The organism is Pseudomonas chlororaphis subsp. piscium (assembly GCF_003850345.1).
GTDB lineage: Bacteria > Pseudomonadota > Gammaproteobacteria > Pseudomonadales > Pseudomonadaceae > Aquipseudomonas > Aquipseudomonas piscium.
Genome location: NZ_CP027707.1, coordinates 4,113,935 through 4,170,827, shown reverse-complemented (window position 1 = coordinate 4,170,827; position 56,893 = coordinate 4,113,935). Strand labels below are relative to the sequence as shown.

Sequence of the window (56,893 nt, the reverse complement as noted above, 5' to 3'; positions counted from 1 at the left end):
ATGAACCTGGATATTCAGAAGGTGGTGAGTATCACTCAAGCCAACAAAACCTGCAGTGTCGCGCCTGCGCGCATGACCTATGAAGACTCGGCTGGCAAGCTCAACACCTTGGAATACAAGGTTTGGGGGACTTACTGCCAGGACGGAGGCTAGTTCGAAGGCGTTAGTCAGATGATTCGAGCGGTCTCAGGCTGGTCTTGCAGTACGCACTCATGAAGTGCTGCGCTTCAGCTGATATCAAAGCAACTTCATAGGTTATACCTGGGCGCTTATCGGGAGGGGCTCATGTTGTATGCGGTTCATTGTTTTGCTGAACACCTTCCCAACGCCTTCGCAGAACCGTGTTTTACTGAACATCGAGCTTACTGGGACGCCTCGGTATGTACGCTGATGTCCAGCCAGTTGTTTGCCGCAGATGGCGTCACCCTGGTGGGGAGTTTTTTTGTGATGCGTGCGCAAAGCCTTGAGCAAGTAAGGGCGTTCTCTTTGAACGACCCTTTCAATAAGGCAAATCTCTGGAAATACATAGAAATCAACCCGATCAATGTGCGGGTTGTGAATCTGTAAGTGTCTGTTTTGCAGCTGTTGCGTTCGCGCTTGAACTTCAATGCCGTGTTAGCGCTGCCTGGAAAATACATAGAATTATAATGAGATAGGTGCCCTATGGCTGACCTTGAATTCTCTTGCAAGTATGACCGTGAACAGGCTGAGCGCTACTTGCGCAAACATCAGGCAGGATTCGTTCGAAGAGTCTCCAACTGGCGTGACATGCAGGTTGCTCGCAAGGCTCTTTTATTGGCCGATGAGCCCGACAGTGTGCTTGACCTGCCTTGTGGGGCGGGGCGGTTCTGGCCGCTACTGGCGGAACAGGCGGGGCGTAAAATCATCGCGGCGGATAGCTCTGCCGATATGTTGACGGTGGCTTGGAATGCCCAACCCCTGGATGTCATCAAACGTGTGCGCCTGCTGTACACCTCGGCCTTTGCCATCGATCTTCCTGACAACGCGGTGGACAGCATTTTCTCGATGCGATTGTTGCACCACATTGGTGATCGAACGAATCGTTTGGCCTTGCTCAAGGAGTTCCATCGGGTCACTCGTGACAGTGTGATTATTTCGCTCTGGGTCGATGGCAACTTGAAGGCCCTGCGGCGAAAACGGACCGAAGCGACTCGATCCAGACGGGCCTATCAGAATCGATTTGTCATGCCGGTCAAAGAGATAGAGGCCGAGTTCGCCCAAGCCGGCTTTTCGGTCCAACAACATATCGACCATGTGCCGTTGCTGCAGATGTGGCGTGTTTATGTCCTGCGCAAATCCCCATGACCATCGCTTATCTGAGCTGCCCAAGGCATGAAGCGGATACGCGCTAACCCCGTTTGATCAACCATTCAACCCGTAAAGCCGTGACCTCCCAATATCCCATGCCGCTATTTGCCGAACATGAGTTTCAGACGGGAAATAGCCGTGCTACTGAAGGTGATTGAGTGTGAGTATTAACTTCGAGAAAGCGCTTGGCTCCGCAGAAAGAGCATTGATTTACCGTAGCCAAAGAGCTGAGTTACTGAGTAACAATATCGCAAACGCCGATACGCCGAACTTCAAGGCCCGGGACCTGGATTTTTCTGCCGTGCTTGCCAGCCAGACAAAAGAAAGTCTTGCTGTTCCCTTCGCTTTCAAAACAACACATGCAAAGCACATTGCCGGAAAAGAATCAGCCAGTGACAGTTACGCAGGTGCCTTGCTTTACCGCACACCGAATCAACCTGCCCTTGATCAAAACACTGTCGATCAGCAGGTCGAGATCGCAAAGTACACAGAAAATAAAATGGGTTTCGAGGCCGCTTTTACCAGGTTGAATGGAGCATTCAAAGGTTTGCTCAGGGCGCTGCGAGGTGATTAGTCGCCCATGGGCTTGCTGGCGGTGATTGGGCCGACGCGGCTGCTTCGGTGCTCGCCGAGGGTGAACCAAGGGGAGCCCCTGCACAGGGGCTCCGACCTGTCCGTGACGCTCAGTCGATTCGGCTGTTCCTCAGCCTCAATGCGTTGAAAACCACAGACGCGGAGCTGACGCTCATGGCGAGCGCAGCGATCATCGGCGACAGGAGGTGTCCCGTCAGTGGGTAGAGCAGGCCTGCAGCCAGGGGGATGCCCAGCGAGTTATAGAGAAAGGCGAAACCCAGGTTTTGCCGCATGTTTTTTACTGTGGCAACCGAAAGCGCCCGTGCTCGTAGAATCCCCATCAGGTCGCCTTTGACCAGCGTGAGTTGTGCGCTGTTCATGGCAACGTCAGTCCCTGTGCCCATGGCGATGCCCACATCCGCTCGCGCCAGGGCCGGCGCGTCGTTGATGCCATCACCCGCCATGGCGACCTTCCGGCCGTATTGCTGAAGGTCCGCGACCAGACGTTCCTTGTCTTGAGGTTTCACCTCACCGTGAACCTCTGCAATCCCCATTTCCCTGGCGACAGCCCGAGCGGTGGTGAGGCCATCTCCAGTCGCCATGATGATGTTGATGTCATCGGCCCTGAGCCTGGTGACGGCTTCTTTGGAGGTCGGCTTGACGGGATCCGACACCGCCAGCAGCCCTGCCAATACCCCGTCAACTGCGAGGTAGATGATGCTGATGCCTTCAAGGCGCAACAGCTCCGCGCGCTCTTGCAGGGGCTTGGTGCTCACCCCTGCGGCCTCCATCAACGCGGTGTTGCCCAGCTGGAGCTTCTTGCCATCTACCAGGCCACTGACCCCGATACCTGAGCCGGACTCGAAGGATTCAGGCTTGGTGAGCGCAATGTTCTCGGCGCGGGCGTGATTGACTATGGCATGAGCCAGGGGATGTTCGCTGCCCTGGTCAAGGCTCGCGGCCAGTTGCAGAACAGCCTGGGGGCTGAAATCGGCCGTGGCCTCCACGCTGTGGAACACCGGCCGCCCCTCTGTCAGAGTCCCTGTCTTATCGACAATCAGGGTGTCGATCTTGCACAGGTTTTCAATGGCGCTGGCATCTCTGAACAACACCCCCATGCTGGCGGCTTTACCCGTCGAAGCCATGATCGACATGGGCGTTGCGAGACCCAGCGCGCAGGGGCAAGCGATGATCAACACGGCGACCGCGTTGATAAGGCCAAAGACCCAACCGGGCTCCGGGCCGAAGAGTCCCCAGCCTAGGAATGTCAGCACGGCAATCGCAATGACGGCCATCACGAAGTAGCCGGCAATCGAATCGGCCATTCGTTGCATGGGGGCTTTGGAGCGCTGGGCCCGGGCGACCATCTGTACGATCTGTGACAGCATGGTCTCGGCACCGACCTTCTGCGCCTCCATTACCAGGCTGCCATGGGTATTGAGCGTGGCGCCGATCAAGCGGTCTCCCGCTCTTTTCATGACCGGCACCGGCTCGCCCGTGAGCATGGACTCATCCACCGCACTTTCACCCTCCAGTACCGAGCCATCGACCGGCACCTTCTCACCGGGCCTGACCCGCAGGTGGTCTCCTGGGTGCACATGGGACAGAGGAATGTCTTCCTCCTGGCCATCGGCGTTGATCCTGCGTGCGGTCTTGGGAGACAGGCCGAGCAGGGACTTGATGGCGGCGGAGGTTTGCGATCGGGCCTTGAGTTCAAGCATCTGCCCAAGCAAGGTGAGCGAGATGATGACCGCGGCGGCTTCGAAGTAGACGCCGATGCGTCCGTCTTGCATGAAGATGGCGGGAAAGCCTTGGGGAAACAGCGTTGCCGCGACGCTGTAAAGATAGGCCGCGGCGGTACCCAGGCCAATCAGGGTCCACATGTTTGGACTGCGATCCCTGACGGATGCCACGCCCCTCACAAAAAAGGGCCAGCCTGCCCATAGGGTCACCGGTGTCGCCAGGACCAGCTCGATCCAGTTCTGGATCGAGCTGCTGATCGGGTGAGAGTGGAAGATCTCCAGCGAGTGTCCCGCCATGGCAAGCACGGTCACTATCAGGGTCAATGGCAGCGTCCACCAGAAGCGGCGGGTGAAATCCCGGAGTTCGGGGTTTTCATCTTCATCGAGCGCCGGCATGACCGGTTCCAATGTCATGCCGCATTTAGGGCAGTTGCCGGGCCCGGGCTGGCGTATTTCCGGGTGCATGGGGCAGGTGAACTCAGCGCCTGCTGGTACCGCAGGCTCAGTGGCCGTGACGTGATTGCCGCCATAACGTTCAGGATCTGCGCGAAACTTCTCTTGGCATTTCCGGCTGCAAAATTGATACGTCTGTCCCTGATAAGACTCGCCGAATCGGCTGGGAGGCGTGACCGTCATGCCGCACACCGGGTCACGAGGATGATCGTCATGGGGCGGGGCAGCATGGGCGTGACGGTGGTGGTGCTGGCTCGGTGTAGTGGGCATGACTATTTCCCGTTTGTGTCCTTGTTGGTTTTCGCCTGATCGCCATGGCTATGTCCGCCATGCCCATGGGCAAAAAAGTGCATCAATGGACAGATCAACAGAATGAGATAGGGCCAATACGGATAAAGGTGGCTGAAATGCTCCCGCACCCCATAGAAAGCAGCGATCGCAATGAGCATGATCAGTACAACGCCTGTCTTGCGCTTCCAGAAGGGCGAGGTGGTGCTTCGAACCGGATGCTGATGGTTATTCAAGATCTGAACCCCGGTGTGTGATTGAGTTGTCTTGATCTCGCAGGCGGAGCCCGGCCAACCCTGGCGTCGATGCGGTTTTGGCCGGCGGCTCAGGCTTACTTCAGGTCGAATTGCCCCACCATTCCAAACTGGTAATGACCTGGCCTGTTGCAGGCAAATTGAAGCCCGGTGCTGGTGTTGAAGGTCCAGATCAGCTCCTTGGTCGCGCCTGGCTCGATCAGCACGCTGTTCGGGGCGCTGTGGCCCATGTCGTTAGTCATCTTCCCGGCACTGGTGGGAGCCCGCGCCCCGCTCTGGAACAGGCTCGCCTTTTCTTTCTGGCGTGCTGCATAGGCAGCCTGGTGTGCCGCATGGGCTGCGGCTTGGTCGATATTAAATTCGTGCACCAGCGAACCCTCATTGCGAAGAATGAATCGAAGGGTTTCACCAGGCTTTACGTCGATGCTTTTGGGCTTGAAGAAGATATCGCCCATCTCCACGTCCACCGTGCGGGTCACTTCAGAGGCGACTCCAGGCTGGCCGATGTCCGCTTTGCCATGCCCTGCGCTGCCCATGGTCGTAGCGCCGAAGAGCAGGGTGACCGCTGCGATGCCTGGGGTAACGAGCTTAGCTTTCATGGTGGCCTCGAGAGTTAAGAGGGGAACACTGAGCCATGCTGAAGACGCGAAACTGCTCGTTGACGGAGCCAGGAAAACACGGCGGCCAGATGACGCCGTGCTCCGCGAAACGCGTCAAGAAGTTCGCTGCAAACCTGTGGGTCACTGATGGTCTTCGGACAGCATCAGTTTGTGCTCCCGTTGCATTTGGCTCAAAACGTCATCGACGATTTTGTCGTGCTTTTCCATCCAGGCGAGGTGCTCTTCAGGTGACATCGACGGGCTTGGATGATCCTGATGGAGCTGGCTCATGATTTCACCGAGCATTTTCATATGTTCGGCCATATGTACATGGCGCTGCTTCTTGTCGGGCGCTTTTTCAGCCTGGATCAATACGGCTGTGGCCTTGTCGCGCAGGCGTTCCATGCGCTCGAAGACCCGGTCTCCGCCACCTTCAGCCAGCGCGGAGGCCGAAACCAGTATCGAGCTCACAAGGACCAGGATTTTCAGGCGATTCATGGGGGCGGCTCCTTATGGAATGGGTTTCCGGCTCCCCTCAGGTCTTCTGCTGAAGAGTCGGTCGAGCACTGGGAAGTGCTCGTGTCTGAACACTAGACAGCCCCCGCTGACACCAACCTGAAGCCAGCGTTACTTTTATGTCAGTTGCTGGTTGGTGGAAGTGTTTCGTTGCAGACTCGGCCTCACAATTTATTTGAGAGCCACCCTCATGAGACTTCTCGTTGCGGAAGACGAACCCAAGCTAGGTATCTATTTGCAGCAAGGACTCATCGAGGCGGGGTTCAATGTCGATCGTTTTACCAATGGCACCGAGGCGCTTCAGTACGCGTTGAGCGAAGCCTATGACCTGCTGATTCTCGACGTCATGATGCCCGGTCTGGACGGCTGGGAAGTCCTTCAGCGGGTCCGCGCCTCCGGGAAAAAAGATGTTCCGGTGCTCTTTCTCTCGGCGCGGGACCGGGTCGAGGATCGAGTGAAAGGGCTTGAACTCGGAGCGGACGATTACCTGATCAAGCCCTTTGTATTTTCTGAACTGCTGGCTCGCGTCAGGACATTGTTGCGCCGTGGTAGCGGCACTCCCTCGCAAACGTATTTGCAACTGGCCGATATGGAAGTAGACCTGCTCAAGCGCCGGGCGATTCGGGGAGGCAAGCGCATAGACCTGACCGCCAAAGAGTTTGCGTTGCTTGAGTTTTTGCTCCGTCGTCGAGGCGAGGTGCTGCCCAAGTCGCTTATCGCTTCCCAGGTCTGGGACATGAATTTCGACAGCGACACCAACGTTATCGAGGTCGCGATCAGGCGACTGAGGGCAAAGATCGATGACGACTTCGAGGTCAAGCTGATCCATACCTCCAGGGGGATGGGTTACCGGCTCGATGTGCCTGACCCGGAATCGGAGTGAAGCGAATGTCCCTGACTACCCGTATGAGCCTGATGTTCATGCTCGCTGTAACGGCTGTGCTCACCGTCGCCGGACTCAGTTTTAACAACCTCAGCCGGCACCACTTCAAGATGCTGGATCAGCAGGCATTGAACGAAAAACTTCAATCGACCCAAAGAATCCTGACTGGGTTGAACAGCCTGGATCAATTCAGCGATATCAAGCCCGAGTTGAAGGTGCTGCTGGGGGAGCACCGTGATTTGATCGCCCTGATCATCGACGGTGACGGCAGGCTACTGTTTGCCGAGCCAGCTTGGGTCGAGGTGCCGCAGGCATTTCGCAGGGCCTCGAACAACAACCTCTGGGAGTGGCGAGATCAAGGGCAGATGTACCGTGGAGTGACGGCACAAGCCAGGGTGACGGGGCAGGACAAACCATTGACCATAATGGTGATCTTCGATGTTACCCAGCACATGTCGTTCTTTGAGATGCTTGAACGCTGGTTCTGGATGGGGCTGATGATCAGCGCGCTGGTCAGTGCGGCACTGGGCTGGATGGTCGCGAGCAGTGGCCTGCGACCTATTCGCCAAGTCACCCAGGTCGCGGCTTCAATGTCGGCTAAATCGCTCCAGGAGCGTATTCCACTGGCGCCCGTTCCCAAAGAGCTGCAGCAGATGGTGTTGTCGTTCAATGCAATGTTATCCAGGTTGGACGACGCGTTCGTTCGTCTGTCGAACTTCTCCGCGGACATCGCTCACGAACTGCGAACCCCCGTCAGCAATTTGATGACTCACACCGAAGTGGTGCTTTCCCGAAAAAGGAATATCGAGGACTACGAAGACAATCTGCACTCCAATCTTGATGACTTGAAACGCATGGGGCGGATGATCGATGACATGCTTTTCCTGGCGAAGTCCGACAATGGCCTGATCACGCACGAAAACAAATCGATAGACCTGGTAGAGGTCGTAGAGAAACTACTGGAGTACTACCGCCTGCTGGCGGATGAGCGAGGGATCGACCTTGAGGTTTCAGGGCGCGGCAGTGTCCGAGGCGACGTCCTCATGCTCCACAGGGCCATCTCCAATCTGCTCTCGAATGCGCTTCGCTACACCCCGGAAGGGAAGTGCATTCGTGTCGATATCCAACAGAAAGGAACTTCAATATCGGTCGTGGTGGAGAACCCTGGCGAGCCCATCGCACCCGAGCACCTTGAAAAGCTGTTCGATCGATTTTATCGCGTCGATTCGGCGCGACGAGAAGGAAGCCCAAGCAACGCCGGGCTGGGTTTATCGATCACCCGATCGATCATCGAAGCGCATGACGGCAAGATATGGTGCACGTCGTCAAATGGCAAAACAGCCTTTCATATAGCGCTGCCTTGCGCGGAGGCAAAACAGGCCTGAGGCACCTTATACAGGTGTAAGAAAACGGCAGGTGGATTGTGCCCATATAGGCCCGTTTCGAATGAGCGGGAACTCTTGATGCATGGCGCAGGAGGCCTGGTATCAGGGGAGGGGAGTTGTTGCTCCAGTATCCATTCGGTCTGTCGTACGGATGCTCTCATCCATGACTAGAAGAGCTTGCCTGCGCCTGGGCCTGCCAATCTTGCAGGCCGGCGATTGCGTGACGCTCGAAGATCTTGCGAAACCAGACACTGAACGTCTCTGGGGCAACGCTGATGCGCTGTGACAGTTCGGCCAGGCTCAGCCATTGCCAGGCCTGGGCCTCATCGGGATTGGCGATCGGGTCTTGGGAATAGATACCGGCAAACACATGGTCATATTCATGTTCGATCAATTGATTGGAAACCTGCTCGCGATAGAGCAGATGCGCCACGGCGTGGAGCTCGCACTCTATGCCCATTTCCTCACGTAACCGGCGTTTGGCGGCGCTGCAGGTTTCCTCGCCTTGGCGGGGATGGCCGCAGCAGGTATTGGTCCATAAACCTTGAGAGTGGTACTTGGTGAGTGCTCGCTGCTGCAACAGCAAACGGCCCTGTTGATCAAAGATGAAAATCGAGAATGCCCGGTGCAAGAGCCCCTTTTGATGGACCAAGAGTTTCTCCGCAAAGCCCGTCGGGCGATCATCCTGATCCACCAGGATAAGGGTTTCTTCCATGAGGGTTCCGAAACTCCCTGGTCGGTGTCTAGGTTAAATGGCGTTGTATCGAGGCTTGTGGGAGATGGTTGTCGACTCACAAGCCGGTGTGTTCAGGTATGGATTGATTGGGGGGAACATTAGTTGGGTATTCTGGTTTGGCAAGAGGGCGTCTTATGACTTTTCGCTGTACTCGGTGTTCTGCCTGGAGTCGAGCCTGAACGCGGGGCATGCCAATTGCTGGCACAAAACCGCTGGCGCTACCGGGATGGCGCCTCTTCTTCGATGAGGGCCATCCACAGGTTCCGTGGCCGAACTCAGCCAAGTATTGCGAATACCGCTTCGACCTCGATATTGACCTCTGGCGAGAACAAACCGGCCACCCTCACCAGCGAACTGGCCGGGTAGGCACCCTCATAGTGTTTCGACAGGACTTCACGTAACGCGCCGACTTCGTCCATGGAGGTCACGAAGATGGTCACCTTGATGAGGTCGCGCATAGCGATCCCCTCGGCCTGGGTAACGCGTTTGACCTGTTCGAATATGGCTTCGGCCTGCTTGGTGATGTCTTTGCCCTGGGCCGGCGTACCGAATGCGGTCATGCCGGACAGGTACAGGGTGTCGTTGTGACGAACCGAAACGGAGTAGGGGCCGGCCGGTTCAGGCAGGGTGGGATAGTTCTTTCTGATGACCATCGAGGTTTCTCCATTAGCGGAAATGGGGGTATCTGCCGCCGATGCGGGCAGAGCATTGACCAGGCCTGTCAGAACACAGGCAACTGCGAGAGCTTTCATAACGCTACTTCTCCTTCGACAAAAATGCTGCTTCAACTGGGCTGCCAGCCGCCTCCCAGGGCCCGATAGCGGGCAACTGTGCTGGGCGGCTGTACTGCGGTCCAACGGTGCATCCCGTCAGCAGGAGCGCGGCCAGGCCGATGTGGACGGGGGATGACAGGCGACTCATGCCTTGTCCTCCCAAAGCATCTTCTTCATGGCGGCGCGCCGTTGGCTGCGTCTTTCCACCAGGCGACGCAGCCACACGTAGAAGACCGGCGTCAGGAGCAGGCCGAAGAAGGTGACACCGACCATCCCCGAGAACACCGCGATGCCCATGGCCCGCCGCATCTCGGCGCCGGCACCGGAGGACAGCACCAAAGGCACCACGCCCATGATGAAGGCGATGGACGTCATCAGAATCGGGCGTAAGCGCAGATGGCAGGCCTTTAGCACTGCGCTGACGCAGTCCAGGCCCTGCTGCTGTTTCTCCCGGGCAAACTCCACCAGCAGGATGGCGTTCTTGCACGCGAGCCCCGCCAGCACGATCAGGCTGATCTGGGTGAAGATGTTGTTGTCGCCGCCGGTGAGCAGCACCCCGGCAATGGCTGATAGCAGGGTCATAGGAACGATCAGCACCACTGCCAGCGGCAGGCTCCAGCTCTCGTACTGCGCGGCCAGCACCAGGAACGCCAGCAGCACGCACAAGGGGAAAACCAGCAGGGCGGTATTGCCGGCGAGAATCTGCTGGTAGGTCAGTTCGGTCCACTCATAGGCCATGCCGTTGGGCAACTCCTGCTGCAACAGCCGTTCCATGGCCGCCTGGGACTGGCCGGAGCTGTACCCAGGAGCCGGGCTGCCGTTGATCTCGGCGGAGAGGAAACCGTTGTAATGCATCACACGGTCAGGACCGGCCGATTCCCGTATCCGGACGAAGGATGACAACGGAATGAGGTCGCCCTGCCGGTTGCGCACTTTCAGCCTGCCGATCTGCTCCGGCGCCATGCGGTATGCCTGCTCAGCCTGCACATTGACGTGGTAGGTCCGCCCGAAGCGGTTGAAGTCATTGGCGTACATCGAGCCCAGGTAGACCTGCAGGGTGTCGAAGATTTCGTCGATCGCCACCCCATGGGCCTTGGCCTTGTCCCGATCGATATCCGCGTCGATCTGCGGGACGTTCACCTGGTAGCTGGAGAAGACGCCGGCCAGTTCGGGCAGCGCCCGGGCTTTGTCCACCAGCGACTGAATCTGCCGGTAGAGCGCTTCATGCCCCAGGCTGCCGCGGTCCTCGATCTGCACCCGGAAGCCCCCGATAGAGCCCAGGCTTTCCACGGGCGGTGGGGGAACCACCATCACGAAGGCCTCCTGGATCCGCCCATACTCGGCGGCCAAGGCCTGGGCGATGGCGGTGTCGGACATCGAGGCGTCCTTGCGTTCATCGAAGGATTCAAGCGGGATGAACATGAGCCCCGCGCTCGCGCTGTTGACGAAGCCGTTGATGGACAGGCCGCTGAAACTCACGGTATTGGCCACCCCCGGATGCTTCAGGGCAAGCTCGGACATCCTCAGGATGACGGCCTCGGTACGGTCCAGGCTGGCGCCTTCGGGTAACTGGGCAAAGGCGACCAGGTACTGTTTGTCCTGCTGAGGGATAAAGCCTGTAGGGGTTTTCTCCAGCCCCAGATAGGCCAGCCCCAGCAGGCCGACATACAGCATCAGGACGATGGAACCAGCGCGCAGCAGTCGCGTGGCGAGGTTGACGTAACCCGCGCTTGCCCGCTGGAACAGTCGATTGAACGGACGGAACAGCCAACCCCCGAACAGGCGGTCGATCAGCTTCGACAGACGATCCTTGGGCACGTCCTTGCCTTTGAGCAGTATCGCCGCCAGGGCCGGCGACAAGGTCAACGAGTTGAACGCCGAGATCACCGTCGATATCGCGATGGTGAGCGCGAACTGCCGGTAGAACTGCCCGGTGAGGCCGGTGATGAAAGCGGTCGGAATGAACACCGCGCACAGCACCAGGGCGGTGGCGATGACCGGGCCGGTGACTTCCTTCATGGCCTGGCGGGTTGCCTCTACGGGTGACTTGCCCAGGCCGATGTTGCGCTCGACGTTCTCCACCACGACGATGGCGTCGTCGACCACGATACCGATAGCCAGCACCAGGCCGAACAGCGATAGCGCGTTGATGGAAAAGCCCAGCAGCTGCATGACCGCGAGCGTGCCAATCAGGGACACAGGCACTGCGGCCAGGGGAATGATCGACGCGCGCCAGGTCTGCAGAAAGAGGATGACCACCAGCACCACGAGCGCGACGGCCTCCAGCAAGGTATACACCACCGCGGTGATGGAGCTGCGCACGAAGATGGTGGGGTCGTAGCCGATCGAGTGTTCGACGCCCGGTGGGAAGTCTTGAGCGAGCTCACTCATCCGCTTGCGAAGCCGGTCGGACAATTCGATGGAATTGGCATCCGCGTCCTGGAAAATCTGCAAGGCGGCGGAAGGGCGACCGTCCAGGTGCGCGCGCAGCGCATACTGGCTCGAGCCCAGTTCGATGCGTGCGACGTCGCGCAGGCGGACGATCTCGCCGCGCTCGCCGGCATGCACGATTATGCGTTCGAACTCGTCCTCGTCGACCAGCCGGCCTCGGGCGTTGATGAGCAACTGGAAGGCGTTGTCGCTCGCGTTGGGCGGTGTGCCGAGAGAGCCTACGGCGACCTCCCGGTTCTGCTCGCGGATGGCGCGTATCACATCCGTCGCGGCCAGGTTGTAGGAAGCCACCTTGTCCGGATCCAGCCAGACCCGCAGGGCATAGTCGCCCATCCCCAGCAGGCGGATGTCGCTGACCCCCTTAATCTTGTACAGCTCGTCGATGACGTGAATGGTCATGTAGTTGGCAAGATAGGTCGGGTCGTACTGGCCGTTCGGCGAATACAGGTGAACGACCTGGGCCAGCGCCGGCGACGTCTTGTCCACGGTCACGCCCAGCCGCTGGACATCGGGAGGCAGCTGGGTGGTGGCGCGGGTGACCCGGCTCTGCACCTGGACCAGCGCGGCGTTGAGGTCCGTCCCCAGCGCGAAGGTCAGGGTCAGGGTCATCGAGCCGTCCGAGGTCGACTGGGAGGACATGTAGAGCATGTTCTCCACGCCGGTGATGGCCTGCTCCAGCGGCGAGGCTAGGGTCTTGCCGAGCACGTCGGGGTTCGCGCCCGGAAATTGCGCCCGCACCACAATGGTGGGCGGCACGACTTCCGGATACTCGCTGACCGGCAACTGGAACAGGGAGACGATCCCACCGATCAGGATGAGCAGCGACAGGACAATGGCGAAGATCGGACGTCGCACAAAGAACTGCGAGAAGTTCATGGCGATGTCCTCCGCTCTCGGCCTTGCTGTGCGACAGGCGTTGGTTCGTAGTCCTGGAGGGCGACGGGCGTCGGTTCTATTGAGGTATTCAGCCGCGTCAGGCGAGCCAGCACCTCATCGGTCGCCATTGCCACCTGTTCCGGCGTAACCCTGGCGCCAGGACGGGCGCGCTGCAGGCCATTGACCAGGATGCGCTCGCCCTCCTGCAGACCCTCGCGGATCACGCGCAGGCCTTCGACCTTGGGGCCGAGCCGGACGGCGCGATAGCTCACCACCGCGTCCTTGCCCAGCACCAGTACGAAGCGATTGCCAAGGTCGGTGCCAATCGCTTCGTCCCGGACCAGCGTGGCGGGGTAGAGGTCGCTGGCGGGTAATTGCAGGCGAACGTAGAGCCCGGGTGTCAGCTCGTTTGCGCCGTTGTCGACGACAGCGCGTGCCTGCAGGGTACCGGTACGCGGATTGACCTGGTTGTCGAGGAAGTCCAGGCGACCTTCGTACGCCGGTCGTTCATCGGTACTCAGTGCCAGATGCACCGGCACGCGCGAGTGGGCGAGGGCTTTTTCGCTGGGTATGCGACGAACCTGCTTCAGGTAGGTGGCTTCATCGATATCGAAGTACGCATGGAGCTCCTTGGTGCCCACTATCGTGGTGAGCAGTGTCGCCCCCTCATTGACCAGATTCCCGGCGGTCACCTGGGCTCGACTGATGCGGCCGTCTATGGGGGCCGTGATGCGGGTGAAGCTCAGGTTCAGGCGTGCGGCTTCGAGTTGGGCACGGGTCGCCGCAACGGCGGAACTGGCTTCCTGGTACGCCGTCTTGCGCGCGTCAGCCAGCTCGGCGGAAATCGCCTGGTTGGCCCGCAGCTTCTCGCCGCGCTGGGCTTCACTGGCGGCGCGGGTCTGCCTGGCGCGGGCCTGTTGCAGCTGTGCGTCCAGGCGATCGACCTCGGCCTGAAAGGGCCTGGGGTCGATCTGGAACAACAGATCGCCCTTCTTGACGAGCGAGCCGTCGCGAAACAGAACGCGGTCGATATGCCCGGAGACCCGTGGCCGTAGCTCGACTGACTCTGGGGCTTGAAGCCGGCCTGAGAATTCGTCCCAATCGGCGAGAGGCTGGACGACGACATCCGCGACGCTGACCACGGGGGGCGATTGTTCAGCAGTCGCTCCCTGTTCGGACTGGCCGCAAGCGCTCAGCGTGCTGACGGCGACCAGCGCCAAGGCGTGCTTGATGCTGTTGGAACTGCAGATACGCATGATTGACTCCCAAAGATGGTTCACCTGGCCCTGACGGCGGCGTCAGAGTGGCTGGGCCAAAGGGGCAGGCTGGGTTGCCAGCCAACTGTCATGCAGCCATTTCTCGGTCTTGCGCTTGCCGGGGAAGGTGATCCAGACGATGTCGCGTTCGAACACCATGGGTTTCCCGTCGCTGCCGACGATGATCCAGAACCACCGACCGTCAGCCAGGTTGCGTGCCTTGACTTTCATGCCGCTCAAGGTGACGACCTCCTCGCGACCCTCGTGCGTGACCTTCAACGGCTCGTCGTGGGATTCGATCCAACTGATCTTCATGCGCTCGATCAGGTCGGGGGCATGCTGCTGGAGAAACAGCCTGGCTACTTCCTCGGCGCGTTCGCGCGACGGCAGGGGCTTGCCGATCAGGTCCAGCGACATATTGGCGAAACCCTTGAGCACGCCGGTGTCCGAAACCAGGGTGCTGAAGTGTTCGCCACCCAGCCGCGCGTTGCGGCCATCGGTGCGGACGTACCTTGTGAGTACCCCTTGCTCGTCATCGACCGTCACCTGGCGGCGATCGGACTCCTGGTAGCCAGAAGGCACTGCGATCGGGCGGGTGGCGGGCTGGTTCATGGCAGGTTTCTCCTTGGGCGAGTCGGTGTTGGCGATGGCGGTGGTCGTTGCCAGGGCAAGGGCGAGGGCAACGCTTGCGGTGCGAACTGACGAGATCATGGAAGGCTCCTTTCGAGCGGTTGACTGCCTGGCGTGCCAGGGGCGGAGGGCTGTACCCCTGGCCGTGACTGAGGCTCGCCCTGGACGAAGAGCAGGGCGACCAGGCCAATCAGGATCAGGGTCATGTGGACGGATTGAATGGCCCCCTGCTTCAGCCAGTAGCCGAACCACAGGCCGCCACAGATGAAGCCGAACCACAGCAACAGGAAGCAGGTCAGGGCGACGACGGCGCGGTTGCGTGCGCTGTCCAGAACGGCACGACTGCCCAGGCGCCAGGCCTTGACGTAGCCGAATGCCGCATACCAGAGCAATGCCGAAACGGCGACCTGAATGCCTGCCACCGCGTACAGCGTTGCTTCGGCCCAGTGCGCCGGCCAGGCACGCCAACGCAGAGCCACGCCCAGCAGTTCCTCTTCTTCCAGCAACACCATGGAAAGCGTGTTGCCGATATGGAAGCGGTTGGTTTCCGGGTCGGTGAGGTTGTTGAGGACGGCGATGCTCAACCAGAGGGCTAGGCTGGCCATTACCGCCAGACGGCTGAAGGCGAACACGTGAAACGACATCATGGTGCTCCTCGATGCAGGGCGGCGTCGGGGTAGAGGATTGGCCAGTCAAGTTGCGCTGCATGCCTGAGCAGGGCCGGGTCGCCTGCCACCACGGTGGGGTTGCCGATGCTCATCAGGAGGGGGAGGTCCGTCAGGTGATCGCCGTATCCGTAGCAGTCGGCCGGATCGACGTTGAGCCTGTCCATCAGGCGCAAGGCCGCTTGCTGTTTGCCCAGCCCAATGGTTTGCGGTGGGATGAGCTGGCCGGTGAAACGCCCGTCGCGCGTCTCCATTCGATTTGCCAGAACGTGGGTCACACCAAGCTCTGCCGCCAGGGGAGCCAGAAACTCCACGGCCGAGCCCGAGACGAAGGCGACTATGTCTGCGTTGCTCTGGTGCTTCTGAAGTGCCTGCAGGACTGGAAGGATGAAGAATCCCGAGCGTGTCCTTTCCTGGACGTACCAGGCCAGGGCCGCATCGGCCACCAGGTCCGGCTGGTGGTCGCGGAAGTCTTCGTAGAACAGCGTGTTGATGGCGCAGCGATCGAAACCTTTTCTGACGTACTCATTGATGCGTTTGGCGCAGGCAGCTTCCGCCTCATTGCCCCGTTCCTCTCCCCATAGCCGGCGGAAGTAGAAGGCTCGGAAACTGAACATGCTCTTGAGGTCGATGAGGGTTTCATCGACGTCGAAGAACGCGATTCTTCGTGCTTTCATTGGGATTACTCGAAAGGCCGCTTGCACCTGGGTGCAAGCGGACGATTGGATCAGAGGGTGGGAATTGGCTCGGTCATCAACTGCGCATCGGTGCACGGGGTCATGCGCAAGCGGCGGCGCAAGGTGCTGACTTGCGAGGACAGGGCGCGAGAGGCGAGGGTGGCCTCGCGCAGACCGAGTCGCTCGGCATCCATGACGCAGAACTTGACCTCCACGCCAGTGACGGGCTGTTCGCCCTGCCAGACCTCCATCATTGCCTGCACTTCGACGCGGTCGGGGCGTGGTTGCTTCAGGTCGATCAAGCGATAGCGGATCTGCGCCGGCAGCGGGAAGGCGAAGGCGGTGTAGCGGACATTCATCTCGTTGAGGACGAAGTAGCGTTTATGCGGTTTGTAGTCGTCCAGGTGGAAGCGCTCCGTTACCGCCAGGAACATCTGGCGGCACGCTTCGAGCAGCACCATGCCTTGCACATGCTGTCCCGTCAGGTGGTCGAGCATCAGCTCGTTTTCGGCATGGAGCAGGAGGCTGGCGGTATAGAGACCTTCATCATGCTTCTCGGGAACGGAGATCAGCACGTTCTTGCGCTGGCGCTTGTGGGCGAGTTCCTGGCCCGCCAGCTCCGCGTCCGTCCACAGGTTCCAGTGATCGAATTCGTCGGCATACCCGCTGGCGATCGCCATGCGATAGGCATGCTGAATTTCCTTGCGGCCAAGCCCCTGCCCGGCAATGACCTTGCAACCTCTCAGCACGGATTGTCCCGATGTCTTTAGCGCCTGCAGCAGCGTGCTGTAGGACATCACGTTTTCATGCTTTGCGAAGTCTTCGAATTGGTTTGCAACTACAACGTAGATACCCATCAATGGATTCCCTTTCAATATCCGGGGCCTTCGGCAGGTCGTTTGGCCGATACCGGATTACTACAAAAACAGACCCACTTCCCACTGACATCCTGCGTGGAAACCAAGGTCGCTCGACTAGCACGCACGGGAGTTGTCAGCTACCCGTACTGCGCTGTACAACGCTGCAGCGCCGAGCCCCGCTGCGAGTACCAGAAGAAAAGATTCCACCTGCCAGGCGCGGCTGATGTTTCCCAGCCAGGGTCCAAGGCTCGCCCCGACAAAGAGCACGAAGGTGTAGAAGGACACCGCCAGGCCGCGAACATCGGGCGATGCCGCCGCGGCGATTCGAGCGATCAGCCCGGGGACACTGATGGCCACTCCGGCGACATAGACGACGCTGGCTGCCAGCAGCAGGGGAATGCGCTCTTGACCGGCGCTTGCACAGAGCACCAGTCCGAACGCCGCGACGCCAAGCCCCGTGGTCGCGACCCGGTTGGCTCCCCAGCGACCAATCAATTTGGCGGCGAGCAGTGGCGCGAGAAACGCCGGCAACGCCACGCCACGTGCCTGCATTCTGCTGATGCCCTGGCTTTCGATGACCTCGCCCAGGTGCATGTCCAGTCCTATGTAAAAGGCGACGAATGACATCAGCAGCAGGAGCGCGGGCAGATAGACACGGCGCAGGGCCGGGTCACCGAGCAAGGTGAAGATGGGTCGATATCCTTCCCACATCGAGCCCTTGGGGCGTACCGCTCGAGTTCCTTCCGGGACCCTGGCCAGCCGCAACGCGGTCACGGCATAGATCACCACCAGTGGCATGAGGGCGTACCCCAGGCCCCAGCGCCCTGCAACGAGGCTGCCGTAGATCTGTCCGAGCAAACCTGCCGACAGGAATGCCGTGCTCATCCAGGCCACGCCCCACACCCGTTGCTTGGGGGTACCGCGTTCGGACAAGTAGGCGAGGGCCACGGGCGGGAAGGAGGCCGCGGCGAATCCCTGCAATGCCCGGCCCGAGATGAACAGGGCCGGCGTCTCCACCCAGGCGAGCCCCACTGTGATGATGGCCAGCAGCACCAGGCCGCCGACCATGACCGTCCTGCGGCCGAGGCGATCGGATAAGGGACCGAACACCAGAAAACCGGTGGCGTACGCGAACCCAAAGGCGCCCAGTGCGAGGCCAGCCTGTTCCGGCGGCAACTGATAGGCCTGTGCCAACAGGGGCAGGATAGGCACCGGGATATACAAGAGGGAGACCACGGCGAGCGCGCAGAACACCATCTGCACCAGCAAGATGGCTGTGGGTTGTTGAGTCATATCCTGTGTAGATGTGTGCATTGCTACATATCTCGATTAATAGAGGCGCCAGGGCATTGAAGTCACGGCGTTACTGGCCGCGACGCGAGGGAGCCGCCCAAGGTTTAATTTTCTGTAGGTTGCTGTGTAGCGTGCTACATGGTTTTCAAGAAACTCGGCCGATCAGCCGAGTTCCGTTTCCAGGCGCATGGTTCGCAGGGCAGGGGCCACCCTCATCATCAGCTTCACCAAGAGCTCGCGCTCATCGTCTTTGAAGTGGCTCATGAACTTGGCGACCCACTCGTAGTGTTTGGGCAGCACCCGGCCAAGGGTACTGTCGCCCTCCGGGGTCAGCCGGACGATCCAGTAGCGCCCATCGTCCGGGTCCGGATGTTTCGTGCAAAGGCCGGCGGCCTCCATCTGCTTGATGGCCCGGGTCATGGTCTGCGAAGCCACGGCCACCCCATCAGCCAGCGCACCGATCGAGAGTCCCCCGGGGTTGCGCTTGAGCAGCAGCAGGACGAAGAAGGGGGTTTGTGCAAGGTTTTCACGCGCCAGGTTGGCGTTGAATGCCGAGAGCATTTCATCCGTCGCCGACGCCCATACCAGCCAGGTATAGAGCCCTTCGACGTCGGGGTTGTCATAGAGCTTGCCGAAGTGCTCGAGTGTTTCGCGGGAAGGCAGGTCTTTCAGTTCGAACATGATATCTGTGCATGGCTGTGTAGTCGGCTGCATGTTGGTGACCGAGTAGTCGAGATGTCAAGCCAACGCGAATTGGGCTGACCAATTCAGATAAATCATGGAGGGGGCGAGAAGCAGTGCTGCTCATTGTGGGGTATTCGTCTGTCAGCCCCTGCCCTCGATGGTCTAGGATGGGCTATTTACTGTCGGCAAAGCCGCCAAGGCCTAGAGTTGCAGTTGAGTTCACGACATATTCGATCGCGCCGCAGTGACCGCCTGCGAAGCGCCACCTGCCGCAAATCCCGCAAGTACCTCAAGGAAGGTTCCCCATGCTACTGAGGTCCCTCGCAGCTATTGGCATTCTGTTGCTGGGTTTTCTTTCACCGATATTTCCCGCTCACGCACATGACATCGCGTTGTCCGGTCGGATGACCGCGAGCAATCACCCCTGGCTGGACGCCAAGGCGCGGCAATGGCTGGAAGGGCGAGGGCCGCTCAGGGTCGGGGTCGTGCTGCTCGATTATCCGCCTCTGTCGGTGTTCTATGGGGATCGCTACCAGGGCATCACCGCCGACTACCTGGCCCTGATGTTCGAACGGCCGCCCCAGGTGCGCGCCTACTCGTCGCGGGCATCCGCGCTGGCGGCCTTGCGCAGTGGCGAGATCGACCTGCTGGGCGCGGGCAGCGACGTTGAAGGCCGGGAAAACGGGCTGCTGCTCAGCGAGTCCTATCTGCCCGACCGCCCGGTGTTGGTGACGTCCCAGGCCCAGTCTTTCGATCCCAACCAGGCCGGTAGCGTGCTGGGAATGACCGTCGGTTATCTTCAGGAACAGGCGGTACGGGAGGCCTACCCCCATAGCCAGGTGGAGTATTTCGATTCGCCTCAACGGGCGCTCGAAGGGCTGGTGCTGGGGGATGTCGACGCGGTGTTGGGGGACGCCGTGTCCTCGCATTACCTGATTCAAACCCATTACCTGCTGGGCCTGCGAATCGATAACTTCGCTCCCGTCGACAGCCAGGGCTTCCGCTTCCTGCTGCGTCCGGGAGACGAGTCGCTGAGGGACATCATCGACCGGGCGATACCGAGGATATCCAGGCGTTATGGGGAAGACATCCTGCGCAGCTGGAGCGCTGGCCGGCGCTTGAGCATCGATGAAGAACGGGTGAAGCTGACGCCCGCGGAACAGCGCTGGCTGGACAGCCACCCGCAGGTGCCCGTCGCCATCAACTACTCGCTCGGGGCACTGGGCGAGTTGGGACGGGACCGCAGCGTGACCGGCATTGGCCGCGACTACCTGGAATTGATCAGCCAGCGCAGTGGCCTGAAGTTCTCTTACCTGGGCACGCCAAACACCCTCGAGACCAACAGGTTCATCGCCGAGGGGCGGGCGCTTCTGACCCCGGCCATGCCTCAGTCCGACCTGTTCGAGACGCCACTGGATGTCTTGCCGCCGTACCTGCGCAGTTCCACCGTATTGATGACCGCCACCACCGCTGGCCGTCATGCCGGCCGGCGTTTCACCGGGCTTGCCGATCTGAATGGGAAGACGCTGGCGACGGGCGAAGGCTACTTTTTCATCGATACGATAAGGCGCGACTATCCGGCGATTCAGCTCAAGGTATACCCCACGTTCCTCGAGGCCATGCGCTCGGTCGATTCGGGGCAGAGCGAGGTGTACCTGAGTAGCGACTACACCGGCCGCTATCTGTCGGCCCAGTACTTCGACAATCGCATCCAGGTCACCGGGATCCTGCAGAACATCTCCACGCCCATCGGCATCGGGGTGGCGAAGCACCAGCCGGAGTTGCGCAGCATCCTGGAGAAGGCGCAGCTGGCAATCACCTCGGAAGAAGTCGCGGAAATAGTCCAGGCCTGGGCGCCGCGTTTCGCCAGGGGCGGGAGCGACTTCTGGCGTGACCATCGCGACAAGATTCTCCAACTGGGCGGCCTCTTCGCTGTGCTGATCGCCATCTCGCTGATCTGGGCGTTCTACCTGCGCCGCCAGGTCCGCAGGACCCGGGCGGCCGAGGAGCGGGCCGAGGCCGCCAACCAGGCCAAGACGGTCTTCCTGTCGACGATGAGCCATGAGATACGCACGCCGCTGAACGCGATCATCGGCATGCAGGAGCTCGCGTTGCGGAGGGCGAAACAGGGGGAGGCCGACAGCCTATCCCTGTCCGTGGCCCAGGAAGCGGCCCAGGGGCTTCTGCTGTTGCTGGGCAATGTGCTGGATATTTCTCGCATCGAGTCCGGAAAGATTGATTCGTTTCCTGAGCCGGTGCTCATCAACCACCTGATTGAAGGCGTCGCCTCTATCGCCTTCGGCATGGCGCGACAAAAAGGCCTGACCCTGGACGTCAAGGTCGAAGGCGACCTGCAGGCATGGGTGCTGATGGACCCGCTGCATTTCAAGCAGGTGCTGTTCAACCTGCTCAGCAACGCCATCAAGTTCACCGAGCGCGGAGGCGTCACCCTACAGGCCCGCACCCGCCGTGAGGGGGACAGCTTGCGTCTGGACCTCGATGTCATCGATACGGGTATCGGCATTTCCGCCGAAGACATCGGCAAACTGTTCAAGCCCTTCTCTCAGGTGGGCGTACCGGGCGCGGGGCAGGCCTCCGGAAGCGGCTTGGGGCTGGACATCAGCCGCCGTCTGGTGCAACTGATGGGGGGCCAGATCAACCCGCGTAGCGAACCCGGCAGAGGATCCTGCTTCAGCCTCGAATTGAGCCTGCCCATCTGCGATGCTCCAGCGGTTACCGAGGGCGAAGCTGCGCGGCAGGTCCAGCCCATTGCTGCCGAAGCGCATCCATTGTCCATCTTGCTGGCCGAAGATAACGCCTTCAATCGCGCCACCCTCACCACCCAGCTTGAGACCCTGGGGCATAGGGTCGTGGTCGCGGAAGATGGGCAGGAAGCCTTCATGCGCTGGCTGAGCGCGGACTTCGACATCGTGCTCACGGACGGCATGATGCCGAGGATGGACGGCTTCGAACTCGCCAGGCGGATCCGCTGGGAGGAATCCCAGAGTAGCCGTCCACGCTGTCGCGTCATTGCCCTGACAGCCAGCATCGAGGCGAGCGCCGTGGAACGCTGCAAGGCCGCTGGCATGGACGAGATCCTGTTCAAGCCAGCGACGCTGGAAACGCTGCAGCAGGCTATCGCGTCCGCCGCGTGCGATCAGAACGGCCCGAGCTTGAGCGGGTACTGAATGACGATGTAGAGCCTGTCGATGTCGTCGCCGGCCTGGGCGGCGTTGGCCCGGTGGCTGACGTGGGACAGTTGCAGCGACAGGTCCTTGGCCGGGCCCGACTGCAGGATGTAGCGCAGGTCCAGGTCGCGTTCCCAGTGGCGTCCGCCCCGGCCCTGTTGCGGGCTGTAGGTGCCGCTGGCGCTGTCGAAGGGGTTGTAGGCGCCGCCCTGGGGCGCGTGGCTGCCGTCGATGCCGCGGCCACTCACATAACGGGCCATGAAACTCAGGCCGGGAATGCCCAGGGTGCCCAGGTCGAGGTCGTAGCGTGCTTGCCAGGAGCCTTCGCCGGGGCCGTTGAAGTCGGCGTATTTGATCGAGTTGGCGAGGTAGATGGAGTCGCCGCCGACGAAGTCGAAGGGTGTGTCGCCGTGGACTTTCTGATAAGCCAGGGTGAACGCCTGGGCGTCGATCCGGTACTTGCCGGAGAGGCTGTAGGCCGTGGTGTCGATAGCGCCGGCCACGGCCTGGCCCTGGTCGCGGGTGCGGTACAGGTTGCCGTCGAGGAACAGCTGGCCAAGGCTGGCATGCAGGTTGGCGTAGTACTGGCGCCAGGTGTCGCTCAGCTCCGAGGCGTAGAGGGCGCCGCCCAGCGCCTGGCCGGCGAACAGGTCGGCGCCGATGAAATCGATGCTGGCGTGGCGGGTGGTTGCCCCGTAGCCGGAAAAGTCGCCCTTGCCGGTCGAGGCGTCCTGGTTCTTGAAGGCGCTGAAGTGACCGGCCTGCAGGTCGAGCCCCTCGATCTCCCGGCTGGAGAGCAGCAGGCCGCTGGCGTATTCCGGTTGCAGGCGTTTGTCGGCGGTGTCGAACACCGGGGTCGCCACGGTCATTTCACCGAGCGCCAGGGTGGTCCGCGAGGCCTTGAGTTTCAGCGCGCCGCCGGCGCTGGAGTAGCTGTCTTCACTGCGCCCGTGATGATCCAGCGGCAACAGGCCCGTCCCGGAATGCCCCTTGCCACCGTCCAGTTTCAAGCCGAGGAAGCCGTGGGCGTCGACCCCCACGCCAAGGGTGCCGGGGGTGAAGCCGGACTCGAACGAGGCGATGAAGCCCTGGGCCCACTCCTGCTTGTAGCTCTTGCCGGCCGGGGTAGGGGAGCGATAGTCGTTGTTGAGGTAGAAGTTGCGGCTGAGCACTTCAAGACTCGCCCCCTCAAGGAAGCCGGGGGTGTCTTGCGCGCTCTGTGCGGCCAGCGCCGGGGCGCCGCCGCTGAGCAAGGCGAGCAGCCATAGCGGCTTCAAGCGCAGGCTCGCCGGCTCTGGGGCGGTGAGGTGTTTCGAGGCAAGCAGCATGCTTATTTCCCGCGTCAAAGTGGGTGGCCTTGGACGCGGTTGGCCTCGGTTCCGGCAGTTGCCGGCACGCCTTCGGTCTGCCCGCGTCCGCTTGGCGTGGCCATCGGATCGAGGCGAAGCATGGTTGCCTATTACAGGGCGCGGGGATTGTACGGCTGTGCTGCATTCGGCCGTTCGCGGTGGGCTGTGCGGTCGCTTTTGAACTGTCCCTGTTTTGGAATCAATAAATCTCGATTTTATGGAATTGTCCCCTTTTGATCCAGCCCCTAAATTAGCCACCAAGCCGGCAGCAAAGCCTCCCCAACGGAACCCGCGCCGAGCCCCCGAATTGTGCAACTCAACCTTTGAACCGACTCGACAGCAAAAGGAACGCGCCATGTCTATCCGTGAACTGCTGAACCCAAGCAACTCCGCCCTGATCCTGATCGACCACCAGCCACAGATGTCCTTCGGCGTGCAGTCGATCGATCGCCAGACCCTGAAGAACAACACCGTGGGCCTGGCCAAGGCGGCGAAGATCTTCAACGTGCCGACCATCTTCACCTCGGTGGAAACCGAGAGCTTCAGCGGCTACATCTGGCCGGAACTGCTTAGCGTGTTCCCCGATCACCAGCCGATCGAGCGCACCTCGATGAACTCCTGGGAAGACAAGAAACTGGTGGAAGCGGTCAAGGCCACCGGGCGCAAGAAGCTGATCATGGCTGCGCTGTGGACCGAGGTCTGCCTGAACTTCCCGGCCCTGGAAGCCCTGGCCGAAGGCTATGAGGTGTACATCGTCACCGACGCTTCCGGCGGTACCACCCAGGAAGCCCATGACATGTCGGTGCAGCGCATGATCCAGGCCGGCGCGGTGCCTGTGACCTGGCAGCAAGTGCTGCTCGAGTTCCAGCGCGACTGGGCGCACAAGGAAACCTACGACGCGGTGATGGACCTGGTGCGCGAGCACAGCGGCGCCTACGGCATGGGCGTGGACTATGCCTACACCATGGTGCACAAGGCCCCGCAACGTCAGGTCAAGTAAGCCTGTCGCGAATGACCTCCGGCCGACGCAACCCGCTTGCGCCGGCCGGTGGTCGTTGGCGCGCAAAAACGCCCGGACTGCAAACCCTTCCCACGACTCAAGGACCGTCATGAAACAGACCCTCGATTCCTCCCGTAGCGCGGCCTCCCTTTCGCCCTGGAGCCCGCTCAAGCATGGCCTGTTTCGCGGGCTGTGGCTGGCCAGCATCGCCTCGAACATCGGCACCTGGATGCACGAGGTGGGCGCCGGCTGGCTGATGACCTCGCTGTCGGCCAGCCCGATGACGGTGGCGCTGGTGCAGGTGGCCGCCGCGGCGCCGATGTTTTTCCTCGCGCTGCCGGCGGGGGCGCTGGCCGATATCGTCGACAAGCGCCGTTACCTGTTGCTGGTGCAGGGCTGGATGGCCAGCGTCGCCATGCTGTTGGCGTTCCTGACCCTCAGCGGCCTGATGACGGTGCCCTTGTTGCTGCTGTTGACCCTGGCCATGGGCATCGGCACGGCCCTGATGATGCCGGCCTGGTCGGCCCTGACCCCGGAACTGGTGCCCGCCGGCGAATTGCCCGCGGCCATCGCCTTGAGCAGCGTCGGGACCAACGTGGCGCGCGCCGTGGGCCCGGCCATCGCCGGGGTCCTGGTGAGCCTGGCCGGGCCCTGGGCGACCTTCGCGGTGAATGCGCTGTCGTTCTTTGCGGTGATCGCCGTGCTCGCCTGCTGGCGGCGCGAGCCAAAGGTCGCGGTGTTGCCGGCGGAGCGGCTGTTCAGTGCGATCCGCGTGGGCTGGCGCTACGCCCGCAGTTCCCAGCCGCTGCAACGGGTACTGATTCGCACCCTGGGGTTTTTCTTCGGTGCCAGCGCCGGCATGTCCTTGCTGCCGTTGATCGTGCGCGGCGAGCTGCAGGGCAGCGCCACCCAGTTCGGCGTGTTGCTCGGCAGCGTCGGCCTTGGCGCGGTGCTGGGGGCGATGCTGTTGCCGCAGCTGCGCCAGCACCTGGCGGTGGATCGCCTGGTGGCGCTGGCCAGCGTGGCCTACGCCCTGGTGCTGTTCGCCCTGGCCTGGCTGCGTGACTTCTATCTATTGATCCCGGTGATGCTGATCAGCGGCGGCGCCTGGATCGCCGTACTCTCGAGTTTCCAGGTGGCGGCCCAGACCTCGGTGCCGGCCTGGGTGCGGGCGCGAGCGCTGGCGGTGTATATCCTGATGTTCTTCGGCAGCATGGCCCTGGGCGGGTTGCTCTGGGGCTGGGTGGCCAGCCTGTTGTCCATGAGCCTTGCCCTGAGCGCGGCGGCAGCAGTTTTGCTGGCCGGGGTCGGGCTGACCTGGCGGGTCGGCTTGCCCCAGCGCAGCGCCGAAGACCTGGCGCCGTCGCTGCACTGGCCGCAACCGCTGCTCAGTGACGACCAGGACCTGGAGCGCGGCCCGGTGATGATCCGCCTGGAATACGACATCGCCCCCGAACACGCCCAGGCCTTTCAGCAGGCGATGAACCCGGTGCGGCGCATGCGCCAGCGCAACGGCTCGTTTTCCTGGTGCCTGCTGCAGGACAGCGAAAACCCGCGCCTGTGGTGTGAAGTGTTCTTCGACGAGTCCTGGGTCGGTCACCTGCGTCACCATGAGCGGGTAACCCGCGCCGAACTGAAGATCGAGGCGGCCGCCCGCCGCTTCCAGAGCGACGGGGTGAAGATCCGGATCCGCCATTTCCTCAAGGGGCAGGGCTGAGGGGCTGCTTGTCGTCAGTAGTGTTTGAAGCAGAGGCCGCATTTCGCGGCCTCTTTTTATGGCATCGCTCGTGCGAGTGCCCATGTCGCCATGGACATGCCGAGGGCCGGCGCGATACCCCGCCATTGGCAGTGTCCTGCTGAGCATGGTGAGCGTGTTTCGGCTCGTTATTCAGGGCTGCGCTGGGTTTGACCCTATCCCCCATGGGGGATAGGATGCCGGCGTGATTCATTGAGGCCCGAGGCTGCAGTCATGAGTGAGCACGAACACAACCATCCCCATACCCACCAAAGCCATGAAGCGATCATCAAGCGTCTCAAGCGGGCGGACGGCCATCTGCGCAGCATCATCGGCATGATCGAGGAAGGTCGTGAGTGCGTGGAAATCGCCCAGCAGTTGCATGCGGTGGAAAAAGCGGTGTGCCAGGCCAAGCGCACGTTGATCCAGGATCACATCGATCACTGCCTGGAGGACACCGTTTCGTCATTGAGCAATTCATCATTGAGCAATGGCGAGCGCGCACCGCTGGAAGCCTTCAAGCAAATAACCAAGTACCTCTAGGCCTGCCTGAACGGCTGCAACAGGGTGGTCTCAGCCCCGACCATCCGGTCAACGCTTCGAAACTCAAGCTCAGCTATTGGGCCACCGGCGGTGCTGGTCGTCGATCACGTACGGATGCTCGTGATCCAGACCATTCTGGCCGTCGAGGTGAGCGTGACCGACTGGAAGATTCTCATGGGTGTGTCTGATCGACTCCTGATCATGTACAGGACGCCAGATCAGGATGCTGATCGCCCATGCGCTACCGGCCACCACAGCGAGCCCGACAAACGACGCGGTGAGGCTGATATCGGCACCCAGCCACCCAGCCAATGGGTAGGTCATCAGCCAGCAGGCATGGGATAGAGCAAACTGGGCGGCAAACAGCGCCGGGCGGTCTTCGGCGTGCGCCGAGCGACGTAGTAGCCTGCCGCTTGGGGTCTGCGCCAGGGAATAGCCCACGCCAAGCACCATCCATAGCGGTAGCAGGAAATTGTAGGTGGTCAGGTTGATGCCAATGGCCAGTCCCGCGACCAATATTCCTCCGCCAAACAGCATGGCTGTCCGATCCTTGATGTCTTTCAACAAACGAGGCAACACCAGCGCAGCAATCATGGAGCCACCGCCGAACGCAGCCAGTGCCAGTGCAGTGGAGCGCTGAGGCAAAGCGAAGCGCGATTGGACCAGCACCACCGTATTGACGATGACCATGGCACTGGCCGCCGCTACCGTCAGGTTCAGCGCCAACAGCCCGCGCAAGCGAGGCGTCGCCAGGAAAATGCGCAAGCCGCGGGTGGTTCGCTCGTAAACACTGCGGCGTGGCGTCAGCTTTGCCTTCGGCAGCAACACTGTCGAGACCAGGGCCGCCGAAGCGAGAAAACCAATGACAGTGCCGGCGAACAGACTGTGGAAGCTGACCACGGTCAGCAACGCGGCGGCGAGCATCGGACTGGCGACGCTCTCAAGATCGTAGGCCAGGCGCGATAGAGACAAAGCCTGGGTGTAATCGTCCTCATCCGGCAGGATGTCCGGAATGGTCGCCTGGAACGTTGGGGTGAACGCAGCCGAGGCCGACTGCAGGACGAAAATCAATGCGTAGATTTGCCAGACCTCTGTCACGAACGGCAAAGCAAGGGCGACCAGCGCTCGCACCAGATCCAGCGAAACCAGCATCGCGCGCCGAGGGAGGCGTTCTGCAAAAGCAGCTGCAATCGGTGCAACGCCGATGTAGGCAGTCATTTTGATCGCCAACGCCGTACCCAGGACCGCACCTGCTTGGGCGCCCGCAAGGTCGAAGGCCAGCAAGCCCAAAGCTACGGTTGCAAGGCCGGTACCTACCAACGCAATTACCTGGGCCAGGAACAGGTGACGGTAGGTTTGGTTGGCCAGGATTTTCAGCATGGGAAATCTCACAGGGCGAGGCGTTCAATCATCTGCGCTATCAAGCGTTTCTCGAATGCAGAGAACGGTGAGTTCCTTGTATTCAGTCCGCCTCATATCCCCCCTGGGGGGATATGAGGCGTATCCTAAACCAGAGGCAGTGGCAGCTCAACCAAAAGGCGCGCAGCCTTTCGTCGAATGTTGGGAAATGGGTGAGAAAGTTGCTTGTTCAGTGAAGGCGATTGGCCATATTTTGTCGGGCGTGAGAGATCTCACGCCTATAACAACATGAGCATGGAGCAAGCCCTGATGAAACTGTCTGCCATTCTGATAGCCGCTGTACTCTCGACAACTTCCGTCGCCGCCTTCGCCCATAGCGGTGGCACTGATGCCAAAGGTTGTCATCGCAACCACAAGAGCAACGATTACCACTGCCACTAAAAGCCAAAGCCCGGCACCAGGCTGGGCTTCGTGACGAGCTGGCCTCTTCATATCCGTGGAGGCCAGTTATGGGATTCGCCCTGGCAATCCTTGCACCAGGCGTAGAGCGCGTCGTACAGGATCAGGCCGTGGGCGAGCATTTCATGGTCATCGCCATAGCGCTGCGACAGGCCCAGTGAAATCGCGTACAACCCCGCCGATTGCGGGGTCAGGTCCAGGCGCGAGGTATCGGCCCCGCGCACGATCCTGGCCAGATGCTGCAAGGCCGGCTCGCTGAGTCGGTACTTCTTCAGGAAGGCATCGAAGCTGCACAGCTCACCCTCGTGGCTCAGTTCAACACCGGGTATGTCGTAGGGCGCCGCGTCTTTCTCCGCGGCGATCCGCAGCACATCGGTGCTGGGCACGTATAAAAACTCCGCCTGAGGATCGATGAAGCGGGTGATCAACCAGGGACAGGCGATGCGGTCGATCTTGGGTCGGTCGCGGGTAATCCACCTCATGGAACACCTCCTGCCTAACTCGGTAGGCTGGGTGAGCTGGCAGGCCCGGCGCCCGCCAGAGATCGTCAATCAGTTCACCCGCTCTAACGCAGCAGGTGCACGGCCAGGCCCGCCAGCGCACAGGCCATCAGCACCTGGATCACGCCGCGCTTGAAGCGGAACAGGGCAACCGCCGCGGCAATCGCGATCAGCGCCGAAGGCCAGTCGAGGGCGCCGCTGAAGCCGTTCGGCCACAGCACGTGGTAACCGAAGAAACACGCCAGGTTGAGGATCACCCCGACCACCGCGGCGGTGATCCCGGTGAGCGGCGCGGTGAACTTGAGCTCGTTGTGGGTCGATTCCACCAGCGGGCCGCCGGCGAGGATGAACAGGAACGAAGGCAGGAAGGTGAACCAGGTGACCAGCGCCGCCGCGACCGCCCCGGCCAGGAACACCTGGTTGGCGCCAAACACTTGCGAGACATAAGCCCCGACGAAGCCGACGAAGGCCACCACCATGATCAGCGGCCCGGGGGTGGTTTCCCCCAGGGCCAGGCCGTCGATCATCTGCGTCGGGGTCAGCCAGCCGTAGTGACCCACCGCGCCCTGATAGACATACGGCAGCACGGCATAGGCACCGCCGAAGGTCAGCAAGGCGGCCTTGGTGAAGAACCAGCCCATCTGGGTCAAGGTGCCTTGCCAGCCGAACAGCGCGGTCAGCGCCGCCATCGGCAAGGTCCACAACAGGGCGCCGACGATTGCCAGCAGCGCGAGTTTCAGCCAACTGAAACGGGCATGTTCGGGGGAGGGGGTGTCGTCATCGATCAAGGCCGGGCCGAAGGACTTTTTAGCCGCGCCATGCCCGCCGACCTTGAACTTCTCGGGCACCAGGCGACCGCCGAGGTAACCGATCAAGGCGGCCCCCAGCACGATCAGCGGAAACGGCACATTGAAGGCGAAGATCGCGGTGAATGACGCCGCGGCTATCGCCCACAGCCAAGGGTTCTTCAGGGCCCGCGAGCCGATCCGGTGCGCCGCCTGCACGACTATTGCCGTCACCGCGGGCTTGATGCCATAGAACAGCCCGGCCACCACCGGTACTTCACCGAAGGCGATGTACAGCCAGGACAAGGCGATCAGGATGAACAGCGAAGGCAATACGAACAGCGCGCCGGCAATCACGCCGCCCCAGGTCCGATGCATCAGCCAGCCGATGTAGGTCGCCAGTTGCTGGGCCTCGGGCCCGGGCAGCAACATGCAGTAGTTGAGGGCGTGCAGGAAGCGCCGCTCGGAAATCCAGCGCCGGCGTTCCACCAGTTCCTGGTGCATGATCGAAATCTGCCCCGCGGGCCCGCCAAAGCTGATGAAGCCGAGCTTGAGCCAGAACCAGAAGGCCTCGCGCAAACCGATCGGCTCGGGCCTCGGCGGATCCGTTTCAAGCGCCGACTCGGAAACCTTACTCATGGGGTTGCTCCTCTTTCACGAACTCGGCGAGCAGGCCGTCGAAGATGGCACTGGCAGCGGCCAGCAACTGGTCGTCATGGCTGATGGTTTCGCGCAGCCCGGCCAGTACCCGCTCGATACCGGCAGCCTCCACGGGCTGGAGGCCGCCGATATCGAGGTAGTGCACCAGGGCCGCGAGACGATCCAGGCCGGGTTGCTGAAGGGCAAAACTGGCTTGCAGGGTTTCGAAGGTCACGCGGTTGCCGACATGGCTGAACGCCGCGTCATCGAAGTCGAAACCCAGGGCGTCGGCCGGGCAGTCCTGGGGCTGGTCCAGCCAGAGGATCCGCGCCTTGGGGTCGATGAAGCGGCGAATCAGCCAGGCGCTCGCCAGGCGGTCGACCCAGGGGCGCTTGCGGGTCGCCCAGACCCGACCCTGATAGTCGCCCGGGCTGAGCAGGGTGATTGGCAGGTCCCGGCTATGTGGCTCATCCGTGGACAAGGCCCTGCTGACCGCCGTCTCCAACTCTTGCAAGGCGGCGTCGGTGTGCTGCTTCGGCTGGCCGGGAAAAAAATCGATGCTGGCCAGCTGATCGTAGGCTTTGCGCAGCTTGCGAATCTGCCGGGTGCTGGCCAGCGCATTCTGCGCCGTCAGTTGCCCCCGGCACTCCTCGATTTCGCTGCGCAGCTTGCTGTAGTCCTCGTTGCGCTCGAACAACCCGATAAAGCGTTCGCCGTTGGGGTCCACCACGGGCAGGACAAAGGCGGTGCCATTGATGGCCAGGATGTCCCGCTCAACCGCGGCCAGCGCTTCGCGGCAGGCCGCGGTGTCCGGCAACAGGTAGGCACCGTCGCGCAACACCGCGGCCCCGGAGGCTTTCAGGGCCCGCCAGGCGCGCATGCGCGCCGTTGCGTTCGCGGTCGGTAAGCCGAGGATCAGCGCTAGCCAATTATTCATGTAGTGACAGATCTAAAAAATGTAGATATCGCTACATTATTCTTGCGCAGAGATATTGCAAAGTGATTTCAACAGGCTTGTGGTGAATGGCGAGGCGTTGCCCCGGCCTGGACCGGCGCCGGGGCTGTCGAAGCCTGGTCACGGGCGAAAAAAAGCCCGGGGCAGGGGCCCCGGGCAGGTGAGGGTCAAGGCATTTCTGGCAGTTCCTGCGCACGCAGATCGAACACCAGCACTTCGGCATCCACGCCCTTGCTCAAGGTCAGCGCCTGTTCCTTGCGGACCCGCACGCCATCGCCTTCCTGCAAGGGCAGGCCGTTGAGCTCGACCGATCCGCGGGCCACATGCACATAGGCGTAGCGGTTGGCGTCGAGCTTCAGGCTGGCGCTTTCCTGGCCGTCGATCAGCCCGGCATAGACCCGCGCATCCTGGCGCACCTGCAGCGAACCCCCGGTCCCCTCGGGGGAGATGATCAGTTGCAGGCGGCCGCGTTTTTGCTGCGGGCTGAAATGCTCCTGCTGGTAACGCGGCTTGGCGCCGCTGACATCCGGCACTATCCATATCTGCAGGAAGTGCACCGGCTGGGTGGCCGAGTGGTTGTACTCGCTGTGCGCCACGCCGCTGCCAGCGCTCATCAGTTGCACGTCGCCAGGACGGATCACCGAACCTGTGCCCAGGGTGTCCTTGTGTTCCAGGGCGCCTTCGAGCACATAGGAGAAAATCTCCATGTCCCGGTGCGGGTGTTGGCCGAAGCCCTTGCCGGCGGCGACCCGGTCGTCGTTGATCACCAGCAGGTCGGAAAAACCCTGTTCCCGCGGGTTGCGATAGTTGGCGAAGGAAAAGGTATGGAAGGACTTCAACCAACCGTGGTTGGCGGCGCCGCGATCAGAGGCTTTGCGAAGGGTCAGCATGAGGGAATCTCCTGTCGGGACGGGAATTCGTCCGGTTGAGGAGAAGGCTAATGGTTACCCTGTGGTGCAATAAGTAGATGGAAACTGAAAGACTGTCCCTTTCAAGTTGACAATTTTGTGCGCTGAATCACGTATTCTTGGCCGATGAGCGCGCGCCGGCCGGGCATAATCTCCAGGGTCGGCGTTAGGCTTCCAACCCTTTGATATCGGTGATGCTCAACCCATGAAAACCGTGGCAATGGTGCTGTTTCCAGACTTTCTCCTGCTCGATATGGCCGGGCCCATGGAGGTGTTTTCCATCGCCAACCGTTACCTGGAGCCGAAGGACCATTACCAGCTCTCGACGATCGGTACCGAGCACGGCGCGTTGCGCGCTTCCAACGGCGTCAGCGTCCAGGCCGATGTGCATATCGACCAGGCGCACGATAGCTATGACCTGCTGCTGGTGCCCGGGGGACCGGGGGCCTACAACGAAAGGCACCCACCCTTGCTCGACTGGTTGGCGGGGGCCGTGCGCCGCTCGGCCGTCTATGGCTCGATCTGCACCGGGGCCTTCATCCTCGGGCATGCCGGCTTGCTCGACGGGTACCGGGTGACGACCCACTGGCACTACACCGAACGCCTGATCCGGGCCTTCCCCAAGGCGACAGTGGAGACCGACCAGATCTTCGTCGAGGACCGCAACCTGATCACCTCGGGCGGGGTCACCGCCGGCATCGACCTGGCACTGGCGGTGGTCGCCCGGGACCACGGCAAGAAAGTCGCCCAGGACGTGGCCAAGGTGTTGCTGGTGGTGATGAAACGCCAGGGCGGGCAGGCCCAGTTCAGCCCGCTGACGGCCGCGGTGGCGCCGCAGGAAACGCCAGTGACCCGGGTGCAGAATCATGTGCTCGAACGCCTGGACGAAGCCTTCAGCATCGAGCGCATGGCCAGCCTGGCGAACATGAGCACGCGGCATTTCGCCCGGGTGTTCGCCCGGGAAGTGAACATGACACCCATGGAGTTCCTGCAAAGCGCGAGGATCGACCGTGCACGGAACCTGCTGGAGAGCAGCGACCTGCCGCTCAAGACCGTGGCCTACAAAAGTGGCTTCGGCAGCGTGCGGCACATGCGCTTCCTGTTCGGTGAAAAGCTCGGCCTGACCCCCACCCAGTACCGCGAACAGTTCAGCTAGCGCCGGCTTGTCCGTCTGGCGCACCGCGATGGCCGTGACGCTCCCTCCATGGCGGTTGTACCGTCATCGGTGCCTGCCAAGATACCGGGGAATTCTTGGCAATGGAGGTGCGGGAGCCTGGCGCCGGGCCGGGTTTCCAGCACGTGGATGTGCATGAACAGCATCAGAGATTTGCACGGCGACGGGCTGCTGCGGTTCGGCCCCTACGTCTTCCACCTGCGGCAGCGGCTGATCCTCGACGGCGATCGGCCGTTGCGCATGGGCGGGCGCGCCCTGGATATCCTGCGGGTGCTGGTCGAGCGCGCCGGCCAGGTGGTGAGCAAGGACGAATTGATCGCCCGCGTCTGGCCGACCTCGGTGGTCGAGGACATCAACCTGCGCGTGCACATCGCCGCCCTGCGCCGCGCCCTCGGCGAGGGCCAGGACGGGCGAGGCTACATCGTCAATATTCCGCAGCGCGGTTATTGCTTCAGCGCCCCGGTGCTGCATGAGGCGCAGGAGCAGCCGGTCGCGCTGGTGAGCCTGCACAAGCCCCAGCACAACCTGCCGGTACGGCTGACCCCGGTCACCGGCCGCGACTCGGTGGTCGGCAGCCTGGTCCGGCAGTTGCCGGTGCGCCGGTTCATGACCCTGGTCGGCCCGGCGGGGATCGGCAAGACCACGGTCGCGCTGCGGGTCGCCGAGCTGCTGTTGCAGCACTACCGCGACGGTGTGTGGTTCATCGACCTGGCGGCCATCGACGACCCGGCGCAACTGGTCGAGCACTTGAGGCACAACCTTGAACTGGACGCCGGCCTGGAGGCATTGGCAACGCAACATGCCTTGCTGGTGCTGGACAATTGCGAGCACCTGCTCGAACGCTGCCGGGCCGTGGTCGAGCAGTTGCTGGCCTCGGCGCCACAGCTGTCGATCCTGGCCACCAGTCGCGAACCGCTGCGAGCCTCGGGGGAAACCGTGCATGGCCTGGCGGCCCTGTCGGTGCCGCCGGCTTCGTCGTTGCACAGCGTGGCGGAGGTCATGAGCCATTCGGCGGTGCAGTTGTTCGTCAGCCGCGCCCGGGCCTGCCAGCAGGGTTTTGCCTTGCGGGAACAGGACCTGGCAGCGGTGCGCGAAATCTGTCGGCGGCTCGATGGCTTGCCGTTGGCCATCGAACTGGCGGCGGCGCAGATCGACGCGCTGGCGCTGGTGGGGCTGCAAGCGCAGCTGGACAACTGCTTCCAACTGCTGACCCAGGGCCGGCGCACCGCCGTGGCCCGGCACCAGACGCTCAAGTCCGCCCTGGACTGGAGCTATCGGCGCCTGAGCCCATTGGAGCAGAGCCTGTTGCAGCGCCTGGCGGTGTTCGACATGGCTTTCACTGTGCAGGCCGCCACCGACGTTATCAGCTGCGCGGTGCTGCGGCCCGAGTGCGTGGCCGAGGTGATGGCGCGGCTGGCGCGCAAATCGCTGCTGGTGGTGGAGCCCGGCCAGGGCACGACGCATTACCGCTTTCTCAACACCACCCGCGCCTATGCGCTGGAGAAGCTGGAACGCAGCGGGCAGCTGCGGGTGTTCGAAAGGCGGCATGCCCACGCCATCGGCAAGGCGCGCTGGCTGTCAGTCAGGAAGGTCTCGCTGCAGCTCATCGAGCAATTCACGGACGCGAGTTAGGTCCGGCGTGGCAAAACCTTCGGTGAACCGGGCGTAGAGCGGTTCGAGCAGCTCATGGGCGCGCTGGAACTGGCCCTGGCGCTGCCAGAGCCGGGCCAGGGAGGTGGCGCTGCGCAATTCCCAGGTCAGCGCGCCCTGGGCCCTGGCCACCGCCAGCGCCTGGTGCAGCACCGCTTCGGCGGCGTCAGGCGCATTGTCGGTCAGCAGCGCCTCGGCCCGGGCGCGCAGGATCTCCGCCGTGCTCCAGCCCGCGGTGCCGCTTTCGGCCCGTTGCAGCAAGGCGTCATCGATGAAAGCGCCGTCCAGGGTCACCATGATTTCGCCGATCAGCCCGATGCCGGATTGCGGCGGTGAGAACACCGTGCCGCCTTCGATGACTTGCGCATAGTGCTGGCCCCAGGTGTAGAACAGCAGCACCGAATGCTTCTGCGCCTGCTCCAGCAGCAGGCGCAAGAGTTCGCGGGCGGTCGCGGTGTCGCCGTTGTAGTGGGCGATCAGGCAGCCGGCCAGGGCCAGGGTGTAGCAGATGGACGTGCCGTGGTTGATCTGCAGGGCAATCTCCAGGGCCTGGCGCGCGGTACGCCAGGCCTGTTCCGGATGGCCTTGCAGCCAGAGGATCCGCGCCTGGATCGTCAGGGCGGCGACGCTCTGGTCGTACTGCACGCCAAAGCCGCGGGTGAAGCGGCTCAGATTGCCGCTCTGGGCCATCAGCTGGATGACTTGCTCGGCCTGGTCCCGGGCCCGCGGTTGGTCGCCGGCGAAGTGCAGGGCCAGCACCTGCAGGCGCTGGGTGCTGAGGGACATCGCGGTCGGCCCGGCGTCGCGCCGCGCAAGGTGGTCGAACTGCCGGCTTTGCTCCAGGGCCAGTTGGTAGTGACCGCAACTGAGGTTGACCGCCATGTGCCCGGACACCGCCTTGAGCTGGGCGGCCACATCGTCGCAGCCTTCGGCCAGGGTCCTGGCCGCCACGAAGGCCTCGATGGCTTCGGCGCTGCTGCCCTGGGTGTGGTAGCAGGCGCTGCCGAGGGCCAGTTTGAGGGCCTGGGTCAGGCGCGGGCAGGGTTCATCTGCCGCATGCAGTTGGGCCAGGGCCTTTCGCACATAGCCGCCGTGTTCCTTGAGCAGCGACAGCTCCTGCCACAAGGGGGTGGAGACCGCGGCCAGGCGGGTCGCCAGCTGTTGCGGGCCCTGGGCATTCAGGCCCCAGTCGAGCGCCGCGCGGATGTCTTCCAGGCCGCGGGCGTGACGCTCGACCCAGAGCGCCGAGGGCGTCTGTTCCCAGTCGTCCTGGGCCTGATGCATCAAGGCCAGGCAACGTTCGGCGTGGCGCTTGCGGGTAGCCGGCAGTTCGGTGGCCTGCTCGAGCTTTTCCAGGGCATAGCTGCGGGTGGTGTCCAGCAGGCGATAGAACACTTCCTCGTCGCCGACCTCCACGTTCAGCAGGGACTTGGCCACCAATTGGGTGATCGAGGTAAACACCACGCGGGCTTCGATGTGCTCGCCGACGATCACCGCCGCGGCCGATTGCAGGGTGAAGCCGCCCCTGAACACGCCCAGCCGGCGCAGGCAGGCCTGCTCGCAGGCATTGAGCAGTTCGAAGCTCCAGTCCAGGGTGGCACGCAGGGTCTGATGACGCCCCGGGGTGATCTGGCAGCCCTGGGGCAGCAGGCGAAAACTGCCTTGCAACTGGCTGAGCAAGCCGGCGAGCCCCAGGTTGCCGACCTGGGCGGCCGCCAGTTCGATCGCCAGGGGAATGCCGTCCAGGCGCCGGCAGATATCGATGGCCAGGGGCAGTTCGTCATGGCTCAGTTCGAAACTGTCGTGGCTGGCCATCGCCCGTTCGACGAACAACTGCAGGGCCGAAAAAGTCAGGGCCTGGGCGCGGTCCAGCACCGCGATGGGCGGTGGGCAATCGAGGGATTCCAGGCGTTGCACGAATTCGCCCTCGGCCCGCAGGCTCTCGCGGCTGGTGGCCAGGACATGCACCTGTGGCGCCGTGCGCAGGATGCTTTCGCAGAGCGGCGCAATAGCGTCGAGCAAGTGCTCGCAGTTGTCGATCACCAGCAGCATCTGCCGCTCGCGCAGGAAGCTCGCCAGGCTGGCCAGCGGTTCGCCGTCGTGCAGCGCCAGGCCGAGCAGGGTCGCCAGGTGGCTGGTGATCATCCGCGGGTCGTTGAGCGGGGCCAGGTCCAGCAGGCGGATGCCGTCCCGGTACTGGCCGATCAGCTGTTCGGCGACCCGCAGGGCCACGGTGGTCTTGCCGATGCCGCCGGGGCCGACCAGGGTGATGAAACGCTGGCGCGCCAGTTGCCTCATCACATTGTCCACCAGCACCTGGCGCCCGATCAGGCGGGTGCGGCGCACCGGCAGGTTATGGCCGCTCGGCTCGGCGGGAGCGCCTTCGGGGCTTTGCTCGAAGCGCTCGGGGGAGAAGGGCACCAGGGCGAAGGGCGCGACGAAGCTGTAGCCGCGCTGGGCCACGGTGACGATGTAGCGCTGGCCGGCCTGGCCGTCGCCCAGGGCCTTGCGCAGCGCCGCCATGTGCACCCGCAGGTTGGTGTCTTCGACCACGCTTTTGGGCCAGACCCGGGCGATCAGTTGCTGCTTGCTGACCACCTCGCCGGCGTGCTCCAGCAGGATCAGCAGAATGTCCATGGAGCGGCGGCCCAGGCGCAAGGGCCGCTCGGCTTCCAGGATCAGGCGTTGCCCGGGGTAGATCCGGTAGGGGCCGAAATGCACAGCTTGTTCGGGGGCTAGGGTCAACGGCTCACTCCTGCTGCTGTTGTCTTTTTTAATCCTCCCCGTTGCACCTGTGCGGGGCGGGCGGACGAGGGCACGGCCTCTATCTCGCGGTTTTCGAGCATGTTCCTCAGGTTTCCTGAACAACGCAACGCGGCGCGGACGAGCGTGCATCGACTGCATTGGCCACAGCAATCTTCTTGCCAGCGATGGCGCCCGTATTCATTGGCCGCGGCCTTGGCGACGAGCGGGCAGGGGCGGTGCCTGGGCCATTGAAAATTAACAACGTTTAACTCGTCCTGCCTGCGCGCCATGCCCAAAACTCCAGGCCTTCACCTGCGCCAATCGAAGGGACGATTGTGCGTGCCGCGCGAAGAAAAAAGGGATGAACAGCTCTGGAGGATGCCGGAATGAGCAAGGTGGTGGTGGTCTATCACAGTGGCTATGGCCATACCCGGGTCATGGCCGAAGCCGTGGCCCAGGGGGTGGAGAGTCACCTGAACAGCGCCTGCCGGCTGATTCCGGTCGAGGAGGTGCACGAGCAGTGGGAGCGCCTGCACCAGGCCGACGCGATCATCTTCGGTGCCCCGACCTACATGGGCAGTGCCTCGGCGCCGTTCAAGGGCTTCATGGAGGCCACCGCGGCGTTCTACCTGGCCCAGCCCTGGCGCGACAAGCTCGCCGCCGGCTTCACCAATTCCGGTTGCCTGTGTGGCGACAAGCTCAACACCTTATTGCAGATGGCGGTCTTCGCCGCCCAGCACTCGATGATCTGGGTCGGCCTCGACCTGCTGCCAGCGCGTTCCAGCAGCGGGGTGTTCGACGGCCAGTTGAATCGCCTCGGCAGTTCCCTGGGCGCCATGGCCCAGTCGAATGTCGAACAGTCCCCCGAACACGCGCCCCCTCTGGAAGACCGCCGCACCGCAGCGCACCTGGGCGAGCGGGTGGCGCGCCTGGCCGAGCGCCTGGGCCATTCATCGATTTGAGTCACCCAACCCCCTGAAGGAGCAAATGCCATGAGTACATTCACCACCCGCGACGGTACCGAGATTTATTACAAGGATTGGGGCAGTGGCCAACCCATAGTCTTCAGCCATGGCTGGCCGCTGAATGCCGACAGCTGGGAGGCGCAGATGATCTTCCTGGCGTCCAAGGGCTACCGGGTCATCGCCCATGACCGCCGCGGGCATGGCCGCTCCAGCCAACCCTGGTCCGGCAACGAGATGGACACTTACGCCGACGACCTGGCGCAGCTGATCGAACACCTGGACCTGCGGAACGCGGTGCTGTTCGGCTTCTCCACCGGCGGTGGCGAAGTGGCGCGCTACATCGGTCGCCATGGCACGGCGCGGGTCGCCAAGGCCGGGCTGATTTCCGCGGTGCCGCCGCTGATGCTCAGGACCGCGGCCAACCCCGGCGGCTTGCCGATCGAAGTCTTCGACGGCCTGCGCGAGGCTTCCCTGGCCGACCGTTCGCAGCTGTACAAGGACGTCGCCAGCGGGCCGTTCTTCGGTTTCAACCAGCCTGGCGTCAAGCCTTCCCAGGGCATGATCGACTGGTTCTGGATGCAGGGCATGACGGCGGGTCACAAGAATGCCTATGACTGCATCAAGGCCTTCTCCGAAACCGACTTCACCGAAGACCTGCAGAAGTTCGACGTGCCGACCCTGGTGGTGCATGGCGACGCCGACCAGATCGTGCCGATCGAAGCCGCCGGCATCGCCTCGGCCAAGCTGGTCAAGGACGCGAAGCTGCTGGTCTACCCGGGCGCCCCCCATGGCCTGACCGACACCCACAAGGATCAGCTCAACGCCGACCTGCTGGCGTTCATCGAGGCCTGAGTCGCTCGGCGACCTGCGCCTGATCCATAAAAAAACGCCGGGAGGTTTTGCCCCTCGGCGTTTTTTTATTTTCACGATGATTCCAGTACCGAAGTTTGCTGGACCTACGCCGCAGTCTGATACAGCAGGTTTATCAATTGCCTGGGCGAGTTCAACCTATGCCGGTGCTTTGCGAAACCTGACTGACTTCCGACCGCCTGACGCCTATCCGGCCCTTGGAATCTGGGTCTTTCCGAGGAGTCATCATGGCTAAGATCAAACTCACCAAGTCCGCTGTCGATGCGGCACAACCCCAGGCGCAGGCCGTCGAACTCCGGGACACGCTGGTGCCCGGTTTCCTGGGCAAGATTATCCCGTCGGGCCGCGGCCCAAAACCGAAAGCATCAAACTGAGCTTCGCCTGCCCGGCCAGTCTGAAAGCCGACCTCGACCGCTACGCCGCGCTGCACTGCACGCGCAGGCGTATGGCGAAATAGTCGACGTGGCGATGCTGATCCTGCACAGGCTGGAAGCGTTCATGGCGGGGGATCGCGGGGCAGGAAAGGGAGCACAGCCAAGGCAGCGCCGCCGGAACCAATGGCCACCAGGCAGTAACGAACCCCTCTCAAAATCCCCATCGACTTTAAGAAAAGTCCCGCAGACGTTGGGGGTGCGGCATTGCTAATGTCCTGCCAGCCATTTGTTCAGGGTCATTGAAAGGCCCGCTGTCTCGCTTAAGGAAAAGCAATATGTTTGCGCCTGCCCATACTGCGCATTTCACGCTCTCGATCCCCTCTGTTCGCCATGACTTCAGGGTGTTGGCTTTCGACGGCATCGAAGCCCTCAGCACCCTCTATGGGATCCGCGTCGAACTGGTCAGCGAGAACCCTGACTTCGACCTGGAGAGCCTGCTCAATCAGCCGGCCTTTCTCCGGTTTGGTCTCAATGGCGAAGGCCTTCATGGGCAGATCGAAGATCTGTATGTGGGAGAGACGGGCAAGCGCCTGACGCGCTATCACCTGACCCTGGTGCCGGTATTGCACTACCTGCAGTTCAGCTTCAACCAGCGGATCTTCCAGCACTTGACGGTGCCGCAAATTGTCGCCCAGGTGCTGGGCGGCCATGGCATCCAGCCCGATGTCTATACCTTCAATGTCAGTACCAGCGCGGAACGTGAGTACTGCACCCAGTACGGGGAAAGCGATTTCGAGTTCGTCCAGCGCTTGTGCGCCGAGGACGGTATTGCTTGGCACCATCAGCATTCGGCCGAGGGCCATCTACTGGTGTTCAGCGATGACCAGACTTTTTTCCCCATGCTGGGGGATACGCCGTACCAACAGGATACGGGCACGGTAGCGGACCATCCGGTGGTCAATCGGTTCTCCCAGCGCTTCAGTACCCGTACCAGCACCGTAACGCGTCGCGACTACGATCTGAAACGTCCCAGCCTGCTGCTCGAAAGCCAGTTCACCGCGGAGTTTCAGCCGGCGCTCGAGGACTATCGCTACCCCGCACCTATCACCACGCTGGAGCGCGGCAAGGTGTTGGCCAGGCAGGCCCTGGAGCGGCACCGCGTCGACTATCAGTTGGCCGAAGGCCAAAGCGATCAGCCGATGCTGCGTAGCGGGCACTTCTTCAACCTGACCGGACACCCGCGCAAGCGCTGCAATGACTTGTGGTTGCTGTTGAGCGTTACGCATTGCGGCCGACAACCGCAGTCGCTGGAAGAATCCGTCACCCGTGATATTCGACCCGAAGACGGCTTCACCCAGGGCTACCGCAACAGCTTCACCGCGATTCCGTGGGACGTGTTTTTCCGTCCTCCGCTGCTGGCGCGCAGGCCACTGCTGGGCTGCCAGACCGCCCGGGTCACCGGCCCGGCCGGAGAGGAAATCTTTTGCGATGAATTTGGAAGGGTGAAGGTCGAGCTGCACTGGGACCGCCTGGAGCTGGGTAGCGACAAGAGCAGTTGCTGGCTGCGGGTTTCTTCAAGTTGGGCGGGGGAGAACTTTGGCGCGGTGACCGTCCCGCGGATCGGCATGGAAGTCGTGGTGAGCTTCCTCGAAGGCAACCCTGACAGCCCGTTGATTACTGGTGTTGTGGCCAACAAGAGCACACCCGTGCCGTACCCTCTGCCGGCGAACAAAAGCAGGACCGTATTGCGCAGTCGCAGCACACCAGACAGTGGCGGCTACAACGAACTGTCGATCGAGGACCGTGCCGGGCAGGAAAAAGTTTACCTGCGCGCACAACGTGATCTCGAGCAACTGATCCTCAACGACAGCGACACCACGATCGGTAACGACCGGCGCGAACAGATCACCCGGAACAGCCACAGCCTGATCGGCAATGATCGCTTTGATCAGGTGGACAGCGACAGCTCCAGCCTGGTCAAGGGTGATGAACTGCACACTACCCAAGGCGTGCGGAACACGCAGATCGGTGGCAATGAGCTGCTCTCCATCTCGGGCAATGGCAGCATCACCGTAGGCGGAACCTGGGTCGTGCAGGCGGGGCCACAGGCCCGGGTCACTGCCACCAATGTGGTGGTCGATGCGAGCACAAGCCTGACACTCAAAGCGGGTGGGCAGCACATTGTCATTACCCCTGGGGGGATCTTCAGCAGCGTGCCTATCGTCCTGGGCGGAGCACCTGTAGCAGGCATTGCGCCACAGCAGGCCCTACAGGCACTGGCCGAGGAGCCGCAGACCATCGTTGCCAATTCGTTGGCGCTCGTTGCTGCCGCCAAGCAGCGTGCTGCGGAATTCTGCCCACTCTGCGAAGCCTGTCGCGACGGGCAGTGCGCTATTGGAGAGGTTGCATGAGTACGCCCGAACAATGGATGCGCGTCCAGGGTGAGCTCGGCCAGCGCCTCTACCTGATCCTGGACTCCGTTGGTCAACTGGATGAGCGCAATGCGCTGCTCAACGAGTGGGACAACGACCAGTACCGCAATCTGTATAGCGGTACACCCGCCAGTTCGCTGGCGGCGGTGGCGCCGTACCTGTTTCAACTCGATACCCTTGATCATCCGATTATCCAGGCACTGCTCAAGTCGCCTGAACGGCATTGGGGGTGGCTGGCCAGCAGTGCAAGCGGCGATCTGGATCTGTTGACCCAGCATTGGCGCGCTCGCCTGGTGACAGGCGAGCGGCCGAATCAGGCCCTCTATCGTTTTCATGACAATCGCGTCCTGGGGCGAGCCTTGGCACATCTGCGCCCTGAACAACGCAGCGAATTCCTCGGGCCGATAGCCAGCGTGTGTTACTGGCAGGATGGACAATGGGCGGCCGCCTACAATCCCGCACCGGGCGAGTACGCAGTGCCGCCCGACCCGGCCTGGCTTGTTATCCCCTCGGCCCCGGACACGGCTGCCGGCATTCAGATCGACAACGTCCGGCGCTACCTGATGGTTGAACAGATGGAGCAGTTGGCCGAGCTTGCCAGGCAACAGGATGCGGACATCTGGATACAGGCTCAGTTAGAGTTGGCCCGCACATGGGGCTGGCAGGCACCTGAACAAGTCCGGTTCCTGCTCGCTCAACGTTTGCAAGCACCAGGCGATGCACTGCCCAAGTCCTGGTCACCTCAACTCGACGAAACACCCCAGACGCATTTTCAGCGTGTGTATCAGCAAGTGCAGTTTTGGCAAGGAGACGCCACCGTATGAATCGAACCCTTCAATGCCTGATCCTTGTCGGCAGCCTGGCGCTGGTACAGGGCTGCGCGGCCCTGGGCAAGTCCAACAGCTTCACTCTTACCGCAGATTTACCGCCCGAATACACATACGAGGCAACGGCTACCTATGTCCCGGCAAAAGGTGAGACATGCACAGTGCCTGGAGGAAGAAGTACTCAAATTGGCTTCAACGAGGAACGGCAGGATTACAAGCCAGATTCTGAGATATTACTGCGCAGAACGGTAAGCGGCTGCCCATTGGTGCTGTACAACGTTGATATGTATATCTATGGCTGGTATGGCAAGGACTGGGGTGATTTTGGGCGTGATTCAGCCAGAATCGCAGTACGCGAAGAGTTGGGGGATACCGTAAAGGGCAGGTTCAACCCCGTCGGGGAAAGTGAGTTTTCCGGCCAGTGCCAGATGCTGTTTCGTACGTCTGGTGGCTTGCGTCGTATCGTAAAAATCCTCGATTGCAAGAAGATGAATGCGGACGGCGAGGTGCTGAAGAGCCGTCCCTTTGCGGCCTATACCCTCGACGAGCTGCCGGGTAAAACCGTGAAGATGAAGATCAAGCTGGCCGAAGAGGAAAGGCCGTATATGAAGGACACCTGGGTCAAGGTGCCCGGTGGTTGGAAGCGTTGCATGGGCAAAGGATTCGAAGACCAATATGCATTCTGCTACGGCAACTACAAGGATTTCAGTACCTTCAGAATGCCTGGCGGCCGTATCTGCACCATCTATCCAGGCTGCACAGAAGACAAGGAGGTGACCCCATGAGCCTTGAGCCGATGCAAGAGTGGGAGCGGCCTTTCTTCGATACGCGCATGCATGCTTGTCCGATGCGGACATATTCGACCAGCTTTCAGTGGGCAGTGAGACGCCTCATGCAAAGCCTGATCCTCGTCAGTAGTCTGGCGCTGGTACAGGGCTGCGCCGCCCTGGGCAAATCCAATACCTTCACCCTCACGGCTGACTTGCCACCGGACTTCGCCTATGTCGCGTCGGTGTATTACGTGCCCGCCAAAGGGCAAACCTGCACCGTGCCGACGGCAGATAATCTGGCGCCGCAGTTCAACCGCGAGTGGCGCACCAAATACAGGCCGGATGCGCAAATCGAGATACGTCGGACTCGCAAGGGTTGCGAGCTGGTGATCGATTACGTCGAGCTGGAAATCAACGCGACCTATGGGCCGGACCGGAGTGACTTTGGGCGTGAGTATGCTCAGGTTTCGGTGCGCACAGAACTGCCAGAAGCGGTTAAAGGTACGTTCAACGCCGCTGGGGAAAGTGAGTTTTCCGGTCAGTGCCAGTGGCTATTCCGCACGATTGGCCCCAACCGCTATATCACCAAGATTCTCGACTGCAAAAAAACGGATGCATCCGGCGAGCGATTGAAGAGCCGCCCCTTTGCGGCCTATACCCTCGACGAGCTGCCGGGTAAAACCGTGAAGATGAAGATCAAGCTGGCTGATGAAGAGAGGCCGGGGTGGGGCGACACCTGGGTCAAGGTACCCGGTGGGTGGAAGCGCTGCATGGGCAAGGGCTTTGATGATCAACGAGCCTATTGCAACGGGAACTACAAGGATTTCAGCACCTTCAGAATGCCAGATGGCCGTAGCTGCACGATTTACCCCGGCTGCACCGAAGACAAGGAGGTGACTCCATGAGCCTTGAGCCGATGGAAGAATGGGAGCGGCCTTTCTTCGATACGCGTATGCATGCTTGTCCGATGCAGACACATTCGACCAGCTTTCAACTGGTGGACGAAGGAGGTGACGGCACGCCCTATGCCGGTTTGGCCTATGAGGTCACCGATTACGAAGGCGCCATTTACCTGGGCGTCCTGGACGAAACAGGCACAGGCAAGGTCAATCGACACTATTGCGGGCCGGTGGCGCTCAGACTTGATCGGGCATATCAAGGGGGGGATGAGCTTTATAAGGATTTAAGGAACAGGCCACATTACCCGCTGCCTATCACCGAGCTGCAAGTGCGCGCCGAAAAGACCCGCTTTCTGAACCCTAGCGGCGCCCGAACTCAGTCCAACCCAGCGCAAGCCCAAGCCGGTTTCTTCTGTCAGGTCGAGGTGAGCGAACTGGTGGCTCATCGTGCCCACCTACCGCCGCTGGCACCCCGCAACTTTCCGCCCCAGCACCATGTGCACTCGCTGATGCGCCGGCCCTCAGAAGCGGCCGCCATGGCGGAATTGGGATTTGGCCCCACGCCTCCTAAGATGCAGGGCATTGCGCTATTGCCGAACAAACACCATGTGCTGGAGGTGCGCCCGCTGCGGGCTCTGAGTCCGGTCCTGTCCACGGGCGAAGAATTCTGCTCACTCAACCTGTACCAGTTGGCACTGATGGCAACCCTGAGCTACAGCCCGTTTGGTCAGGTCCCTGCTACACAGCCGGTGGTGAGCGATAGCGTGAGCTTCCCGACGCAACCTAGCGTCGGGAACTGGTTTGGCGATGCCTTGGCCAAGTCTGATGAGCTTTGGCAAGTGGACGCGCAACAGGCGGGCGGGAAGACCTATTACCCCTTGTATGCCGATGTAGCGTATTCCAAACGTCTAGAGATCGTACCCTTCGACCCAGAGTTGTACCCGGATGTGAACAGCCCCGACCTGGGGGTGAGACAGGAGCATCCCGACAGGCTTCACTACTTTGACGATGCGAAAAAAGATGATCGCACCGATTCTCAGGCGTTCATCACCCATAACGATGAGCTGGTTTTACTGGTAGTACGGGGGACGGCCGGAGGTGCTGATGTGCTTCGCGATTTGGATGCTGCCCAAGTACCCTTCGAGAAGACCAATGGCAAGGTGCACAACGGTTTTTATGGCTCTGCCAAAGTGGTCCATGAATTCGTCACCACATATCTGGACAAATTCTACAGCGGGCAAAAGCTGGTCATCACAGGTCACAGCCTGGGCGGCGCAGTGGCCCTGTTAGTTGCCGAAATGCTACGGAGCGACAAAAAGTATGCAGGCAATATCTTGCTCTACACCTACGGCAGCCCACGCGTAGGCGACAAGACCTTCGTGGAAAACGCCAAGGCTTTGGTGCACCACCGCATAGTCAACCAGAACGACCCGGTGCCCAGTGTCCCGGCGACCTGGATGAACACGTCCTGGCGTATGTCGGGGATGGGCGCTGTGCTTACGTTCTTCAATCCTGCCCTCGGAGGGGTGGTCTTGTTCCTCAGTCCCGTCAACATTGCCGGCGAACCCTATACGCACCACGGCACTCTGCGCCATTTCATGCCAGTGTCGTTTGCCGATGGCCACAAGTCCGCAATCCTTTGGACGCCCGGGTGTAAAACGATTACCGAGCGGGGTGGTGCGGCGGTCTGCGCCAAGGCGCTGGATGCCAAGAATGGTTTGCCAAAGCGAGGGGGACTGCTGCAACAAATGGTGGATAACGCCCACCACAAGATGGTCGTCAGCTACATCCCGCATTGCTGGGCTTCCTTGCGCCGTGCGCAAGAGGCTCTGCAGGAGGGGCGCACCCTGGTGACTTCGACTGAGTATGATCGGGTCCATGAAGCGCTACAGGACTTCGAGACACAGTTGAGAGAAAAGGAGGCGGCGGCACGCGGTTCTGTCAGGGAACGCCAGATCGTAGGTCCGCTGCGCGCTGAAATCGGCAGGTTGCAAGAGACCGCCGCGCGACTGAAAGACCTGAGCGAAGAACGTGTCACCAAGGCGAAGGTATACGGACGGGTTGCCGAGCAGCCCGAGGTATTGGCGATGAGTCTGGACCGCTGGCTGGCGCACCCCTTCAATCGCACGCAGGAACAACTTGCGATGGCGCCGCCAGATGCCGACAGCAACGATCGTGCGATTGCTGCTTTGGTCGGCGGCCACGTCCCGGGCACCACCTTCAATCTGGACATCGATGCGATAGGGTAGAACGGAGCAACAAGGGGGGCTTCCCAGTTGCCCCCCTGCCGGTCTCGCGCTCAATAAGCCGCAACAGCCTTGGCTATCTCCGTGCGGCTTGCCAGATTCAAGCCCGTGATACGACAAGGTTCGAACCGCGGCCTTATGCGCTCGCCTGGTCGAGGCAGGGGCGGGCGCCCAGGACCCGGCACCGCCAGGCGAACGGGTTGATGCCTTCGCTGTGGGTGAAGATGTGGCAGAAGTGCGCCTGGTCGCAGAAGCCGCATTCCAGGCTGATCTGCGTCAGGGTCAGGTCGGTGTCCTGGATCAGTTGCTTGGCCCGGGCGATGCGCTGGCAGCGGATCCATTCCTGGGGCGACAGGCCGGTGCTGCACTTGAAGGCGCGGGAGAAATGGCTGCGGGACAGGGCGCAGGCCCGGGCGAGTTCGGTGACTTCCAGGGTGCTGCTCAGGCCGTCGAGGATCATTTGCTTGACCAGGCTTTCGCGCCAGGGAGAAAGGCCGCCGGGGGTGGTTTTTCGGCTTTGTGGGGCGGGCGCCCTGACGGCGTTGTGCTGAGCGTGGGCCATGACGAAATTCCGTGTCGGTGGGCATGCGCCGACGCACCGCAGGGTGGGCCGGGCGCTTCCCGATTTAGAAAACAGGTCTGCGCAGAGGGCTTCATTCTTGGTGGCGTGGCGGGGGCTTGCGAGTTAAACGTTGTTAATTCCGTTAACCCGCAGGTGGGCAGTGGCCGCAACTGAGCACATGGCTGCAATTTTTGCGGCGCGCGGCCGGTGCATGATCGACCTTGTACGGCTGGCTCGGGAGTGGCCGTTTTTCTGACTCGATCAAAAAGGTGAAGGCATGACGCATTCTCTGCTGTGCACGCTGCGCGGAGCAGCCCTGGCATTGGCCCTGACATCGCTTGGCGCCCAGGCGCAGGCGCCGGTCCAGGGCACCCAGGTACCCGGTTACTACCGCCTGGCGGTGGGCGACTACGAAGTGACGGCGCTGTTCGATGGCTACAACGACCTGTCGCCGAAGCTGCTCCAGGGCATGACCCAGGGCCAGATCCGCGCCTTGCTGGCCCGCCGCTCGATCGAGACCCCGGGGGTACAGACCGCCTTCAACGCCTTCCTGGTCAACACCGGCAAGCAACTGATCCTGGTGGACACCGGCGCCGGCCAGTGCATCGGCGCCACCGCCGGCATGCTCACGGCGAACATGCAGGCCGCCGGTTATCGCCCGGAGCAGGTCGACGCCATCCTGCTCACCCACCTGCACCTGGACCACGTGTGCGGGCTGGTGGATGGCAAGCAACAACCGCTGTTCGCCAACGCCACGGTCTACGCCGCCCAGGCCGAAGCCGACTACTGGCTCGATCCGCAGGCGCTGGCCAAGGCGCCCGCCGGTGCCCGGGAGTTTTTCAAGATCGCCCAGGACTCCACCGCCCCGTACCGCGCCGCCGGACGCTTCAAGACCTTCGCCAGCGGCCAGTCGCCGGTGCCGGGCGTCGAGGCCCAGCTGGAAGCCGGGCATACCCCGGGCAGCACCACCTACCGCTTCACTTCCCAGGGCCAGAGCATCCTGTTCATGGGCGACCTGGTGCATAACCTGGCGGTGCAGTTCGAGCACCCGGAAGTGTCGATCCGTTTCGACGTCGACAACCAGCAGGCGATCAAGGCCCGGGCCAAGGTCTTCAGCGAGGCGGCCAGCAACAAGACCTGGGTGACCGCGGCGCACCTGCCGTTCCCGGGCGTGGGCCATATCGCCGCGGTGGATGGGCATTTCCAGTGGGTGCCGGCCGAGTACGGGCCTTACCAGCGGGCGGCCAAGGTGCCGATGATCGAGTGACGTGCGCTGGCTGAACACAAGGGGACTGCCGCTATGAACCGTAACGATCTGCGCCGCATCGACATGAACCTGCTGGTGATTTTCGAGGCCCTGATGTTCGAAAAGAACCTGACCCGGGTCGCCGAAAAACTGTTCATGGGCCAGCCCGCGGTGAGTGCCGCGCTCGGCCGCCTGCGCGACCTGTTCGACGATCCGCTGCTGTTGCGCAACGGTCGCGCGATGGAGCCGACGGCCCGGGCGCTGGTGATCCTCAAGGAGCTGCAACCGGCGATGGACGCGATCTCGGGCGCGGTCAGCCGGGCCAAGGAATTCGACCCGGCGACCAGCTGCGACCTGTTCCGCATCGGCCTGTCGGACGATGCCGAGTTCGGTCTGTTTCCGCCGCTGTTGAGCCAGTTGCGCGAAGAGGCCCCGGGCATAGTCGTGGTAGTGCGCCGGGCCAACTACCTGTTGATGCCGGCCTTGCTGGCCTCCGGGGAGATCTCGGTCGGGGTCAGCTACACCACCGAGTTGCCGGCCAATGCCAAGCGCAAGAAGCTGCGGGACATCGGCTGCAAGGTGCTGCGCGGCGACAACCGCCCCGAGCCCTTGACCCTCGATGAATACTGCCGGCGGCCCCACGCCATGGTGTCGTTCTCCGGCGACCTGAGCGGCAATATCGACCTCGACCTGGCCAAGGTCGGGCGCACCCGCCGCGTGGTGTTGGGCGTGCCGCAGTTCAGCGGTCTGCGGGCCTTGCTCGCCGGCACCGAAATGATCGCCACCGTGCCCGACTACGCGGCCTGTGCCTTGGTCGAAGGCTGCGCCTTGCGCGCCGAGGACCCGCCGTTCGCCATCGAGGCGGCGCAGCTGTCCATGGCCTGGAGCGGGGTGCACGACAACGATCCGGCCGAGCGCTGGTTGCGTTCGCGGATCGCCCAGTTCATGTCCGAGCCCTTGAAGATCCATACCGTCTAGGTGCTGGCGGTCGCGCCGGGCCCTGCGGCGAAGAGAGCACATACGTTCAATTTTTCCCGCCCGCACAGCGGCACCATGCAATCTCGGCGTTAACGCCGGGAATTCTTCAAATTGTGCGGGTGCGTCAATGAACGCTTCACCATGGGATGCACGGGCCCGGGACCTCGGGCTGCTGTTTTTGCGGGTCAGTGCCGGGTTGTTCCTGCTGTGGGTGCATGGCCTGCCGAAACTGCTCGACTACAGTGCGGAACTGCAACGCATCGAAGACCCGTTCCAGCTCGGCGCCAACCTGACGCTGATGCTGGCGATTTTCGCCGAGGTGCTGTGCCCGTTGCTGATTGTCGCCGGGGTGCTGGTACGCCTGGCGTGCCTGCCGATTCTCACGGTGCTGCTGGTGGCACTGCTGGTGGTGCATCCGCAGTGGAGCCTGGCCGAAGGGCAGTTCGCCTGGCTGCTGTTGATCCTGTTCAGCAGCATTCTGATTGCTGGCCCGGGACGGCTGGCCCTCAATGATCGTTTTGCCGGAGCCTTGCGTTATGTCTGATTTCAATCGTCTCGAGGCCACTGCGCGGCCGGGGGCCGATGAGGTCGTGACCCTGATCGTCAAGCACCGGGTCAAGGCGGGCCTGGAAGCGCCCTATGAAGCCTGGTTGCGGCGCATCGTCGGTATCGCCGGGCAGCACGAAGGGCATCTGGGGGTGGACGTGATTCGCGGCAAGAGCAGCGGCCTTGACCTGTTCACCTGCGTGCTGCGTTTCTGCTCCACCGAGGCGATGCAGCGCTGGCTCGAATCGCCGCAACGCCAGGCGCTGGTCGACGAAGCCGCGCCGATGCTGGCCGACGGCGACCAGACCGAAGTCCACCCGGTCCACGAGTTCTGGTTTTCCATCCAGGCCGATGCCGCCTCGCCACCGCCACGCTGGAAGCAGGCGCTGTTGACTATGCTGGTGATTCTGCCGCACACCTTGCTGGTGCCGCTGATCTGGGGGCCTGTGCTGCAACTGAATGCCTTGCTTGCCAACTACGTGGTCGCCACCTTCCTGATCACCCTGACCATAGTGCTCTCGGTGGTCTATCTGTTCATGCCCCTGGCGACCCGGTTGTTCGCACCCTGGCTGCAAGCCTCTGTCACCGATCGACACCTGGAGCCCGGCCATGGCCAATAACGACGACCCGACCGATCCGCTGCGCCGCCAATTGCTCGCCGCGGGATCCTTGCTCAGCGCCGCGGCGGCTTTCTGGCCGCGGCTGTCCCTTGCCTCTTCCCATTCAGAAGGACATCCGATGAACGCCGATCTGATTCTGTTCAATGGTCAATTCCATACCGTCGACCGCGAGAAGCCCCGCGCCAGCGCGGTCGCCATCAGCCAGGGGCGCTTCGTCGCGGTGGGCACCGATGCCGAGGCCATGGCCTTGCGCGGCAGCGGCACCCAGGTCATCGACCTCAAGGGCCGCACGGTGATTCCCGGCCTCAACGACTCGCACCTGCACCTGATCCGCGGCGGCCTGAACTACAACCTGGAACTGCGTTGGGAAGGCGTGCCCTCGCTGGCCGACGCGTTGCGCATGCTCAAGGACCAGGCCGACCGCACGCCGACCCCGCAGTGGGTGCGGGTGGTGGGCGGCTGGAACGAATTCCAGTTCGCCGAAAAACGCATGCCGACCCTGGAAGAACTTAACCAGGCGGCGCCGGACACTCCGGTGTTCGTTCTGCACCTGTATGACCGCGCCTTGCTCAACCGCGCGGCCCTGCGTGTTGCCGGCTACACCCGCAACACACCGAACCCGCCGGGCGGCGAGATTGTCCGCGACAGCAACGGCGAACCCACCGGCATGCTGGTGGCCCGGCCCAACGCGATGATTCTCTATTCGACCCTGGCCAAGGGGCCCAAGCTGCCCCTGGAATACCAGGTCAACTCGACCCGCCAGTTCATGCGCGAACTCAATCGCCTGGGCCTGACCAGCGCCATCGACGCCGGTGGCGGTTTCCAGAACTACCCGGACGACTACGCGGTGATCGAGCAACTGGCCCGGGAGCAGCAGTTGACGGTGCGCATCGCCTACAACCTGTTCACCCAGAAGCCCAAGGAAGAACTCACCGACTTCAAGAACTGGACCGGCAGCGTCAAGCTGCACCAGGGCGACGACTTCCTGCGCCACAACGGTGCCGGGGAAATGCTGGTGTTCTCCGCGGCGGACTTCGAGGACTTCCTCGAACCACGCCCGGACCTGCCGCAGACCATGGAGCAGGAACTGGAGCCGGTGGTGCGCCATCTGGTGGAGCAGCGCTGGCCGTTCCGCCTGCATGCCACCTACGACGAGTCGATCTCGCGCATGCTCGACGTGTTCGAGAAGGTCAACCGCGACATTCCCTTCAACGGCCTGCCGTGGTTCTTCGACCACGCCGAAACCATCACGCCGAAAAATATCGAGCGGGTTCGCGCCCTCGGTGGCGGCATCGCGATCCAGGATCGCATGGCGTTCCAGGGCGAATACTTTGTCGACCGCTACGGCGCCAAGGCCGCCGAACAGACCCCGCCGATCAAGCGCATGCTGGCCGAAGGCGTGCCAGTAGGCGCCGGCACCGATGCCACCCGGGTCTCCAGCTATAACCCCTGGACCTCGCTGTACTGGATGGTCAGCGGCAAGACCGTGGGCGGTATGGAGCTGCACGCCGAAGGCCTGCCGCGGCAGACCGCGCTGGAACTGTTCACCCACGGCAGCGCCTGGTTCTCCTCGGAGCAGGGCAAGAAGGGCCAGATCAAGGTCGGCCAGCTGGCGGACCTGGCGGCCCTGTCCGCGGACTTCTTCAGCGTCGAGGAAGAAGCCATCAAGTGGATCGAGTCGGTGCTGACGGTGGTCGACGGCAAGGTGGTGTACGCCGCCGGCGACTTCTCCAAGCTCTCGCCGCCCATGGTCCCGGTGCTGCCGGACTGGTCGCCGGTGGTCAAGGTGCCGGGGCACTGGCGCCCGACCTCGCCGCTGGTGGCCCAGGTGCACCAATGCAGCGGCCCGTGCGCGGTGCACTCCCATAGCCACGAGCGGGCGCGCCTGTCGAATGTGCCGGTCAGCGACTTCCAGGGTTTCTGGGGCGCCTTCGGCTGCTCGTGCTTTGCCTTCTGACGATCAACAACAGTGCCGGCCGCAGCGGCCGGCACCCATAGCGACATCCACCCACCCAGGAGTTTCACATGAGCAACGTACCCTACAAACGTCTGGACATTAATGACGCCGTTGTCCTGCTGGTCGACCATCAGACCGGCCTGATCTCGCTGGTCCAGGATTTCTCGCCGAACGAGTTCAAGAACAACGTGCTGGCCCTGGCCGACTGCGCCAAGTTCTTCAAACTGCCGACCATCCTCACCACCAGCTTCGAATCCGGCCCGAACGGCCCACTGGTACCCGAGCTGAAACAGATGTTCCCGGACGCGCCCTACATCGCTCGTCCAGGCCAGATCAATGCCTGGGACAACGAAGACTTCGTCAAGGCGATCAAGGCCACCGGCCGCAAGCAACTGATCATCGCCGGCGTGGTGACCGATGTCTGCGTGGCGTTCCCGACCCTGTGCGCACTGGAAGAAGGTTTTGACGTGTTCGTCGTGACCGACGCTTCCGGTACCTTCAACGAAGTGGTGCAGCAGGCCGCCTGGGCCCGCATGGCCGCCGCCGGCGCGCAACTGGTCAACTGGTTCTCCGTGGCGTGTGAGCTGCAGCGCGACTGGCGCAACGATATGGAAGGCCTGGCCAACCTGCTGTCGCAGCGTATCCCGAACTACCGCAACCTGATGAACAGCTACTCGGCATTCACTGCCAAATAAGCCTCGCGTCATCGCTGAGCTGAAAAAATGCCCGCCATCGCGCGGGCATTTTTTTTGCCTGGACACGGACTGATGAGGTGCCGGAGAGCCAGAAAGCCGCTATAAAGCGTTCAGCTGTCAACCAGAGAGTGACAATGAACCCGTTCGAAGACATGCGTATTTTTTGCCAGGTCATGGACTCCGGCAGTTTCACCGCGGCGGCGGATCAGTTGGGCCTGTCCAAGCAGTTCGTCAGCCGGCGCCTGATGCAACTGGAAGAACGCCTGGGCGTGCGCCTGCTCAATCGCTCGACCCGGCGCCTGGACGTGACGCCCCTGGGGCAGAGCTACTACGAGTCGGCCCTGCGCCTGCTCAGCGAAGTCGAGCAGGTGGAGCAGGGCATCGCCGGCCAGACCGTCGAGCCCCGGGGCACCATTCGCCTGAGCGCGCCGCTGTCGTTCGCCATGGCCCATTTGGGGGAGCTGTTGCCGCTGTTCCTGCGGCGCTATCGCGACGTCACGGTCGAGGTCGATCTCAGCGACCGCTCGGTGGACCTGCTCGGCGAGGGCTACGACCTGGCCTTGCGCATCGGCGTGCTGGAAGACTCGACACTGATCGCCCGGCGCATCGCCTCGATCCAGCGGGTGTATTGCGCCAGCCCGGCCTACCTGGCCGAGCGCGGCACCCCGCTCAGGCCCGAGGAGCTGCAAGGCCATGACTGCCTGCCTTACGGCCATGGTCGCCAGGTGCAGTGGCGTTTCGAAGGGCAGGGCAACAAGCCCTTGCTGGTCAACGTCACCGGCAGGATGCGGGTCAACAACGGTGAATTGCTCAAGGACGCGGCCATCGCCGGCATGGGCATCACTTACCTGCCGACCTTTATCGTCGAGGCGGCGCTCAAGGACGGGCGACTGGTGTCGCTGCTGGACGACTTCGAGCCCGCGCCCCTGGCCTTGTCGGCGGTCTACCCGCAGCACCGCCAGGGTTCGCGACCGGTGCAGGTGTTTATCGAGTTTCTGCGCGAACAGCTGAATCGCGGCGTGGCGTCGGTCGCGCGATAAGGCGTGGGGAGCATGCGCTGGCGTTAGCGGGGGGAGCCCGGTGCCATCCAGGCGGTTGCCGGCTCAGCGCCCGAACCCCGCAGGCTCTCCCAATAATGCCTTTTGCCGCCAGGCGGGGGCGCTGGTGGGGAAAAGCACTTCGCTCGGCCGCAAGCGAGCGATGCCGCATGCCGCGGCGATACGCTGGTGTTGCTGGCCGCGGATAAGCGCTTGCCGATAACTGCTTTCGCTCTGTTGCAGCCCCAGCACATAACCCACGCCCGCCTGGAAGTCGCCGCCATGGGCTTGCCACCAGGCTGCGATCAACGGCGGGTCGGGCCAGGGCAGGTTCTCATCGGGGTCCATGACGACATTGGCATCCTCAGGGTCGTCGTTCGGGCCGGCATCGAAATCCGGCAGGTCCTGCAATTCCAGATCGAGCAGCGCCAGGTCGGCGCCAGTCATCAGGCTGAAGGCCTCGCCAGCGACGCGGGCATGCGGCAGGTCGCTCATCTGCTGTATCAGCCAGGGCACACTGACCGGATCACCCAGCAGCCCAACAGCCTGGATGCCGATACGCCGCTGCTCGGGGTTCTGCATCAACCGGCGGATCCAGGCGATGCTGCGCTCGCGCTTTTGCCAGGCCAGCAATACGCAGAGCGCGCGGTACTGGAACTCGCCCGGTCGCTCGGCGAACTGGCGCAGCGGCTCCAAAGCTTCCTCGTCACCCATCTGCGCGGTGGCCCAGTTGGCCCAGAAGCGTGGGGCTGCCTCCTGATGCTGGCGGTGGGCACGAATCGCCGGCATCAGGTCACGACGGCGCAGCTCGCCGGCAGTACGAGCGGCCCGCGCCAGCACGCCGGGGTCGGCATGGGACAGTCCGGCCAGCAGGGCGGGGCCTGGGTCGTGGCGGTGCATGCCACAGGCGGCCAGGCCGATGCGGCGGAACAGGGGCTCGGGGGAGGCGAGCAGGCGGTCGATCCAGGGCGATACCCGCTCCCAGTCGAGCCAACCCAAGGCCATCAGATAGCCGCGCTCCGTTTCCAAGGCTCCCCGCAGATGCTCGCTGAGCCGCGACAATACCTCAGCATTACCCGACTCGAAGGCCAGCACCGCACTGGCGAACATCTCGCCGATGGCGTGCGGGCCGAGCCGCATCAGCAGGGTTTCCAGGCCACTAGGGGCTGCGATCCGCAAGCCATCGAGATGAGCTTCGAGACGGTCGTCCAGTTTGCTTAGGTCGTCCAGATTGTAATGCGGTGCACTTACGGCATAATCGCGCAGGACGGCTAGGAAGCCGGCTTCTTCGGCGTGTTGGTGAACAATGAGTAGTACTGTGGACCCGGTCATGCTTGGTTTTCAGATTTCATTAGATAATGTTTATATGGGGAGAATGTAAGGGTTGCTTTGTAGATCGGAGACATCTAAAAATCTTCTGATTGATTCCTTTGGATCAAGCTGCCCAAGAGGAATCCGCGGATCAAGCGCCTCTCTTGGAATAGGTTCCCCCCAATCTGCCGATCGCTTTCTCGGATAAAGTTTGGTCAGCCTATCAAGAACCTCTCCTCTCCATACCAAGAACTCATCTTGACGAGGAAGCACGTGCAGAGGAAGCAACTCTGCCAACGTACCGTCACTTACAGAAGTCTCGTCCTCAACACCATAAACAGAGTTTAAGACGGTCGTCAGAGAAAGCCCTATAGCTCCCAAGATATTTCCCGGCCACTCAATTTGATCCAGCTCTTCGGGTAGCCAAAATTTATCATCCGTCATTTCAAAAACCCACAGAGCCTCAAGGTATAAAAAAGGTTGGGAGCTCTCATGTAAGGACTGCAGGCGGGCCACCACCCACTCACTACAACCAATACAATATGCAGTGATGGCTCTGTCGGAAATTTGAGAAAGAGATGTCTCAGTTATGGGATCAATATCTGCAAATTCCTCATATGGATCCCAGTCACTCCATGAGTATGTT

General features: G+C 62.1%; 51 protein-coding genes and 2 pseudogenes (2 of these 53 cut by a window edge). 29 read left to right on the top strand and 24 right to left on the bottom strand.

What is annotated here, in order from left to right:
- The 4 genes from C4K38_RS18965 to flgB all read left to right on the top strand — a co-directional run.
- Positions 1–153: the 3' end of a DUF2790 domain-containing protein gene (locus tag C4K38_RS18965; protein ID WP_053279738.1), read on the top strand. It extends 180 nt beyond the left edge of the window; the window shows 153 of its 333 coding nt (coding positions 181–333); its start codon lies off the left edge, out of view; its stop codon occupies positions 151–153.
- A 132-nt stretch (positions 154–285) separates the two neighbouring features.
- Entirely contained in the window at positions 286–567 is a 282-nt protein-coding gene (locus C4K38_RS18960) for a YciI family protein (protein ID WP_053279737.1), read from the top strand.
- A gap of 96 nt (positions 568–663) precedes the next feature.
- A complete protein-coding gene (locus tag C4K38_RS18955; RefSeq protein ID WP_053279736.1) occupies positions 664–1,326 on the top strand; it encodes a class I SAM-dependent methyltransferase in 663 nt (220 codons plus the stop codon).
- 163 nt (positions 1,327–1,489) lie between these two features.
- Positions 1,490–1,903, top strand: a complete 414-nt coding sequence (flgB, locus tag C4K38_RS18950) for a flagellar basal body rod protein FlgB (RefSeq protein WP_053279741.1) — start codon at positions 1,490–1,492, stop codon at positions 1,901–1,903.
- 109 nt (positions 1,904–2,012) lie between these two features.
- Here the strand turns inward: flgB and C4K38_RS18945 are convergent, their stop codons facing one another.
- From C4K38_RS18945 to C4K38_RS18930, 4 genes are all read right to left on the bottom strand, one after another.
- Positions 2,013–4,367 (bottom strand): heavy metal translocating P-type ATPase, encoded by a 2,355-nt coding sequence (locus C4K38_RS18945; protein WP_081001542.1) that lies wholly within the window; start codon positions 4,365–4,367, stop codon positions 2,013–2,015.
- A 2-nt stretch (positions 4,368–4,369) separates the two neighbouring features.
- Complete coding sequence (locus C4K38_RS18940) at positions 4,370–4,621, bottom strand: DUF2933 domain-containing protein (protein WP_081001541.1); 252 nt, start codon at positions 4,619–4,621, stop codon at positions 4,370–4,372.
- Positions 4,622–4,716: 95 nt separating this feature from the next.
- Positions 4,717–5,238, bottom strand: a complete 522-nt coding sequence (locus C4K38_RS18935) for a cupredoxin domain-containing protein (protein WP_053279733.1) — start codon at positions 5,236–5,238, stop codon at positions 4,717–4,719.
- 141 nt (positions 5,239–5,379) lie between these two features.
- The gene (locus tag C4K38_RS18930) at positions 5,380–5,736 is read right to left on the bottom strand and encodes a co-regulatory protein PtrA N-terminal domain-containing protein (RefSeq protein WP_053279732.1); all 357 of its coding nucleotides are present in this window, start codon (positions 5,734–5,736) and stop codon (positions 5,380–5,382) included.
- A 208-nt stretch (positions 5,737–5,944) separates the two neighbouring features.
- On the opposite strand from C4K38_RS18930, the gene C4K38_RS18925 reads away from it, so the two are divergent.
- Complete coding sequence (locus tag C4K38_RS18925; protein ID WP_053279731.1) at positions 5,945–6,637, top strand: heavy metal response regulator transcription factor; 693 nt, start codon at positions 5,945–5,947, stop codon at positions 6,635–6,637.
- Positions 6,634–8,022, top strand: a complete 1,389-nt coding sequence (locus C4K38_RS18920; protein ID WP_053279730.1) for a heavy metal sensor histidine kinase — start codon at positions 6,634–6,636, stop codon at positions 8,020–8,022. Before C4K38_RS18925 ends, C4K38_RS18920 begins: the two co-directional genes overlap by 4 nt.
- Positions 8,023–8,179: 157 nt before the next feature.
- Here the strand turns inward: C4K38_RS18920 and idi are convergent, their stop codons facing one another.
- The 10 genes from idi to C4K38_RS18870 all read right to left on the bottom strand — a co-directional run bounded on the left by idi (position 8,180) and on the right by C4K38_RS18870 (position 18,920).
- Entirely contained in the window at positions 8,180–8,737 is a 558-nt protein-coding gene (idi, locus tag C4K38_RS18915; protein ID WP_053279729.1) for an isopentenyl-diphosphate Delta-isomerase, read from the bottom strand.
- Between the two features lie 296 nt (positions 8,738–9,033).
- On the bottom strand, positions 9,034–9,510 hold the full coding sequence (locus C4K38_RS18910; RefSeq protein ID WP_197678035.1) for a RidA family protein: 477 nt from the start codon (positions 9,508–9,510) through the stop codon (positions 9,034–9,036).
- Positions 9,511–9,675: 165 nt separating this feature from the next.
- Positions 9,676–12,858 carry an efflux RND transporter permease subunit gene (locus C4K38_RS18905; protein ID WP_053279726.1) on the bottom strand — a complete coding sequence of 1,061 codons (3,183 nt, stop codon included), beginning with the start codon at positions 12,856–12,858 and terminating at the stop codon, positions 9,676–9,678.
- Positions 12,855–14,114, bottom strand: a complete 1,260-nt coding sequence (locus C4K38_RS18900; RefSeq protein WP_053279725.1) for an efflux RND transporter periplasmic adaptor subunit — start codon at positions 14,112–14,114, stop codon at positions 12,855–12,857. Before C4K38_RS18900 ends, C4K38_RS18905 begins: the two co-directional genes overlap by 4 nt.
- 42 nt (positions 14,115–14,156) lie before the next feature.
- A complete protein-coding gene (locus tag C4K38_RS18895) occupies positions 14,157–14,825 on the bottom strand; it encodes a hypothetical protein (protein WP_053279724.1) in 669 nt (222 codons plus the stop codon).
- On the bottom strand, positions 14,822–15,388 hold the full coding sequence (locus C4K38_RS18890) for a DUF2165 family protein (RefSeq protein WP_053279723.1): 567 nt from the start codon (positions 15,386–15,388) through the stop codon (positions 14,822–14,824). The genes C4K38_RS18895 and C4K38_RS18890 overlap by 4 nt, the downstream gene beginning before the upstream one ends.
- A complete protein-coding gene (locus C4K38_RS18885) occupies positions 15,388–16,086 on the bottom strand; it encodes an HAD family hydrolase (RefSeq protein ID WP_053279722.1) in 699 nt (232 codons plus the stop codon). Before C4K38_RS18885 ends, C4K38_RS18890 begins: the two co-directional genes overlap by 1 nt.
- A 50-nt stretch (positions 16,087–16,136) precedes the next feature.
- On the bottom strand, positions 16,137–16,943 hold the full coding sequence (locus C4K38_RS18880; protein ID WP_053279721.1) for an AfsA-related hotdog domain-containing protein: 807 nt from the start codon (positions 16,941–16,943) through the stop codon (positions 16,137–16,139).
- A 117-nt stretch (positions 16,944–17,060) separates the two neighbouring features.
- Positions 17,061–18,239: an MFS transporter gene (locus C4K38_RS18875; RefSeq protein ID WP_231998524.1), complete on the bottom strand. Its 1,179-nt coding sequence runs from the start codon at positions 18,237–18,239 to the stop codon at positions 17,061–17,063.
- 162 nt (positions 18,240–18,401) lie between these two features.
- Positions 18,402–18,920: a MarR family winged helix-turn-helix transcriptional regulator gene (locus tag C4K38_RS18870; RefSeq protein WP_053279719.1), complete on the bottom strand. Its 519-nt coding sequence runs from the start codon at positions 18,918–18,920 to the stop codon at positions 18,402–18,404.
- A gap of 308 nt (positions 18,921–19,228) precedes the next feature.
- On the opposite strand from C4K38_RS18870, the gene C4K38_RS18865 reads away from it, so the two are divergent.
- Complete coding sequence (locus C4K38_RS18865; RefSeq protein ID WP_053279718.1) at positions 19,229–22,111, top strand: ATP-binding protein; 2,883 nt, start codon at positions 19,229–19,231, stop codon at positions 22,109–22,111.
- On the opposite strand, the gene C4K38_RS18860 is transcribed toward C4K38_RS18865, so the two are convergent.
- A complete protein-coding gene (locus C4K38_RS18860) occupies positions 22,081–23,439 on the bottom strand; it encodes an OprD family porin (RefSeq protein WP_053279717.1) in 1,359 nt (452 codons plus the stop codon). The two genes, C4K38_RS18865 and C4K38_RS18860, sit on opposite strands and share 31 nt — an antisense overlap.
- A 376-nt stretch (positions 23,440–23,815) precedes the next feature.
- Between C4K38_RS18860 and C4K38_RS18855 the strand changes: the two genes are divergently transcribed.
- From C4K38_RS18855 to C4K38_RS18845, 3 genes are all read left to right on the top strand, one after another.
- Positions 23,816–24,460 carry a hydrolase gene (locus C4K38_RS18855; protein WP_016702824.1) on the top strand — a complete coding sequence of 215 codons (645 nt, stop codon included), beginning with the start codon at positions 23,816–23,818 and terminating at the stop codon, positions 24,458–24,460.
- 109 nt (positions 24,461–24,569) lie between these two features.
- The gene (locus tag C4K38_RS18850) at positions 24,570–26,177 is read left to right on the top strand and encodes an MFS transporter (RefSeq protein ID WP_053279716.1); all 1,608 of its coding nucleotides are present in this window, start codon (positions 24,570–24,572) and stop codon (positions 26,175–26,177) included.
- Between the two features lie 252 nt (positions 26,178–26,429).
- Positions 26,430–26,738 (top strand): metal-sensing transcriptional repressor, encoded by a 309-nt coding sequence (locus C4K38_RS18845; protein ID WP_053279715.1) that lies wholly within the window; start codon positions 26,430–26,432, stop codon positions 26,736–26,738.
- A 69-nt stretch (positions 26,739–26,807) separates the two neighbouring features.
- On the opposite strand, the gene C4K38_RS18840 is transcribed toward C4K38_RS18845, so the two are convergent.
- Positions 26,808–28,118, bottom strand: coding sequence for an MFS transporter (locus tag C4K38_RS18840; protein ID WP_053279714.1), 1,311 nt, complete (start codon positions 28,116–28,118; stop codon positions 26,808–26,810).
- A 267-nt stretch (positions 28,119–28,385) separates the two neighbouring features.
- Between C4K38_RS18840 and C4K38_RS32935 the strand changes: the two genes are divergently transcribed.
- A complete protein-coding gene (locus tag C4K38_RS32935; protein ID WP_414860350.1) occupies positions 28,386–28,538 on the top strand; it encodes a YHYH domain-containing protein in 153 nt (50 codons plus the stop codon).
- Between the two features lie 47 nt (positions 28,539–28,585).
- On the opposite strand, the gene C4K38_RS18830 is transcribed toward C4K38_RS32935, so the two are convergent.
- The 4 genes from C4K38_RS18830 to C4K38_RS18815 all read right to left on the bottom strand — a co-directional run bounded on the left by C4K38_RS18830 (position 28,586) and on the right by C4K38_RS18815 (position 32,325).
- Complete coding sequence (locus tag C4K38_RS18830; RefSeq protein WP_053279713.1) at positions 28,586–29,038, bottom strand: chromate resistance protein ChrB domain-containing protein; 453 nt, start codon at positions 29,036–29,038, stop codon at positions 28,586–28,588.
- Positions 29,039–29,121: 83 nt separating this feature from the next.
- Positions 29,122–30,480: a chromate efflux transporter gene (gene chrA / locus C4K38_RS18825; protein ID WP_053279712.1), complete on the bottom strand. Its 1,359-nt coding sequence runs from the start codon at positions 30,478–30,480 to the stop codon at positions 29,122–29,124.
- The gene (locus tag C4K38_RS18820) at positions 30,473–31,417 is read right to left on the bottom strand and encodes a chromate resistance protein ChrB domain-containing protein (protein WP_053279711.1); all 945 of its coding nucleotides are present in this window, start codon (positions 31,415–31,417) and stop codon (positions 30,473–30,475) included. Before C4K38_RS18820 ends, chrA begins: the two co-directional genes overlap by 8 nt.
- Positions 31,418–31,602: 185 nt before the next feature.
- Entirely contained in the window at positions 31,603–32,325 is a 723-nt protein-coding gene (locus C4K38_RS18815) for a pirin family protein (protein WP_053279710.1), read from the bottom strand.
- A 223-nt stretch (positions 32,326–32,548) separates the two neighbouring features.
- Between C4K38_RS18815 and C4K38_RS18810 the strand changes: the two genes are divergently transcribed.
- Complete coding sequence (locus C4K38_RS18810) at positions 32,549–33,499, top strand: GlxA family transcriptional regulator (protein WP_053279709.1); 951 nt, start codon at positions 32,549–32,551, stop codon at positions 33,497–33,499.
- Between the two features lie 153 nt (positions 33,500–33,652).
- Positions 33,653–35,149, top strand: coding sequence for an ATP-binding protein (locus C4K38_RS18805; RefSeq protein ID WP_053279708.1), 1,497 nt, complete (start codon positions 33,653–33,655; stop codon positions 35,147–35,149).
- Here C4K38_RS18805 and C4K38_RS18800 read toward each other — a convergent pair.
- Positions 35,096–37,912 carry an ATP-binding protein gene (locus C4K38_RS18800; RefSeq protein ID WP_053279707.1) on the bottom strand — a complete coding sequence of 939 codons (2,817 nt, stop codon included), beginning with the start codon at positions 37,910–37,912 and terminating at the stop codon, positions 35,096–35,098. The genes C4K38_RS18805 and C4K38_RS18800 overlap by 54 nt on opposite strands.
- Before the next feature lie 386 nt (positions 37,913–38,298).
- Here C4K38_RS18800 and C4K38_RS18795 point away from each other — a divergent pair, with 386 nt between their 5' ends.
- The 9 genes and pseudogenes from C4K38_RS18795 (at position 38,299) to C4K38_RS18755 (ending at position 47,298) form a co-directional block, all read left to right on the top strand.
- Positions 38,299–38,874: a flavodoxin family protein gene (locus C4K38_RS18795; RefSeq protein ID WP_053279706.1), complete on the top strand. Its 576-nt coding sequence runs from the start codon at positions 38,299–38,301 to the stop codon at positions 38,872–38,874.
- Between the two features lie 30 nt (positions 38,875–38,904).
- Positions 38,905–39,729: an alpha/beta fold hydrolase gene (locus C4K38_RS18790; protein WP_053279705.1), complete on the top strand. Its 825-nt coding sequence runs from the start codon at positions 38,905–38,907 to the stop codon at positions 39,727–39,729.
- 245 nt (positions 39,730–39,974) lie between these two features.
- Positions 39,975–40,094: pseudogene (locus tag C4K38_RS18785) on the top strand (integrase); the annotation flags it as partial.
- 17 nt (positions 40,095–40,111) lie between these two features.
- Positions 40,112–40,322: pseudogene (locus tag C4K38_RS18780) on the top strand (DUF2274 domain-containing protein).
- 134 nt (positions 40,323–40,456) lie between these two features.
- Positions 40,457–42,532, top strand: a complete 2,076-nt coding sequence (locus C4K38_RS18775; RefSeq protein WP_081364227.1) for a type VI secretion system Vgr family protein — start codon at positions 40,457–40,459, stop codon at positions 42,530–42,532.
- A complete protein-coding gene (locus C4K38_RS18770) occupies positions 42,529–43,377 on the top strand; it encodes a DUF4123 domain-containing protein (RefSeq protein WP_081364230.1) in 849 nt (282 codons plus the stop codon). The genes C4K38_RS18775 and C4K38_RS18770 overlap by 4 nt, the downstream gene beginning before the upstream one ends.
- Positions 43,374–44,165 (top strand): hypothetical protein, encoded by a 792-nt coding sequence (locus C4K38_RS18765; RefSeq protein WP_053279693.1) that lies wholly within the window; start codon positions 43,374–43,376, stop codon positions 44,163–44,165. Before C4K38_RS18770 ends, C4K38_RS18765 begins: the two co-directional genes overlap by 4 nt.
- 95 nt (positions 44,166–44,260) lie before the next feature.
- Positions 44,261–45,055, top strand: a complete 795-nt coding sequence (locus C4K38_RS18760; protein WP_053279702.1) for a hypothetical protein — start codon at positions 44,261–44,263, stop codon at positions 45,053–45,055.
- The gene (locus C4K38_RS18755) at positions 45,052–47,298 is read left to right on the top strand and encodes a lipase family protein (protein WP_053279692.1); all 2,247 of its coding nucleotides are present in this window, start codon (positions 45,052–45,054) and stop codon (positions 47,296–47,298) included. The genes C4K38_RS18760 and C4K38_RS18755 overlap by 4 nt, the downstream gene beginning before the upstream one ends.
- Positions 47,299–47,431: 133 nt before the next feature.
- On the opposite strand, the gene C4K38_RS18750 is transcribed toward C4K38_RS18755, so the two are convergent.
- A complete protein-coding gene (locus C4K38_RS18750; protein ID WP_053279691.1) occupies positions 47,432–47,857 on the bottom strand; it encodes a helix-turn-helix domain-containing protein in 426 nt (141 codons plus the stop codon).
- Between the two features lie 277 nt (positions 47,858–48,134).
- Here C4K38_RS18750 and C4K38_RS18745 point away from each other — a divergent pair, with 277 nt between their 5' ends.
- The 7 genes from C4K38_RS18745 to C4K38_RS18715 all read left to right on the top strand — a co-directional run bounded on the left by C4K38_RS18745 (position 48,135) and on the right by C4K38_RS18715 (position 54,939).
- The gene (locus tag C4K38_RS18745) at positions 48,135–49,124 is read left to right on the top strand and encodes an MBL fold metallo-hydrolase (protein ID WP_016703073.1); all 990 of its coding nucleotides are present in this window, start codon (positions 48,135–48,137) and stop codon (positions 49,122–49,124) included.
- A 33-nt stretch (positions 49,125–49,157) separates the two neighbouring features.
- The gene (locus C4K38_RS18740) at positions 49,158–50,081 is read left to right on the top strand and encodes a LysR family transcriptional regulator (RefSeq protein WP_053279690.1); all 924 of its coding nucleotides are present in this window, start codon (positions 49,158–49,160) and stop codon (positions 50,079–50,081) included.
- A 127-nt stretch (positions 50,082–50,208) separates the two neighbouring features.
- Positions 50,209–50,625: a DoxX family protein gene (locus C4K38_RS18735; protein WP_053279689.1), complete on the top strand. Its 417-nt coding sequence runs from the start codon at positions 50,209–50,211 to the stop codon at positions 50,623–50,625.
- Positions 50,618–51,247, top strand: coding sequence for an antibiotic biosynthesis monooxygenase (locus tag C4K38_RS18730; protein ID WP_053279688.1), 630 nt, complete (start codon positions 50,618–50,620; stop codon positions 51,245–51,247). Before C4K38_RS18735 ends, C4K38_RS18730 begins: the two co-directional genes overlap by 8 nt.
- A 118-nt stretch (positions 51,248–51,365) precedes the next feature.
- Positions 51,366–53,204 (top strand): amidohydrolase, encoded by a 1,839-nt coding sequence (locus tag C4K38_RS18725; protein WP_053279701.1) that lies wholly within the window; start codon positions 51,366–51,368, stop codon positions 53,202–53,204.
- A gap of 68 nt (positions 53,205–53,272) precedes the next feature.
- Positions 53,273–53,899, top strand: a complete 627-nt coding sequence (gene ycaC, locus C4K38_RS18720) for an isochorismate family cysteine hydrolase YcaC (RefSeq protein WP_007924341.1) — start codon at positions 53,273–53,275, stop codon at positions 53,897–53,899.
- 134 nt (positions 53,900–54,033) lie between these two features.
- Positions 54,034–54,939 carry a LysR family transcriptional regulator gene (locus C4K38_RS18715; protein WP_053279687.1) on the top strand — a complete coding sequence of 302 codons (906 nt, stop codon included), beginning with the start codon at positions 54,034–54,036 and terminating at the stop codon, positions 54,937–54,939.
- Positions 54,940–55,002: 63 nt separating this feature from the next.
- On the opposite strand, the gene C4K38_RS18710 is transcribed toward C4K38_RS18715, so the two are convergent.
- Together C4K38_RS18710 and C4K38_RS18705 are read right to left on the bottom strand one after the other, a co-directional pair.
- Positions 55,003–56,268, bottom strand: coding sequence for a TIGR02270 family protein (locus tag C4K38_RS18710; RefSeq protein WP_053279686.1), 1,266 nt, complete (start codon positions 56,266–56,268; stop codon positions 55,003–55,005).
- Between the two features lie 30 nt (positions 56,269–56,298).
- Positions 56,299–56,893 carry the 3' portion of a hypothetical protein gene (locus tag C4K38_RS18705; RefSeq protein ID WP_124345300.1) on the bottom strand. It continues 53 nt past the right edge of the window, so the window shows 595 of its 648 coding nt (coding positions 54–648); the start codon falls outside the window, past its right edge — the gene reads right to left on this strand; its stop codon occupies positions 56,299–56,301.

Excerpts from the sequence above, each read along its gene's own strand:
- C4K38_RS18735 (WP_053279689.1), top strand. The coding sequence starts at position 50,209 with ATGAACGCTTCACCATGGGATGCACGGGCCCGGGACCTCGGGCTGCTG.
- C4K38_RS32935 (WP_414860350.1), top strand. The coding sequence starts at position 28,386 with ATGAGCATGGAGCAAGCCCTGATGAAACTGTCTGCCATTCTGATAGCC.
- C4K38_RS18925 (WP_053279731.1), top strand. The coding sequence starts at position 5,945 with ATGAGACTTCTCGTTGCGGAAGACGAACCCAAGCTAGGTATCTATTTG.
- C4K38_RS18895 (WP_053279724.1), bottom strand. The coding sequence starts at position 14,825 with ATGATCTCGTCAGTTCGCACCGCAAGCGTTGCCCTCGCCCTTGCCCTG.
- C4K38_RS18855 (WP_016702824.1), top strand. The coding sequence starts at position 23,816 with ATGTCTATCCGTGAACTGCTGAACCCAAGCAACTCCGCCCTGATCCTG.
- C4K38_RS18845 (WP_053279715.1), top strand. The coding sequence starts at position 26,430 with ATGAGTGAGCACGAACACAACCATCCCCATACCCACCAAAGCCATGAA.
- C4K38_RS18905 (WP_053279726.1), bottom strand. The coding sequence starts at position 12,858 with ATGAACTTCTCGCAGTTCTTTGTGCGACGTCCGATCTTCGCCATTGTC.
- idi (WP_053279729.1), bottom strand. The coding sequence starts at position 8,737 with ATGGAAGAAACCCTTATCCTGGTGGATCAGGATGATCGCCCGACGGGC.
- C4K38_RS18870 (WP_053279719.1), bottom strand. The coding sequence starts at position 18,920 with ATGTTCGAACTGAAAGACCTGCCTTCCCGCGAAACACTCGAGCACTTC.
- C4K38_RS18875 (WP_231998524.1), bottom strand. The coding sequence starts at position 18,239 with ATGACTCAACAACCCACAGCCATCTTGCTGGTGCAGATGGTGTTCTGC.
- C4K38_RS18750 (WP_053279691.1), bottom strand. The coding sequence starts at position 47,857 with ATGGCCCACGCTCAGCACAACGCCGTCAGGGCGCCCGCCCCACAAAGC.
- C4K38_RS18850 (WP_053279716.1), top strand. The coding sequence starts at position 24,570 with ATGAAACAGACCCTCGATTCCTCCCGTAGCGCGGCCTCCCTTTCGCCC.
- C4K38_RS18865 (WP_053279718.1), top strand. The coding sequence starts at position 19,229 with ATGCTACTGAGGTCCCTCGCAGCTATTGGCATTCTGTTGCTGGGTTTT.
- C4K38_RS18740 (WP_053279690.1), top strand. The coding sequence starts at position 49,158 with ATGAACCGTAACGATCTGCGCCGCATCGACATGAACCTGCTGGTGATT.
- C4K38_RS18810 (WP_053279709.1), top strand. The coding sequence starts at position 32,549 with ATGAAAACCGTGGCAATGGTGCTGTTTCCAGACTTTCTCCTGCTCGAT.
- C4K38_RS18840 (WP_053279714.1), bottom strand. The coding sequence starts at position 28,118 with ATGCTGAAAATCCTGGCCAACCAAACCTACCGTCACCTGTTCCTGGCC.
- C4K38_RS18885 (WP_053279722.1), bottom strand. The coding sequence starts at position 16,086 with ATGAAAGCACGAAGAATCGCGTTCTTCGACGTCGATGAAACCCTCATC.
- C4K38_RS18795 (WP_053279706.1), top strand. The coding sequence starts at position 38,299 with ATGAGCAAGGTGGTGGTGGTCTATCACAGTGGCTATGGCCATACCCGG.
- C4K38_RS18745 (WP_016703073.1), top strand. The coding sequence starts at position 48,135 with ATGACGCATTCTCTGCTGTGCACGCTGCGCGGAGCAGCCCTGGCATTG.
- ycaC (WP_007924341.1), top strand. The coding sequence starts at position 53,273 with ATGAGCAACGTACCCTACAAACGTCTGGACATTAATGACGCCGTTGTC.
- C4K38_RS18935 (WP_053279733.1), bottom strand. The coding sequence starts at position 5,238 with ATGAAAGCTAAGCTCGTTACCCCAGGCATCGCAGCGGTCACCCTGCTC.
- C4K38_RS18815 (WP_053279710.1), bottom strand. The coding sequence starts at position 32,325 with ATGCTGACCCTTCGCAAAGCCTCTGATCGCGGCGCCGCCAACCACGGT.
- C4K38_RS18830 (WP_053279713.1), bottom strand. The coding sequence starts at position 29,038 with ATGAGGTGGATTACCCGCGACCGACCCAAGATCGACCGCATCGCCTGT.
- chrA (WP_053279712.1), bottom strand. The coding sequence starts at position 30,480 with ATGAGTAAGGTTTCCGAGTCGGCGCTTGAAACGGATCCGCCGAGGCCC.
- C4K38_RS18930 (WP_053279732.1), bottom strand. The coding sequence starts at position 5,736 with ATGAATCGCCTGAAAATCCTGGTCCTTGTGAGCTCGATACTGGTTTCG.
- C4K38_RS18900 (WP_053279725.1), bottom strand. The coding sequence starts at position 14,114 with ATGCGTATCTGCAGTTCCAACAGCATCAAGCACGCCTTGGCGCTGGTC.
- C4K38_RS18945 (WP_081001542.1), bottom strand. The coding sequence starts at position 4,367 with ATGCCCACTACACCGAGCCAGCACCACCACCGTCACGCCCATGCTGCC.
- C4K38_RS18960 (WP_053279737.1), top strand. The coding sequence starts at position 286 with ATGTTGTATGCGGTTCATTGTTTTGCTGAACACCTTCCCAACGCCTTC.
- C4K38_RS18765 (WP_053279693.1), top strand. The coding sequence starts at position 43,374 with ATGAATCGAACCCTTCAATGCCTGATCCTTGTCGGCAGCCTGGCGCTG.
- C4K38_RS18860 (WP_053279717.1), bottom strand. The coding sequence starts at position 23,439 with ATGCTGCTTGCCTCGAAACACCTCACCGCCCCAGAGCCGGCGAGCCTG.
- C4K38_RS18730 (WP_053279688.1), top strand. The coding sequence starts at position 50,618 with ATGTCTGATTTCAATCGTCTCGAGGCCACTGCGCGGCCGGGGGCCGAT.
- C4K38_RS18820 (WP_053279711.1), bottom strand. The coding sequence starts at position 31,417 with ATGAATAATTGGCTAGCGCTGATCCTCGGCTTACCGACCGCGAACGCA.
- C4K38_RS18955 (WP_053279736.1), top strand. The coding sequence starts at position 664 with ATGGCTGACCTTGAATTCTCTTGCAAGTATGACCGTGAACAGGCTGAG.
- C4K38_RS18805 (WP_053279708.1), top strand. The coding sequence starts at position 33,653 with ATGAACAGCATCAGAGATTTGCACGGCGACGGGCTGCTGCGGTTCGGC.
- C4K38_RS18770 (WP_081364230.1), top strand. The coding sequence starts at position 42,529 with ATGAGTACGCCCGAACAATGGATGCGCGTCCAGGGTGAGCTCGGCCAG.
- C4K38_RS18880 (WP_053279721.1), bottom strand. The coding sequence starts at position 16,943 with ATGGGTATCTACGTTGTAGTTGCAAACCAATTCGAAGACTTCGCAAAG.
- C4K38_RS18790 (WP_053279705.1), top strand. The coding sequence starts at position 38,905 with ATGAGTACATTCACCACCCGCGACGGTACCGAGATTTATTACAAGGAT.
- C4K38_RS18715 (WP_053279687.1), top strand. The coding sequence starts at position 54,034 with ATGAACCCGTTCGAAGACATGCGTATTTTTTGCCAGGTCATGGACTCC.
- C4K38_RS18910 (WP_197678035.1), bottom strand. The coding sequence starts at position 9,510 with ATGAAAGCTCTCGCAGTTGCCTGTGTTCTGACAGGCCTGGTCAATGCT.
- C4K38_RS18775 (WP_081364227.1), top strand. The coding sequence starts at position 40,457 with ATGTTTGCGCCTGCCCATACTGCGCATTTCACGCTCTCGATCCCCTCT.
- C4K38_RS18890 (WP_053279723.1), bottom strand. The coding sequence starts at position 15,388 with ATGTCGTTTCACGTGTTCGCCTTCAGCCGTCTGGCGGTAATGGCCAGC.
- C4K38_RS18755 (WP_053279692.1), top strand. The coding sequence starts at position 45,052 with ATGAGCCTTGAGCCGATGGAAGAATGGGAGCGGCCTTTCTTCGATACG.
- C4K38_RS18725 (WP_053279701.1), top strand. The coding sequence starts at position 51,366 with ATGAACGCCGATCTGATTCTGTTCAATGGTCAATTCCATACCGTCGAC.
- C4K38_RS18710 (WP_053279686.1), bottom strand. The coding sequence starts at position 56,268 with ATGACCGGGTCCACAGTACTACTCATTGTTCACCAACACGCCGAAGAA.